The 55,490-nt window shown below is 70.1% G+C and carries 53 protein-coding genes (1 of these 53 running past the window's edge); 32 read left to right on the forward strand and 21 right to left on the reverse strand.

Annotated elements, in window-relative coordinates:
• Positions 1–925 (reverse strand): hypothetical protein (locus tag HNV26_RS10505; protein WP_253816433.1); only part of this gene is annotated, 925 nt, incomplete at its 3' end.
• 141 nt (positions 926–1,066) lie between these two features.
• Entirely contained in the window at positions 1,067–2,014 is a 948-nt protein-coding gene (gluQRS, locus tag HNV26_RS10510; RefSeq protein WP_171441573.1) for a tRNA glutamyl-Q(34) synthetase GluQRS, read from the reverse strand.
• A gap of 170 nt (positions 2,015–2,184) precedes the next feature.
• Between gluQRS and HNV26_RS10515 the strand changes: the two genes are divergently transcribed.
• Entirely contained in the window at positions 2,185–3,039 is an 855-nt protein-coding gene (locus HNV26_RS10515; RefSeq protein WP_171441626.1) for a metallophosphoesterase family protein, read from the forward strand.
• A 34-nt stretch (positions 3,040–3,073) separates the two neighbouring features.
• Entirely contained in the window at positions 3,074–4,669 is a 1,596-nt protein-coding gene (locus tag HNV26_RS10520) for an adenylate/guanylate cyclase domain-containing protein (protein ID WP_171441574.1), read from the forward strand.
• Here the strand turns inward: HNV26_RS10520 and HNV26_RS10525 are convergent.
• Complete coding sequence (locus HNV26_RS10525; RefSeq protein ID WP_020478233.1) at positions 4,659–5,042, reverse strand: hypothetical protein; 384 nt, start codon at positions 5,040–5,042, stop codon at positions 4,659–4,661. The genes HNV26_RS10520 and HNV26_RS10525 overlap by 11 nt on opposite strands.
• A gap of 306 nt (positions 5,043–5,348) precedes the next feature.
• Positions 5,349–6,428: a dual-specificity RNA methyltransferase RlmN gene (gene rlmN, locus HNV26_RS10530; protein ID WP_171441575.1), complete on the reverse strand. Its 1,080-nt coding sequence runs from the start codon at positions 6,426–6,428 to the stop codon at positions 5,349–5,351.
• Between the two features lie 141 nt (positions 6,429–6,569).
• Between rlmN and HNV26_RS10535 the strand changes: the two genes are divergently transcribed.
• From HNV26_RS10535 to HNV26_RS10545, 3 genes are all read left to right on the forward strand, one after another.
• Positions 6,570–8,060 carry a glutamate-cysteine ligase family protein gene (locus HNV26_RS10535; protein WP_171441576.1) on the forward strand — a complete coding sequence of 497 codons (1,491 nt, stop codon included), beginning with the start codon at positions 6,570–6,572 and terminating at the stop codon, positions 8,058–8,060.
• Between the two features lie 95 nt (positions 8,061–8,155).
• Positions 8,156–9,574: a hypothetical protein gene (locus tag HNV26_RS10540; RefSeq protein ID WP_216612040.1), complete on the forward strand. Its 1,419-nt coding sequence runs from the start codon at positions 8,156–8,158 to the stop codon at positions 9,572–9,574.
• A gap of 203 nt (positions 9,575–9,777) precedes the next feature.
• Positions 9,778–10,539 (forward strand): hypothetical protein, encoded by a 762-nt coding sequence (locus HNV26_RS10545; RefSeq protein ID WP_253816434.1) that lies wholly within the window; start codon positions 9,778–9,780, stop codon positions 10,537–10,539.
• Positions 10,540–10,597: 58 nt separating this feature from the next.
• On the opposite strand, the gene HNV26_RS10550 is transcribed toward HNV26_RS10545, so the two are convergent.
• The 4 genes from HNV26_RS10550 to hemG form a co-directional block, all read right to left on the reverse strand.
• Positions 10,598–11,377 (reverse strand): LytR/AlgR family response regulator transcription factor, encoded by a 780-nt coding sequence (locus tag HNV26_RS10550; RefSeq protein WP_171441627.1) that lies wholly within the window; start codon positions 11,375–11,377, stop codon positions 10,598–10,600.
• Positions 11,374–12,435, reverse strand: a complete 1,062-nt coding sequence (locus HNV26_RS10555) for a sensor histidine kinase (RefSeq protein ID WP_171441579.1) — start codon at positions 12,433–12,435, stop codon at positions 11,374–11,376. Before HNV26_RS10555 ends, HNV26_RS10550 begins: the two co-directional genes overlap by 4 nt.
• A 31-nt stretch (positions 12,436–12,466) precedes the next feature.
• Positions 12,467–12,589, reverse strand: coding sequence for a hypothetical protein (locus tag HNV26_RS38935; protein ID WP_020478232.1), 123 nt, complete (start codon positions 12,587–12,589; stop codon positions 12,467–12,469).
• A 115-nt stretch (positions 12,590–12,704) separates the two neighbouring features.
• On the reverse strand, positions 12,705–14,114 hold the full coding sequence (hemG, locus tag HNV26_RS10560) for a protoporphyrinogen oxidase (protein WP_171441580.1): 1,410 nt from the start codon (positions 14,112–14,114) through the stop codon (positions 12,705–12,707).
• Positions 14,115–14,193: 79 nt separating this feature from the next.
• Between hemG and HNV26_RS10565 the strand changes: the two genes are divergently transcribed.
• Positions 14,194–14,883: an SDR family oxidoreductase gene (locus tag HNV26_RS10565; protein WP_171441581.1), complete on the forward strand. Its 690-nt coding sequence runs from the start codon at positions 14,194–14,196 to the stop codon at positions 14,881–14,883.
• Positions 14,884–14,891: 8 nt separating this feature from the next.
• On the opposite strand, the gene pdxH is transcribed toward HNV26_RS10565, so the two are convergent.
• Complete coding sequence (gene pdxH / locus HNV26_RS10570; protein ID WP_171441582.1) at positions 14,892–15,554, reverse strand: pyridoxamine 5'-phosphate oxidase; 663 nt, start codon at positions 15,552–15,554, stop codon at positions 14,892–14,894.
• Here pdxH and glgA point away from each other — a divergent pair, their 5' ends adjacent.
• The 5 genes from glgA (at position 15,555) to HNV26_RS10595 (ending at position 19,933) form a co-directional block, all read left to right on the forward strand.
• Positions 15,555–16,988, forward strand: a complete 1,434-nt coding sequence (glgA, locus tag HNV26_RS10575) for a glycogen synthase GlgA (RefSeq protein ID WP_171441583.1) — start codon at positions 15,555–15,557, stop codon at positions 16,986–16,988.
• A 35-nt stretch (positions 16,989–17,023) separates the two neighbouring features.
• Positions 17,024–17,938 (forward strand): serine/threonine protein kinase, encoded by a 915-nt coding sequence (locus HNV26_RS10580; protein WP_171441584.1) that lies wholly within the window; start codon positions 17,024–17,026, stop codon positions 17,936–17,938.
• Between the two features lies 1 nt (position 17,939).
• Positions 17,940–18,422 carry an LEA/WHy family protein gene (locus HNV26_RS10585; RefSeq protein WP_171441585.1) on the forward strand — a complete coding sequence of 161 codons (483 nt, stop codon included), beginning with the start codon at positions 17,940–17,942 and terminating at the stop codon, positions 18,420–18,422.
• A gap of 97 nt (positions 18,423–18,519) precedes the next feature.
• The gene (locus tag HNV26_RS10590; RefSeq protein ID WP_216612042.1) at positions 18,520–19,092 is read left to right on the forward strand and encodes a hypothetical protein; all 573 of its coding nucleotides are present in this window, start codon (positions 18,520–18,522) and stop codon (positions 19,090–19,092) included.
• Positions 19,070–19,933: a hypothetical protein gene (locus tag HNV26_RS10595; RefSeq protein ID WP_216612044.1), complete on the forward strand. Its 864-nt coding sequence runs from the start codon at positions 19,070–19,072 to the stop codon at positions 19,931–19,933. The genes HNV26_RS10590 and HNV26_RS10595 overlap by 23 nt, the downstream gene beginning before the upstream one ends.
• A 46-nt stretch (positions 19,934–19,979) precedes the next feature.
• Here HNV26_RS10595 and HNV26_RS10600 read toward each other — a convergent pair whose 3' ends face one another.
• Positions 19,980–21,347, reverse strand: a complete 1,368-nt coding sequence (locus tag HNV26_RS10600; RefSeq protein WP_171441588.1) for a hemolysin family protein — start codon at positions 21,345–21,347, stop codon at positions 19,980–19,982.
• Between the two features lie 54 nt (positions 21,348–21,401).
• On the opposite strand from HNV26_RS10600, the gene HNV26_RS10605 reads away from it, so the two are divergent.
• From HNV26_RS10605 to HNV26_RS10650, 10 genes are all read left to right on the forward strand, one after another.
• A complete protein-coding gene (locus HNV26_RS10605) occupies positions 21,402–22,181 on the forward strand; it encodes a pilus assembly protein N-terminal domain-containing protein (protein WP_171441589.1) in 780 nt (259 codons plus the stop codon).
• A 103-nt stretch (positions 22,182–22,284) separates the two neighbouring features.
• Positions 22,285–23,286, forward strand: a complete 1,002-nt coding sequence (locus HNV26_RS10610; protein ID WP_171441590.1) for a hypothetical protein — start codon at positions 22,285–22,287, stop codon at positions 23,284–23,286.
• Between the two features lie 73 nt (positions 23,287–23,359).
• Positions 23,360–23,824, forward strand: coding sequence for a DUF4150 domain-containing protein (locus HNV26_RS10615; protein WP_011551420.1), 465 nt, complete (start codon positions 23,360–23,362; stop codon positions 23,822–23,824).
• Positions 23,825–23,843: 19 nt separating this feature from the next.
• Entirely contained in the window at positions 23,844–24,380 is a 537-nt protein-coding gene (locus HNV26_RS10620; RefSeq protein WP_171441591.1) for a DUF6484 domain-containing protein, read from the forward strand.
• Between the two features lie 17 nt (positions 24,381–24,397).
• Positions 24,398–25,720, forward strand: a complete 1,323-nt coding sequence (locus tag HNV26_RS10625) for a TIGR02270 family protein (protein WP_171441628.1) — start codon at positions 24,398–24,400, stop codon at positions 25,718–25,720.
• On the forward strand, positions 25,717–26,835 hold the full coding sequence (locus HNV26_RS10630; RefSeq protein WP_171441592.1) for a hypothetical protein: 1,119 nt from the start codon (positions 25,717–25,719) through the stop codon (positions 26,833–26,835). The genes HNV26_RS10625 and HNV26_RS10630 overlap by 4 nt, the downstream gene beginning before the upstream one ends.
• Positions 26,832–27,698, forward strand: a complete 867-nt coding sequence (locus HNV26_RS10635) for an AHH domain-containing protein (protein WP_171441593.1) — start codon at positions 26,832–26,834, stop codon at positions 27,696–27,698. Before HNV26_RS10630 ends, HNV26_RS10635 begins: the two co-directional genes overlap by 4 nt.
• A 12-nt stretch (positions 27,699–27,710) precedes the next feature.
• The gene (locus HNV26_RS10640) at positions 27,711–28,295 is read left to right on the forward strand and encodes an imm11 family protein (protein ID WP_171441594.1); all 585 of its coding nucleotides are present in this window, start codon (positions 27,711–27,713) and stop codon (positions 28,293–28,295) included.
• 12 nt (positions 28,296–28,307) lie between these two features.
• Positions 28,308–28,892, forward strand: a complete 585-nt coding sequence (locus tag HNV26_RS10645; protein WP_171441595.1) for an imm11 family protein — start codon at positions 28,308–28,310, stop codon at positions 28,890–28,892.
• A 17-nt stretch (positions 28,893–28,909) separates the two neighbouring features.
• A complete protein-coding gene (locus HNV26_RS10650) occupies positions 28,910–29,692 on the forward strand; it encodes a hypothetical protein (protein ID WP_171441596.1) in 783 nt (260 codons plus the stop codon).
• A 45-nt stretch (positions 29,693–29,737) separates the two neighbouring features.
• Here HNV26_RS10650 and HNV26_RS10655 read toward each other — a convergent pair whose 3' ends face one another.
• The 3 genes from HNV26_RS10655 to HNV26_RS10665 all read right to left on the reverse strand — a co-directional run bounded on the left by HNV26_RS10655 (position 29,738) and on the right by HNV26_RS10665 (position 32,161).
• On the reverse strand, positions 29,738–30,523 hold the full coding sequence (locus tag HNV26_RS10655) for a hypothetical protein (RefSeq protein ID WP_171441597.1): 786 nt from the start codon (positions 30,521–30,523) through the stop codon (positions 29,738–29,740).
• A gap of 91 nt (positions 30,524–30,614) precedes the next feature.
• On the reverse strand, positions 30,615–31,319 hold the full coding sequence (gene aat / locus HNV26_RS10660) for a leucyl/phenylalanyl-tRNA--protein transferase (protein ID WP_171441598.1): 705 nt from the start codon (positions 31,317–31,319) through the stop codon (positions 30,615–30,617).
• A gap of 11 nt (positions 31,320–31,330) precedes the next feature.
• Positions 31,331–32,161 (reverse strand): LEA/WHy family protein, encoded by an 831-nt coding sequence (locus HNV26_RS10665; RefSeq protein ID WP_253818034.1) that lies wholly within the window; start codon positions 32,159–32,161, stop codon positions 31,331–31,333.
• 68 nt (positions 32,162–32,229) lie between these two features.
• On the opposite strand from HNV26_RS10665, the gene HNV26_RS10670 reads away from it, so the two are divergent.
• From HNV26_RS10670 to HNV26_RS10710, 9 genes are all read left to right on the forward strand, one after another.
• The gene (locus tag HNV26_RS10670; protein WP_171441600.1) at positions 32,230–32,868 is read left to right on the forward strand and encodes a hypothetical protein; all 639 of its coding nucleotides are present in this window, start codon (positions 32,230–32,232) and stop codon (positions 32,866–32,868) included.
• 110 nt (positions 32,869–32,978) lie between these two features.
• Positions 32,979–33,167 carry a hypothetical protein gene (locus HNV26_RS10675; RefSeq protein WP_171441601.1) on the forward strand — a complete coding sequence of 63 codons (189 nt, stop codon included), beginning with the start codon at positions 32,979–32,981 and terminating at the stop codon, positions 33,165–33,167.
• A 129-nt stretch (positions 33,168–33,296) separates the two neighbouring features.
• Entirely contained in the window at positions 33,297–35,312 is a 2,016-nt protein-coding gene (locus HNV26_RS10680; RefSeq protein WP_171441602.1) for a TonB-dependent receptor plug domain-containing protein, read from the forward strand.
• A 33-nt stretch (positions 35,313–35,345) separates the two neighbouring features.
• Positions 35,346–36,005: an HmuY family protein gene (locus HNV26_RS10685; protein ID WP_171441603.1), complete on the forward strand. Its 660-nt coding sequence runs from the start codon at positions 35,346–35,348 to the stop codon at positions 36,003–36,005.
• A 27-nt stretch (positions 36,006–36,032) separates the two neighbouring features.
• Positions 36,033–37,121 (forward strand): hemin-degrading factor, encoded by a 1,089-nt coding sequence (locus tag HNV26_RS10690; protein WP_171441604.1) that lies wholly within the window; start codon positions 36,033–36,035, stop codon positions 37,119–37,121.
• Entirely contained in the window at positions 37,118–38,020 is a 903-nt protein-coding gene (locus HNV26_RS10695) for a heme/hemin ABC transporter substrate-binding protein (RefSeq protein WP_171441605.1), read from the forward strand. The genes HNV26_RS10690 and HNV26_RS10695 overlap by 4 nt, the downstream gene beginning before the upstream one ends.
• On the forward strand, positions 38,017–39,105 hold the full coding sequence (locus HNV26_RS10700; RefSeq protein WP_011551437.1) for a FecCD family ABC transporter permease: 1,089 nt from the start codon (positions 38,017–38,019) through the stop codon (positions 39,103–39,105). Before HNV26_RS10695 ends, HNV26_RS10700 begins: the two co-directional genes overlap by 4 nt.
• Positions 39,102–39,905: a heme ABC transporter ATP-binding protein gene (locus HNV26_RS10705; protein WP_171441606.1), complete on the forward strand. Its 804-nt coding sequence runs from the start codon at positions 39,102–39,104 to the stop codon at positions 39,903–39,905. Before HNV26_RS10700 ends, HNV26_RS10705 begins: the two co-directional genes overlap by 4 nt.
• Positions 39,906–40,252: 347 nt before the next feature.
• Positions 40,253–41,125, forward strand: a complete 873-nt coding sequence (locus HNV26_RS10710; RefSeq protein WP_171441607.1) for an EamA family transporter — start codon at positions 40,253–40,255, stop codon at positions 41,123–41,125.
• A 176-nt stretch (positions 41,126–41,301) separates the two neighbouring features.
• Here HNV26_RS10710 and HNV26_RS10715 read toward each other — a convergent pair whose 3' ends face one another.
• Genes HNV26_RS10715 through HNV26_RS10750 form a run of 8 tightly spaced genes read right to left on the reverse strand, consistent with a single transcriptional unit; the run spans position 41,302 to position 52,616 of the window.
• Positions 41,302–43,221: a tetratricopeptide repeat protein gene (locus tag HNV26_RS10715; RefSeq protein ID WP_171441608.1), complete on the reverse strand. Its 1,920-nt coding sequence runs from the start codon at positions 43,219–43,221 to the stop codon at positions 41,302–41,304.
• On the reverse strand, positions 43,221–43,856 hold the full coding sequence (locus HNV26_RS10720) for a hypothetical protein (protein ID WP_141620684.1): 636 nt from the start codon (positions 43,854–43,856) through the stop codon (positions 43,221–43,223). The genes HNV26_RS10715 and HNV26_RS10720 overlap by 1 nt, the downstream gene beginning before the upstream one ends.
• Positions 43,853–44,362 (reverse strand): hypothetical protein, encoded by a 510-nt coding sequence (locus tag HNV26_RS10725; protein ID WP_171441609.1) that lies wholly within the window; start codon positions 44,360–44,362, stop codon positions 43,853–43,855. The genes HNV26_RS10720 and HNV26_RS10725 overlap by 4 nt, the downstream gene beginning before the upstream one ends.
• Complete coding sequence (locus tag HNV26_RS10730) at positions 44,344–47,613, reverse strand: tetratricopeptide repeat protein (RefSeq protein WP_171441610.1); 3,270 nt, start codon at positions 47,611–47,613, stop codon at positions 44,344–44,346. Before HNV26_RS10730 ends, HNV26_RS10725 begins: the two co-directional genes overlap by 19 nt.
• Positions 47,610–49,226 carry a hypothetical protein gene (locus HNV26_RS10735; protein WP_171441611.1) on the reverse strand — a complete coding sequence of 539 codons (1,617 nt, stop codon included), beginning with the start codon at positions 49,224–49,226 and terminating at the stop codon, positions 47,610–47,612. Before HNV26_RS10735 ends, HNV26_RS10730 begins: the two co-directional genes overlap by 4 nt.
• Complete coding sequence (locus HNV26_RS10740) at positions 49,223–49,858, reverse strand: outer membrane beta-barrel domain-containing protein (protein WP_171441612.1); 636 nt, start codon at positions 49,856–49,858, stop codon at positions 49,223–49,225. Before HNV26_RS10740 ends, HNV26_RS10735 begins: the two co-directional genes overlap by 4 nt.
• Before the next feature lie 52 nt (positions 49,859–49,910).
• Positions 49,911–52,178 carry an AgmX/PglI C-terminal domain-containing protein gene (locus tag HNV26_RS10745; protein WP_171441613.1) on the reverse strand — a complete coding sequence of 756 codons (2,268 nt, stop codon included), beginning with the start codon at positions 52,176–52,178 and terminating at the stop codon, positions 49,911–49,913.
• 39 nt (positions 52,179–52,217) lie between these two features.
• On the reverse strand, positions 52,218–52,616 hold the full coding sequence (locus HNV26_RS10750; RefSeq protein WP_171441629.1) for a hypothetical protein: 399 nt from the start codon (positions 52,614–52,616) through the stop codon (positions 52,218–52,220).
• Positions 52,617–52,718: 102 nt separating this feature from the next.
• Between HNV26_RS10750 and HNV26_RS10755 the strand changes: the two genes are divergently transcribed.
• Complete coding sequence (locus HNV26_RS10755) at positions 52,719–55,157, forward strand: MtsA protein (protein ID WP_171441614.1); 2,439 nt, start codon at positions 52,719–52,721, stop codon at positions 55,155–55,157.
• Between the two features lie 184 nt (positions 55,158–55,341).
• Positions 55,342–55,490: the 5' end (the start) of a calcium-binding protein gene (locus tag HNV26_RS10760; protein ID WP_171441615.1), read on the forward strand. It continues 1,441 nt past the right edge of the window; the window shows 149 of its 1,590 coding nt (coding positions 1–149); it begins with the start codon at positions 55,342–55,344; the stop codon falls past the right edge of the window.

The raw sequence follows: 55,490 nt of genomic DNA on the forward strand, positions 1-55,490 counted from the left end.
GCTCCGTGGGGCGGGTGGGCGGCGTGGTGATGACGGCGCCTTCCGCGGCGATGCGCTGGCGGCGGCTCACGCCCACGGTGGCGCCGAGCATCGCGGAGATGAGGCCCAGCAGCAGTGACGCGAAGATGCCCCAGAAGACGCGGCTGGTGGGTTCCGCTGCTTGCAGCGCGCCCTGCTGGATCTGCTCACCCACCTGGCCGACCTTGCCCCGGAACGCGGTGAACTGGCCGCTCACCCGGCCCGCGATCTCCTGCGCGTCCTGCCGCGACAGGCGCGTGTTGTCCGCGATGGACGTGACGAGCACCTCCTGGTCGAGGTTGCCGGTGCGCAGGGCGGTGCTGAGGACTTCGGACGTGGCGGCCTGGAGTTGGTTGGCGGTGATGGTCGGCTTGCCCTCCGCCTGGAGGCGCCGGTTGATGGGCCCCAGCGCGTCATTGGCATCCAACCCGAAGGCCTGCGCGGCCTGTTCACCTCCCGAGGCAGCGCCCGCCACCACCGAGCCGGTGGCCCCCACCACCGCGCCGCCCGCGCGCAGCGCGGTGCCGATGACGGACGACAGCAGCATGCCCAGCAAGGCGGTGCCCACCAGCGTCGTCAGGCCCCACATCACCGCGCCGTGCAGCGCACCGCCGCCCTTGTCCAACCGGCCCGCGGAGCGCGCGGCGACGAAGCCGCCGCAGAAGAGGGCGATGAGCGGCGCGATGGCGCTCCAGATGCCGGTGCCGATGCTCGCGGCCCGGACGCTGCCCGGGTTGTTGGGGTCTACCGCCGACAGCCCGAGCGCCAGTCCGAGCGAGTTCAGCAGAAGCCACAGGGCCAGGGCGACGAAGGCGCCTCCGAAGATGGCGCCCCAGCTCAGCTTGTAGGGGTTGCCCGCCACGGCGGGGATGACGCCGGGCGCTTGGTTCTCGACGATGGCTGCCATGGTGCTGCCCCTCCTGATGCCTGGGAGCGCCTCGAGCGGAAAGAAGGCGCTCGTGTTCACGGGAAACATGGCCATGGGGCAGCGGAGGCACGATTCCGCCGCGCCCGGATGGCTCGCCGTGGAGGAGGGCGGAGCCCGGGCTCACCCCAGGCCGAGTGCTTCCCGGAGCGCGGCCTCGCCCGCGACGACGGGCGCGCGCGGCAGTCTTTCGGCACGGAAGCTGTGCACCAGCTCGGCGAGCGTCAGGGGGCCGCCGTCTCCCCAGCCACTCCATGAGGCGAGCAGGCCCAGCACCCGCTCGGGCGCCACGCCACGCTCACGCAGCTCCGCGAGCGCGAAGGCACCCTCGCGCTTGGCGAGGCGCTTGCCGTCTTCGCCCAGCACCAGCGGGACGTGGAGGAACTCGGGCGCGCGCAAGTCCAGCGACGTGTAGAGCTGGAGCTGCCGGGGCGTGGAGGAGAGCAGGTCGTCCCCGCGCAGCACGTGGGTGATGTCCGTGGCCGCGTCGTCCACCACCACCGCGAGCTGGTAGCTGGCCACGCCGTCGTTGCGCCGCACGACGAAGTCGCCCACCACCGCGTCCACGTCTTGCGAGTACGGGCCCTGCAAGCCGTCCACGAAGCGGACCTCGCCAGGGCCCGCGCGGAAGCGGTACGCGGGCGCGCGCGTGCGGGCGCGCTCGGAAATCTGTTCGCGGGTGAGGTGCGCGCAGGTGCCCGGGTAGCGGGGGCCTTCGTCGGAGAGGCCGTGAGGCGCGCTGGCGGCCCGTGCAATCTCCGCGCGTGTGCAGAAGCAGGGATACACGCGCCCTGCTTGCTCCAACCGGGCCTGGGCGTCGCGGTAGAGGCCGTCTCGCTGGCTCTGGAAGACGGGCTGCTCGTCCCAGTCCAGCCCCAGCCATTCCATGTCGCGCAGCAGGTCGTCGACGTACTGCGGCTTGCAGCGCGCGCGGTCCAGGTCCTCGATGCGCAGCAGGAAGCGGCCATGGGCCGCCCTCGCCTGGAGCCAGCCGAGCAGCGCGCTGCGGATGTTTCCCAGGTGCATGCGCCCGGTGGGGCTGGGAGCGAAGCGGCCTCGGACCTGGCTCATGGGCGCCCCCGAGGTCCGTGGGGAAGGAGGGCGTGCGGGCACGCGGAGCGAATCATCGTCGCGGGGGACCATAACCGACGCGGGGGGCCCGCCGCAGTGCCCGTGGCCTGCTTCGTCGACGCCCCCGGGGGTGGGTGCTACGTTCTCCGTGATTGGCGGAAGACCCCTCGATGCGCATCGCCCACTGCTCCGACGTCCACATCACCGAGGACTACTTCGCGCTTCCGCTGCACCGGTTGGGCTGGCGACGTTGGATGGCCCTGGCGGAGCTCACCGTGGGAGGCCGCGCCCGGCGGTACGCGCGTGCGCCCCAGGCGCTGGCCGCCATTGCCCGGGACGCGCAGGCCGCGCAGGTGGACCACTTCATCCTCTCCGGCGACCTGACGGCGTACGCGCTGGACGGTGAGTTCAGCGGCGCCCGCCAGTCCCTGGGCGCGCTGGCGGAGGACCCCCGCCGCTGCACCGTCATCCCCGGGAACCACGACGTCTTCACGCCCGGGAGCCACCGCAGCGGGCGCTTCGCGAAGTACTTCGGCCACCTGCTGGAGAGCGACCTGCCGGAGTACCGCCGTGAGGGCGCCTTTCCCTTCGTCCGGCTGCTGGGCACCGAGGCTGCGGTGGTGGGGCTGCTGTCCGCCCGTGTGCCGCGCACGCCGGGTCTGTCCTACGGCGTCATCGGCGCGGCCCAGCTCGGAGGCCTGGCCGCGCTGCTGAAGGACGCCCGGTTGGAGGGTCGCGCCATCCTGGTGGTGGTGCACCACGCGCCGCTCAATCCCCATGGGCGACCGGACCGCTGGCACCATGGCCTCCGGGACGCGGACGCCTTGCTGAAGCTGCTGCCGGGCCCGCGCTACGCGGTGTTGCATGGCCACATCCACCGGCGCTACCACCACCCCGCTACCGCCGACCGGCCCCATGTCTTCGGCGCGGGCTCCTCCACCGAATCCGGACACGAGGGGTACTGGCTCATCGACGTGGCGGACGGACAGGTGTCCGGCGGCCAGCAACAGACGCCCGCCCTGTGACAGCTCCGCCCGGGCGGCGATAGAAGGGCAGCCGATGACCGACATCACCCTGGAGGAGTACAAGGCGCTGCGCACCCTCCAGCGCGCGGTGGATGACGCCTTGGAGGAGAGCCTGCGCGGGCGTGAGACGCTGACGCAGACCTTCAAGCGCTGCTTCCCGTTGGTGCTTTCGCTCACCGGCGCCAAGGCCGTGGCCATCACCACGCGCGACGAGGAGCTGGTGGAGCAGACGTGGAACGAGGGGGACTGGAGCGACCGTCACCCCGGCGCGCTGCTGGAAGGTGCCGTGGGCGTGCGCCGGTTGGGGGCGGACACCCTGGTCAGCCAGCCCCTGGACGTGGCGGGAACGCGCGTGGGCGTGTTCGGCCTGCTCTTCGCGGACGACGCCACCGCGCCGGACTCCTCCGCGCGCCTGTTGCGCGTGCTGGACACCGTGGCGGAGCAGCTCGACACGGTGTTGTGCCTGGTGCACACCGCGTCGGAGAAGCACCAGCTCATCCTCCAGTGCAACAACCATCTGGCCAACCCCGTCTTTGAAGCGGGCATGGACCTGGCCGTGCTGACGCTGGCGCAGCGCGTGCGCCTGCCAGGCTTCCTGCTGCTGTACCGGGACGCGGTGCAGCCGCACGTGCTGCACTACCGCACCTATCGTAACGGGCACCTGGAGTTCGAAAGCGGCGAGCAGCCCCAGGCGGGGTTGGAGGCGGCCATCCGCCAGCACGGCCCCCGGCTGCTCCTGAGCGAGGAGTCCACGCTGCGGCGGCTCTTCTCCGGCCGCACCACCGAGGCCGTGCTCATCTCCGGCGCCGCCGCGCAGGGCCCGCTGGGGAAGATTGTCGTGTGGAACGACAGCGGCTTCTCCTCCTACGCCATGGACCTCATCCGGGTGCTGGCGTCCACGCTGAGTCAGCGGCTCCAGGACTACAACCGCGAGCGCATCCACCTGTCGCAGTTCTTCCCCAACGCCATCATCGACGCGTTGTTGCACGACCCCGCCTATGCCCAGTACCTGCGGGCGCAGGACCAGGAGGTGGGCATCCTCTTCGCGGACATCAACGGCTTCACCCGCATCTGCGAGCAGGGCTTCGACAGCCCGCGCAACATCGGCCGCTTCGTGGACGAGTGGAGCCAGCGCGCCGTGGGCTGCATCTGGGAGCACGGCGGCGTGTTCGACAAGATGGTCGGTGACTGTGTCATCGGCCTCTTCGGGCCGCCCTTCTTCAAGGGCACGCCGCGCGAGCGCGCGCAGGCGGCGGTGCGGGCCGCGTGTGACATCCAGGCCTTCACCGCGTCGCTGGGCGCGCACGAGGACGTGGCGGCGCTGTGTGGGCGCGTGAAGCTGCCGGGCCTGGGGGTGGCGGTGGGCGTCAACCTGGCGCACGCCAACTGCGGCCTCTTCGGGCCCAACCGTCAGTACACGGCCTTCTCCAGCGGCATGAACCAGGCGGCCCGCCTCCAGTCACTGGCGGGTTTCCGGGAGACGCTGGTGATGGACCGGGTGCATGACGCGCTGGTGGGCTCGGATGAGCCCTTCTTCCAGGGCCTGCGCTTCGGGCCCCTGACGGAGACACCCGTGAAGAACGTGGCGCAGCCGCTGCGCCACTACCGGCTGGAGCCGCTCACGCCTTGAGGTGAGGGCCCGCGTAGCGCCGCGAGAAGTGAATCCACCGGCGCTCGTCCACCTCCACCTGCCATTCGGAGTTGGGCGTCAGTGGCAGCCGCTGCTTGAGGAAGCTCTCCAGATGGTCCGCCGCCTTCACCGGCGTGAGGCCCGGTGCACGGAAGGCGATGTGCAGGAAAACATCCAGCGTGGCCGCCACGTCCACGGACGCGCAGATGCGCAGCGACCCCACGCGGCGCTGATAGAGCGTGTTCTGCCCGGGCCATGCTGCCGGGTCCATGCCTGTTCGTGGCAGTGACAGCCAGTTGTACGGCTCGAGAACGAAGTCGAGCAGCTCACTGCTCGCCTCATCCACCGTTGCGTGCTCCTGGATGGAAAGCATCGCCCACCTCCCCGGGGAAGCCGATGGAAAGAATGTGCCCATGGCCGTGTCGCGTGCAAGGGGCACCACCCGCAATCGACATGGGCGTCCGCCACCGACACGGCGCACCGCTCGGGGTGTAACTCAGGACCCTGACGGATGGACCTTCGCGTCATGGCGCGTGCGCTTCGCGCGAAGGGCCCGCGATGTGGCGGGCATGCGAGCATGAGCTCTCCTCGCGCGGCGCTCGGACGCTTCGACGTTCGAGACAGTGCGCTCGTACCCGGGGCCTGGGCGGACAGCAGGCTTGGGGCCTTCAGGAATGCGTCAGGCGCTGGTGGGAAGTGAACGGCGTGAGCGTCGTTCCACGGTGGCCTTGAGCTGTCCGCAGCCCGCGTCGATGTCGATGCCCCGGCGCTGACGCACCGTGCTGGGCACGTCGTAGGAGGCGAGCACGTCCTGGAAGGCGCGCACGGACTCCGGACGGCTGGGGCCGCCGTCGTAACCCACCGTGGGGTTGAGGGGGATGACGTTGACGTGCGCGTCCATGCCGCGCAGCAGCTGACCCAGTGTGTGCGCGTGCTCGGCGGTGTCGTTGCGGCCGGAGATGAGCGTCCACTCGAAGAAGATGCGGCGCCTGCGCTTCTCGCTGTAGTAGCGGCACGCGTCCATCAGCTCGTCGAGGGGCCAGCGGCGTCCCGCGGGGACCAGCGCCGCGCGTTCGGCGTCGGTGGCGCCATGGAGGCTGACGGCCAGGTGGATGGGGCGCTCTTCATCCGCGAGCCGCCGGATGCCGGGCACGACGCCCACCGTGCTGAGCGTGATGAAGCGTGGGCCCATGGCGAGCCCCAGCGCATCCACCAGCACGTCCACCGCGGACATCGTGTGCTCGTAGTTGTGGAGCGGCTCGCCCATGCCCATGAGGACGACGTTGCGCAGCGTCTCGCCGGAGGCGCGCAGGATGCGGTTGACGTGGAGTATCTGCCCCACGATTTCGCCGGGCGTCAGGTGGCGTGAGAGCCCCATCTGCCCGGTGGCACAGAAGACGCAGCCCATGGCGCAGCCGGCCTGCGTGCTGATGCACACCGTGGCGCGGCCCTTGAACCGCATCAGCACGGTTTCAATGGTCTGCCCGTCGTCCAGGCGCAGCAGCAGCTTGTGCGTGAAGCCGTCGCTGCTGAAGGACTCGTGGTGGGTGGCCAGCTGGCCCAGGCGCGTGTGCGCGCGCAGCATGCGCAGCAGCTCTGGCTTGAGGCCGTCCAGTTCGTCGAAGGTGGTCGCGTGCCGGCGGTACAGCGCGGTCCAGAGCTGGTCGCGGTGGTAGGGGCCGAAGCCCCAACCGGAGAGCAGCGCTCCCAGCGCGGGCCGCGTCAAATCGTACAGGTTGGCGGACGTGTCGGACGGCATGACCAGGCCCCGAGATAACACACCGAGCGCGGGCGTACCTACCCGTGCCCGGTGCCATTCGTGGACATTGACCCTGCCCCGCAGGGCGGTCTGGCAGGCGCCGGGTGGCCGGGCAGGCGGCCATGCCTACCTTGAGCCTTCATGGGGATGGCCATCCATCAGGAGGAATTCCGTCCGGAGGACCACGAGCGCTTCTCCCGGCGGCTGGCGGAGAGCCTGGAGGCGCTGCGGGCACTCCTGGCGCGTCCGGGGTTCGGCGTGGGCGCGCCGACCGTGGGCGCGGAGCTGGAGCTGTACCTCGTGGATCGCCTGGGCTTCCCACTGCCGGTGAACCGCGCGGTGCTGGCGCGCGCGGAAGACCCCCGCGTGACGCTGGAGCTGGATGCCTTCAACCTGGAGGTGAACCTGCGTCCGTGCCCGCTGGCCGGCAGGTCCTTCAGTGCGCTGCGCCAGGAGGTGGAGAGCGCGGTGGCCGCGGTGCGCCGGGCCGCGTCCACGCTGGGCGCGCGCGTGGCCGTCATCGGCATCCTCCCCACCTTGCGCGAGGCGGATCTGGGCAGTGGCGCGCTCACGAGCGAGCCGCGCTACCGCGCCATGTCCACCGCCATCCGTCAGCGCCGGTCCGCGCCGTTCCATGTGTCGATTCGGGGCGAGGAGGAGGCGCTGTCGCTCACCTGGAAGGACGTGACGCTGGAGGGCGCGAACACGTCGCTCCAGTACCACCTGCGCGTGGCGCCGGGTGACTTCGCGCGCATGTACAACGCGGCGCAGCTCGCCACGGCGCCGGTGCTGGCGGCGGCGGGCAACTCGCCGCTCTTCCTGGGACGGAAGCTGTGGGACGAGACGCGCGTGGCCCTGTTCCGGCAAGCGGTGGACGACCGGGGCGAGCCCGGAGAAGGCGGCTTTCAGCCCCACGCGCGCGTGTCGTTCGGTCATGGCTGGGTGCGCGAGGGCGCCTACGAATTGTTCGCCGAAGCGGTGGCGCTGCATCCGCCGCTGTTGCCGGTGTCGGGCGACGAGCCCCTCCGCGAGCGCGTGGCGGCGGGGGAGGTGCCGGACCTGGAAGAGCTGCGCCTGCACCAGAGCACGGTGTGGAGCTGGAACCGCGCCATCTACGACCCGAAGGCGGGAGGCCACCTGCGCATCGAGTTCCGCGCCCTGCCCGCCGGGCCCACGTTGGTGGACATGATGGCCAACGGCGCCTTCCTGCTGGGCCTCACGCTGGCGCTGGCCGAGCGCGTGGATGCGCTGCTGCCCGCGCTGCCCTTCGTCCACGCGTACGGAAACTTCATCCGCGCCGCGCGGCAGGGCCTGGACGCGGAGCTGCTGTGGCCCTCCTCCACGGCGCCCAGTCCGCGGCCGATGGCGGCGACGGAGCTGGTCAAGCGACTGCTCCCCGATGCCCGGGAGGGGCTGGTTCGCGCGGGCGTGGACGCGGAGGAGGCGGACACGCTGCTGGGCATCATCGAACAGCGCGTCGTGCTGCGACGGACGGGCGCGACATGGCAGCGGCGGATGCTGGCGCGGCTGGAGTCACAGATGCCTCGGCAGGACGCCCTGGCGGCGATGCTGGAGCGCTACCTCCAGCGCTCCGAATCCGGAGCGCCTGTCCATACATGGCCGGTCGAGTAGCCTGCCGCCTGAGGTGTGCGGTAAAGCGCGACGCGCCGTGAATATCCCGCCGCCACGTCCGTCACCGGACGCACGCGACTTGCGCTTTCGTGACCATGGTCCGGCTCCTCCTCGTCTCCTTGTTGGTTCTGTGTGCCTGTTCCACCCTGCGCGGCCGCGCGGACTCCTTGGCCCAAAAGGGCATGTTCGTGGAGGCCGCGGCCATCTACGACGACCTCATCCGGCAGAGCCCCTATGACCAGGAGCTCCTCCAGGCGCGCGAGGGCCTGCGCTCGCGCGCGCTGGCGCAGTTGCTGAGCAACGCGCGGGAGGCGCGCCTGGAAGGGGATGACGAAGAGGCGGAGGCGTGGCTCCTGCGCTTCCTGAACCACCGGACGGCATGGAACGCGAAGCTGAGTGGCGGCTTGGAGAGCTCCCTGCGCGAGGAGGTGGATGGCACCCGCCGTCATCTCCAGCGGCTCGTCGGCAACCCCGCGCGCCAGGGACACGCGCTCACGGCGGAGCAGACATTGCGGCGCAAGCAGCCGTTGCTGGCGCACCGCGAGCTGGCCCTCATCTCTCGCGACATGGAGTGGCTGGTGCTCCAGAGTGGCAAGACGTCCTGCCAGCGGCTGCGGGACACCAGCACGGATGACAGCCCGCACTGGCGCGAGCTGGTGTTCCGCTACTGCGGCCACTGGCGGGAGTACGCGCCGCGCCCCGCGACGGCGCCCGAGCTGTTCGGCCCGCCTTCCTGGACGGGCACCGTGGAGGGACTGGACGAGGCACAGCAGGCGCAGTTGGAGGCCCGGCTCACCCAGGCTTTCGAGTCCTCGCCCTGGTTCGCGCCGGGAGGCTCGACGCGGCCGGAGTTCAGCCTGGAGGGGCGCTTCGTCACCCAGCGCGACAGTCACTCCGTGGAGCTGACCGCGCCGTGGAAGGAGAGCGTGCCGTACACGGACCACGAGGACCGAACGGAGACCATCGAGGAGCCCTACGAGGCGGAGGAGGAGTACACCGACAAGAACGGCAAGACGAAGACGCGCAAGGTGACGAAGTACACCAGGCACACGCACACCTACTCCGTGCCCGTCACGCGGTACCGCGACGTCCCCAGGTCCTTCGAGTACCACGCGCTGCGGCTGTCGCAGGCGCACCACGTCACGGTGGCTTCGTCCGTGGTGTTGGACGCCCGGCGCGGGCCCTTCACCGTGACGTTGCAGGACCAGCTCTCCGAGTCCGGCCTCGAGCACGACGTCACCTTCACGGAAGGCAACGTGCGGCCCCAGCGTCCGAGCTTCACCCTGGCCGAGGTCTGGCTCGAGGCGAAGGTGGAGGCCCTGCGCGTGGCCTTCTCCCGGCAGCTCACCGAGCACTGGCGTGAGTCCTACTGTTCCACGCCTTCGCTCACCTTGGACGAAGCCGCGCGGTGCGCGCGCGCCGGCATCGCCGTCCCCATTCAGGCGTCCCGGGTCCTCTCAGACATCCTTGGCGCGGACGCGACCCAGGTTCCCGCACTCTTCGCGTCACCGTGACGCGGTGTGGGGCGGTGTCGCGTCCAGTCGGCGGGTAGCATTTATGACGGTCCGGGTTGTTATGGTGTTCTGACCTGGAATACCCGTGAGCGCGGACTGTAAAACCTGTCAACCCCGCGCTGGTAGGTGGATTCCACCCAGAGGACCGTATGCATCCGACTGACGTCCGCTGCCGTAGTCCCCGTAGGAACCTTGCGATGTGGATGGCCTCTTCGCTGCTGCTCGCCGCGTGCGGTGGGGCGGAGGCGGAGGCGCTCGCGGACGCCGAGTCCCCTGGCGTGGCGTCCCAGTCGTTGGTGGAGCCGTCGACCGAGTCCGCCGACCGGCGCATCATCGTGTACCAGACGACCTCGCTTCAGCTCATTCGCATGGACCACCAGGGCGATTCGCACCTGGTGGCGGAGCGCACCGGTGCGCCCGAGGTGTCCCTGGATGGCAGCCGCGTGGCGTATGCGAAGCTGCCGGATGGATACCGCGAGGGCGACGTGGTGCGGAGCTCGGAGCTGTACGTGCTCAACGCGAACTCGGGCAAGTCGGTCCGGGTGACTCAGGGCTTCGATGACAGCGAGCCCGTGTGGACGCCGGATGGGCGCAACGTGCTGTTCCAGTCCACGCGGCGCTCGGGCGTGCCCTCGCTGTGGCTCGTGAAGGAGAACGGCAAGGACCTGAGGCAGCTGACGAACGTGGGCACCTCGCAGTTCAGCTCGGCCTACATCCCCAACCCCGCGCTGGGCGGCACCGTGGAGTGGGATGCGGACCGGCGCATCATCGTCTACACGACGACCAGCCTGCGGCCGGGCGAGGACGGCGAGGTGCGCGTCATCACCTTCGACAGGAACTACGACGTCGCCACGGCCTACAGCCTGGGCACGGGCTTCGGGCCGGTCTGGACGGAGCGCGGCACCGTCGTCTTCTCGCGCAACGAGGGTGGCCAGGTCATCAGCGTCGAAGTGCGCGTGAAGTAGGTCGTCACCCGCAGTCAGGCCCGCGCGGATGCATCGGAGCGCGGGCCTGTGTCTTTCTTCAGCCCTCTTCCTCGGCGCCGCGACGCAGGCCCAACATGCGCCGCAGCTCGCGCGCGGACTGACGGCTCACCTCCACCGCGTGGCCTCGCAGCGTGCGCGCCAGGTATCCCCCTGTGTCCAGCGGCTCCAGTCGCGCCACGTGCGTGAGGTTGAGCAGCGCGCGGCGGTGGACGCGGTGGAAGTGCTCGGACGGCAGCTTCTCCACCAGCTCGTTGAGGGTGAAGTCGGTGAGGAAGTCTCCCTGCGTGGTGAACACGGTCACCAGTTCGTCCTCCAGCGACGCGTGGGAGATGGCTTCTGGATCCACCAGGACGATGCCCTGCCGCGTGGGAATGGGCAGGCGGCCCAGGCCGCGGACGGGCGTGCCAGGTGGCTTCGGTGGGGGGCTGACCGCGCCCGTGGAGGCTGTGGCCGGACCGCGTGCGCGTGCGCGTTCCAGGGCCTTCTGAAGGCGCGCGGGCTCCACGGGCTTGAGCACGTAGTCCACCGCGCCATGTTCGAAGGCCTGCACGGCGTGCTCGGCGTGGGCGGTGCAGAGGATGACGCGCGGGCCGCCTTCCGGCAGCAGGGCCAGGGCATCCAGGCCGCTGAGGCCGGGCATGTGGATGTCCAGCAGCACCACGTCCACGCCGCCCGCGCGCACGGCGGAAAGGACGCCATCCGCGTCCGAGGCCTCGCCGCAGACCTCCGTGTCCGGGAGCGCCGCGAGCAGCCGCGTCAGGCGCTTTCGGGCGAGCAGTTCGTCATCGGCGATGAGGACGCGAAGAGGGGCGCTCAGGTGAGGACTCCAGGTTGGGGGCCCGCGCGGGGCAGGGTGACGGTGACGCGGGTGCGCGCTTCGCCACCGTCGAGCACGAGGCGCGCGGCGCCGCCGTAGGCCAGGGCGAGGCGGCGCTCCACGGTGGGCAGGCCCGCGCTGCCCTCGCGAGGCCCTCGGGAGGGGCCCGGGTTCTCGATGGCGACCTCCACCTCGTGGCCTCGCGCGGTGACGTCCAGGGACAGGGCGCCGCGGTGGCCCGCGGCGGGGCCATGCTTCACCGCGTTCTCCGCCAGGGGGAGCAGCACGAGCGGCGGGACGGGAATCTCCTCCATGCCGGTGGGGATGTTCAGCGTGAGCTGGAAGAGCTCCGGGTCGCGAAGCAGGTGCAGGTCGAAGAGCGTGCGGATGAGCTCCAGCTCCCGGGCCAGGGGCCAGGTGGCGCTGCGCACGCCCGCGAGCACGGAGCGGAGCATGGTGGACAGCCGCAGCACGGCGGTCTCCGCGACGGCGCCGTCCTCACGGCACCACTCCGCGATGGCGTTGAGCGTGTTGAAGAGGAAGTGCGGGTCCAGGTGGCTGCGCAGCGCGAGGAGCTGGGCCTGCTCGGCCTCCAGCGCGAAGCGGGCGGCGCGGGCGCGCTCGCGGGTGAGGCTCTCCTCGAAGCCGATGTCACGGCCCAGGCCCCAGCCCCCCACGAGGAAGAGCGCGCCGCACACCGCGAGGTTGGTGGGCTGCGTGAGGAAGGTGGGCCCCATGCCCAGGAGCTTCGGCAGCACGAAGCCGGAGGTGAGCACCACGCCGCTGCCCACGGTGGCGTAGAGCAGGAGCCGGATGCCGCCATGGCTGAGGTCCAGGCCTTCCGGGAAGAGGACGCGGTAGGAGACAGGCGCCACCGCGATGAAGAGCAGGCACATCAGGAGGCCCAGCCCGGACGCGGCCCAGAGGGGGGCGTGGCTGAAGCGCACCTGCGCGGTAATCAGCGCGACGGAGACGACGAGGATGGGCAGCAGCCGCCGGGGCTCCACGAGGGCCCGCAGGGTGGCGCGGACAATGGAGCCTTCCGATGTTTCCAGCATGCGCCAGCGGGAGCCTACACCGCCGGCCGCGTCACTGCGCCGGGCGCTCCTCCAGCTCCGTCTCGAAGGCGTCCAGCAGCATGCTGCCAGCGAGGACGACGGGGAAGAGGACGATGGCGGCGACGACGAGGACGGGGGAGGGGAGGGCGAACATGGCGAGGGGCTCCTGACTCCGACAAGCATGCACTGCCAGTCTGACGCGTCTTCCTGGTTTACGCTGACGCCTCCGGCCCGAGCGGTCGCTCCCTGACAACGAGCGGTCGCAGTCGCTATTTCCGAACGGTTTCCTCGTCCGCGAGGGCAGTCGCGAGCCGCGCCGCGTTACGGATGCAGTCGTTGAGTCCAATGCCTTTGTAGGCGTTGCCCGCCAGGTGCAACCCGGGCCAGCGCTGGAGCGCCGCGTCGATGCCCGCCATCCGCGCCAGGTGCCCCACGTTGTACTGGGGGATGCCCCGCTGCCAGCGGAAGACCTCCGTGAAGGTGGGCCGGGCCGTCACGCCCGTCAGGGCCTGCAGCTCCTCGAGCGCCAGCGCCGCGAGCTCCGCTTCGTCCTGCTTCACCAGGTCCGGCTGACGCGCGCCGCCCACCATGCAGGTGTAGAGCACGCGGCCGCCCTCGACGCGGAAGGGGAAGGTGGTGGACGCGTGGATGGCGCCCAGGAGCCGCCGCTTCTCCTCGAAGGGCACCAGGAAGCCGAAGCCATCCGGTGCCGGAAGCGTGCCCGCGTCGAAGCCCAGGTGCACCACCGCGATGGGCGCGTACTCGATTCGGGACACCTGCTCCGCCAGCGCGTCATCCAGGGGGCGCAGCAGCTGCGCGGCGACAAACGCGGGAACCGCCAGCACCACGTGGTTCGCGGTCAGCTCCGCGCGGCGTCCATGTTCCTCGACGGCGAGCTTCCATCCGCCATCCACGCGCGTCAGGCCTTCCACCCGCGCGCTCACGTGCGCCGCGTCACCCAGCGAGGCGGCCAGCGCGTCGATGAGGACCTGGAGGCCGCCGTCGAACGTGCTCAGCGCGCCCGACAACTTCGGCGCGTCCCCCGCGGGCAGCGCCTTGCGTTGGGCCTTCTGCGCGCGGATGGCGCCCAGGATGAGGCTGCGGTGCTCGCGCTCCAGCTTCACCAGCATCGGGAAGGTGGCCTCGACGCTGAGCTGCTCCACGTCACCGGCGTAGATGCCCGTCTGCACCGCGTCCAGCAGCACCCGCGTCGCCGCGCGGCCCAGGTGGCGGCGGCCGAACGCGGCCAGCGATTCGTCCGTGCCTTCCGGCGCGCGGCGGGAGAACAGCTCGCCGGCGACCCGCAGCCGCGCGCCCAGCGGAAGAATGTCCGAAGCCAGAAACGCCGGCGGCGAAGACGGCACCGACCGGAGTCGGCCTCGCGTGTAGACATAGCGACGCTTCGCTGAAGGGTCGGCGACCCGGATTCGACCTTCCAGGTTCAGCGCCGCCGCGAACGCTCGCGTCGCGGGCTCGCGGTCCAGGAAGCTGTTGGGGCCTTGCTCCACCAGGTAGCCAGCCCGCGCATGCGTGCCCACCGCGCCTCCAAGACGTGCGGATGTCTCCAGGAGCACGGCAGCCGTACCGCGCGACCGCAAACCGTGCGCGATGGCCAACCCCGAAATCCCACCTCCCACGACGGCGACATTCATCTGATGTGTCCTCTGCATGTGGTGCATGCGATTACCAGCGTGCACTCCCTGCTCGTCAACGCGCGTGTTTTGCCAGCGGAAGGCATTCAGCGCGTTAATGCCATGCATGCGCTACGTCATCACCGGAGCGAGCAGGGGGATTGGTTTCGAATTCGTCCAGCAGCTCCTGCTGCGGGGCGATACCGTCGAAGCCGGGGTCAGGTCGCCAGAGGGAGCACGGCGGTTGGAGCCGTTGATACAAAAGGCCGGAAACCGCCTGCGCATCCATGCGCTGGACGTGGGAGACGACGCCAGCGTGCGCGCGTTCGCCACCAACGTGTGTACCGGCCCCGTGGACGTGCTCATCAACAACGCCGGTGTCTCCGGCCTGTGGTGTGCGTTGGGTGACGTGGACTACGCGGACATGGCGCGCACGTTCACCATCAACGCCTTGGGGCCGCTGCGTGTCACCAGCGCGATGCTGCCGGGCTTGCGACAAGGCGCCTTGCGGCGGGTGGCGCACGTCACCTCGCGGATGGGCTCGTTGGCGGCGAACACCGACGGCGGGGCCTATGCGTACCGCATGTCGAAGGCCGCGCTGAACATGGCCGTGCGCTCCATGTCCACGGACCTGCGCCCGGAGGGCTTCGTCACCGTGCTGCTCCACCCCGGTTGGGTGCAGACGGACATGGGCGGCCCGGACGCCACGCTGCCAGCGCCGGATTCGGTGCGCGGCATGCTGCGGGTCATCGACGGGCTGAACCCGGAGCACAGCGGCCGGTTCTTCGACTACCAGGGGACCGAAGTGCCCTGGTAGCCGTGCGCTCACGGGTAGAGCATCTGCGTGCGCCAGCCGCCGTCCTCGCGCAGGTAGACGTGCCTGTCATGGAGCCGGCTCTCCTGGGCGTGCCAGAACTCGATGCGGTCCGGCACCACGCGGAAGCCGGACCAGTGCGGTGGGCGCGGCACGGGCTGGCCAGCGTACTTCTGCTCCACCTCCGCCACGCGGGCCTCCAGCACCTCGCGAGCCGCCAGCGGCTGGCTCTGCAGGCTGGCCCAGGCGCCCACCTGGCTGCCGCGGACGCGGCTCTGGAAATAGGCGTCCGCCTCCGCGTCCGTGACGCGCTCCACGCGGCCTTCCACGCGCACCTGTTCATTCAAGGGCTGCCAGTAGAAGCAGAGCGCCGCGTAGGGATGCGCGCGGGCCTCGCGGCCCTTCCGGCTTTCGTGGTTCGTGTAGAACACGAAGCCGCGCGCATCGAAGTCCTTGAGCAGGACGACGCGCGCGCTGGGGCGCCCGTCATCCCCCACGGTGGCGACCACCATGGCGTTGGGGTCCACCGCGATGGCCTGCTTCGCTCGCTCGAAGAGCTCCGCGAAGCGCTGGATGGGGTCTGGAGGAATCATCACGCGGTGCAACATAAGGGGCGCGCGGCAGGTGTGCACCTTCGCGGTTGACTCATCCGGCACACACGTCAATGTGCGCACATGAATGTCCTCTTCATCTCCTCGGAGGTGGCCCCGTTCTCCAAGACGGGGGGCCTGGGGGACGTGGCCGGGGCGCTCCCCGCCGCGCTTGCCTCGCTGGGCCATGACGTCAAGGTCATCACCCCGCGCTACCGCGACCTGCGAGGCGCGGAGCGGCTGGAGCCCACGGGCCAGTCCCTGTTGCTGCGCTTCCCCTTCGGCGAGCTGTCGGGCCCCATCCTCTCCGCCCGCGTGTCCGAGCGGCTGGAGGTGCTCTTCCTGGAGAACGAGTTCCTCTTCGGCAACCGCCACGGCCTCTACGGAGACGCGGGGGGCGCCTTCGCCGACAACCACCGGCGCTTCGCCTATCTCAGCGTGGGCGCGCTCCAGGCGGCGCAGCGGCTGCGCTTCATCCCGGACATCATCCACGCCAACGACTGGCAGACGGGGCTGGTGCCGGTGGCGCTGCGGCGCGGCTTCCAGGCGGGGCCGTTGGCGCACGCGAAGAGCGTCTTCACCATCCACAACCTGGCCTACCAGGGGCAGTTCCCCAAGGACGTGATGGGGGACCTGGCGCTGCCCTGGGACTTGTTCACCGCCCATGACGGGCTGGAGTTCCACGACACGGTGAGCTTCCTGAAGGCGGGGCTCGTCTTCTCCGACGCGCTCACCACCGTGTCCCCCACCTACGCGCGGGAAATCCAGACGCCGGAGCAGGGCTACGGGCTGGACGGCCTGCTGCGGCACCGCGCCCACCGGCTCCACGGCATCCTCAACGGCGTGGACACGCACGAGTGGAACCCGGAGGACGACGCCTTCCTCCCGGCCCGCTACGGACTGAAGGACCTGTCCGGCAAGGCCGTGTGCAAGCGCGAGCTGCTGGCCCGCTTCGGACTGGAGGACGGCCCGGCGCCGGTGTTTGGCTTCGTCAGCCGGCTGGCGTGGCAGAAGGGCATGGACCTGCTGCTGGAGGCCCTGCCGGCCGCGCTCCACGCGGACATCCGCGTCGTCGGGGTGGGCAGTGGCGAAGGGCCCCTGGAGGAAGGGCTGCTCGCGTTGCAGTCCCGTTACCCGAAGCAGGTGGGCGTGCACATCGGCTTCGATCCCGGGCTCTCCCACCTGGTGGAGGCGGGGGCGGACTTCTTCCTCATGCCCAGCCGCTACGAGCCGTGCGGCCTGAACCAGATGTATTCGCTGCGTTACGGCACGGTGCCCATCGTCCGGGCCACCGGCGGGCTGGTGGACACGGTGGAGGGAGGGCTGGACGGAAACGGCATCCTCTTCGAGGCCTTCCACAAGTCCGCCCTGCTGGCGGCCATCCGCCGCGCCCTGGCTCTCTACGCGGACCCGTCGCGCCTGGACGAGTTCCGGCGCCGGGGCATGGAGAAGGACTTCTCCTGGGGTGCGTCCGGCCGCCGCTACGAGGCGCTCTTCCACGACCTGGTGGCGGAATAGTGGGTGCGGACGGAAATTCGCAGTAATGTTGTGCCGTGGCGGATGCTCCGGACCTGGGTGGTTACGAGGTGGTCGGCCGGTTGGCGGTGGGCGGCATGGCGGAGGTGTACCAGGCGCGAGCCCGGGTCACCACGCAGCGCTCACCGGGTGAACCGGACGAGATTGTCATCAAGCGGCTGCACCCGTCGTTTCGCAGCGACACTGCCTACGTCAAAGCCTTCGTCGACGAGGCGAAGCTGACGGTCCGCCTGCGCCATCCGAACATCGTCCGCACCTACCGCCTGTTCAAGGCGGGGCCGGACTACCTGATGGTGCAGGAGCTCGTGAGTGGCCGGACGCTGGGCTACATGCAGGAGCTGCTGGTGAAGGCTGGCGCGGCGATGCCGCCCGAGTCCGCCTGCTACATCGCCTGGTGTCTGCTCAAGGCGCTGGACTACATCCACCGGGCCAAGGTGGGGGAGAACGGCGCCACCATCGTCCACCGCGACGTGAACCCGGCCAACCTGCTGCTGGGCATCAACGGCGACGTGAAGCTCACCGACTTCGGCGTGGCGGAGGTGGAGGGGCTGATGCGCGGCGACTCCGGCGCGCTGCGCGGCACGCTGCCCTATATGAGCCCGGAGCAGGTGCTGGGCCTGCCGGTGGACGCGCGCACGGACCTGTACGCGGTGGGCATCATCCTCTGGGAGCTGTGGTCCGGCCGCCGCCTCTTCACCGGGGAGCACGAGGCGGAGCTGATGCACAAGGTGCGCGACGCACGGGTGCCGCTCTTGACGTCCTCTCCGGAGCTGCCGGACTACGCGGTGCAGGTGGCGCGCAAGGCGCTGTTCGCGGACCGGGCGCGGCGCTTCCAGACGGCGGCGGAGTTCATCAAGGCGCTGGAGTCCCTGTCCCGGCGCGCGGGCTGGCCGCTGACGGTGGAGGCGCTCCAGCCGCTGCTGGGGGGCTGAGATGCGCTCGCGCCGCGCCGTCATCCTGGGGCTGCTGGGAGGCGGGCTCGCCGTGTCCGGGTGTCTGGGCTCGGTGCCCTTCCGGCCGCGGGCCTATGAAGACGCGGTGCGCGTGGTGGGCTTCCAGGTGGACTTCCGGCAGGACGGCACCGGCGTCCTGGACCTGGACCTGGCGGTGACGAACCCCGCGTCGGACGCGGCCACGCTGGCCGCGGTGGACTTCACGTTGTGGGTGGACGGGCGCCGCGTGGCGGTGGGCACGCAGCAGGTGGCGGCCCCCCTGGCGGCGGACGGGAGCGCCCCGCTGCGCGTGCTCTTCCCGCTGGCCAGCGCGCGCCCCACGGGCGGGCCGGAGCCCGTGCCCCGGCGGGTACAGGTGGAGGGCGGGGTGGTGCTGCGCTTCGGCGGTACCGAGCGGCGCGCGCCCTTCAAGTCCGAGCGCGTGCTGCCGCTGGCCTGGGTGCCGCCGCTGGACGGGGACTGAGGCCGCCGCCGCTGATGCGTGGGGTGGACGCTACCCAGGTGGTGCCATGGTAGTTGTCCGTTGCCGGCGGCCAGCGTGACGTGCCAGCGTGTTGGCCATGTCGCTTTTCCGACAATGTGTGTTTCCCATCTCCTTGGCGTTGCTGGGGTCCACCGGCGTGCAGGCCGCGGAGAAGTCGCCTCCTCCTGAGCCTCCGGCTCCTTCGCGCAAGGTCGACCCAACGAAGGCGCAGACGGAGGCGTGGCTGCGCGAGCACATCGAGGCGTGGAACGACTCGGAGGTGCACGTCACGGTGAAGGACTGCCGCATCATGGTGTTGGACAAGCCCCGTGAGCGGACGGAGATCGTCGACCTGCGCGGCTTGCTGCTGCCCATCGAGGTCATCCGGCTCAACGGTGGGAACGATGCGACGCTCCGGCTTCGTGTGAAGGAGAAGCACACCGGGACGTACTCCATGTTCCGCAAGTGCAGCGCGGAGAACCGCTACTGCGCGGAGCCCACCGGCAAGTTCCAGAGCCTGCCCTATGTGGACCTCTCCGTGACGTCGGTGCGGGACTTCGTCCCCGGGCGGCAGACGGACGTCGACAAGAGCCTGCGGTTGGAGCGGGCGCTCGAACACTACTCGCGGCTTTGTGGGGCGATGGAAGATGCGCGCAACCGGCTCTTCTAGGTTCGGGGCCGCGGGGCTGGCGGCGTTGCTCTTCTCCCAGGCGGGTTGCAGCACGACGTCCGAGTACGTGCGCGGCGAGCGCCTGCGAGAGGCGTCCCTGGGAGAGACCCACCGCGACACGCTGGAGAGCGTCGTGGATGCGTCCTACGTGGGCCGCGTCGCGGTGAAGCGCACCACCTGCACCGAGATTTCCACTGAGTTCAGTAAGAAGCGCATCGACACGACGACCAGCCCGCCCATGGGCTCGTTGCTCGGCGGGCTCGCGATGCTCGGAGGTGGCGGCGTCTTGATGGCGATGTCCGACGGCTCGTCCGATGACGACGTCGACATCACCATGACGCTCGGCGTGGTGCTGGCGCTCGCCTCCATCTACCCGTTGGTGTCGGCGCTCACCGACGAGGACGTCAGCCAGGAGGAGGTCGTCACCGGCGAGGTCGAAGAGGAGCGCTCCCAGCGCTGTGATGAGCGGACCTTCTCGCTCAAGGGCCCGCTGCACTGGAGCGTCTCCCTGGGGGCCGCGCGGCGCACCGGGCGCACCGGAGAGGACGGCGCCGTGTCGCTGGGGCAGCCGCTCAACGAGCTGGTGGAGCAGGCCATCACCGACGAGGCCAGCGTCCGCCGGCTCGTCGCCGGGCGAGGCATTTCCTTCCGGCTGGAACTCGAGCGCGCCCCACCGGCGGACTTCCGGCTCGACTCCAAGGCGCTTCCGGATGCCTACTTCCGGCGCTTCGCGGACCGCTACGGGCAGCAGCTCGGAGGCAGCGAGCGCGCCCGCTTCGAGAACTGCGAGCTGATTGGCAAGTCCGCGCGAGAGACGCTGGAGTGCTACTGGTCCCAGTAGTGGGGGGAGGGCCGGCCCCGGAGCGGGGCCGGTGCCGCTCCGGGCTTCAGCTCTTCGCGGAGGCCTGCTCCTCGCGGCCGTGCTCGCGCCCCAGCCCGTCGCGAGCCTCCGCGGCCTTGCCGTCCTTGGTGAGGCCAGACTTCACGCGCGACATCCGCACGCGGTCGATGCGGGGGCCTTCCTTGGACGCCACGACGAACTGCCAGCCGCTGTAGGCGAAGCGCTCGCCCACGTCGGGCAGGTGGCCCGCCATGGAGGAGAGGAAGCCGCCCAGCGTGTCGAAGTCGCCTTCGGGCAAGGGGAAGCCGAACGTCTGGGTGAAGGTGTCCACCTCCAGCGCGGCGTCCACCATGAAGCTGCCGTCCGCCAGCTTCTCCACCTGCTTCTCCTCCACCTCGAACTCGTCGCCGATGTCGCCGACGATTTCGCGGAGGATGTCCTCCAGCGTCACCACACCCATGAAGCCGCCGTACTCGTCGACGACGATGGCCATGTGGATCTTCTGCTTCTGCATGTCCCGGAGCAGGTCGCCAATGGGCTTCATCCACGGCACGAAGTGCGCCGGGCGGATGATGTCCTGCAGGACGATGAGCTCGGGGTGCTGGAGCAGGGGGATGATGTCGCGCGCGTGCAGCACGCCGATGACGTGGTCCACGTCGTCCCGGTACACAGGGATGCGGGAGTGGTTCTCCTCCGCCAGCAGGCGCAGCAGCTCGTCCGGGGTGATGGTGACGTCCACCGTCACCACCTCCGTGCGCGGCACCATGACGTCGCGGCAGCGCTTGTCGGACAGCTCGAAGATGGAGCGGATGAGCTGCGGGGCGCTCTTGTCGACCTCGTTCTTCGCGGCCTGGGCGGCCAGCAGCTTCTCCAGCTCCTCCAGCGGAGGGGGTGGCGGCTCGAAGCGCAGCGTGCGGCCGAAGGTGCGCGCCATCAGGTTGAGCACCGCCATGGCCACGCGCATGGGCGGGTAGAGCACCGTCACCAGCAGCGAGGTGAAGCCCGACAGCCGCAGGGCCCAGCGCTCTGGGCTGCCGTTGGCCAGCCCGCGCATGGTGACTTCCATGAGCGTGGCCAGCACGCCCACCAGCAGCGCGCCCGCGGCGACGGTGGCCACCGGCAGCCACGCGGATTCGCCGTAGCGGCTGAAGTCCAGCATGCGCGGCGGGACGAAGGCACCAATGGCCGCGGCCTGGAAGCCGCTGAGCACCATGCCCAGGCGCAGCGCCGTGGCCACGGGTTCGCGGTCCGTCTTGTGGCGGAGGACCCGGCGTGTCGCCCGGCCCGGCTGCGTGTTTGCCAGTTCCTGTGCTCGCAGGTCGGACACGCCGTAGAGCGCGGACTCCGAAGCGGCGACAAGGGCCCTGACGAAACTCAGCGCCAGGCAGGCGACCCAGAGGGTCCAGGTAGGCATAGAGCCCTGTTCTTATCCCGTGCTAAGGGTCCACACCACTGCGCTGGAGCCCTGATGTTCGCTCGCATGTACGCCGTTGGAGCACTCCTGGCCTTTCTCGTCCCGACGCTCGCACATGCGTGGCCGGTGGACCTGGTCGTCCCCCTGGAGCCCGGGAAGGAACGCTTCCACAAGCTCGACACCGTGGACTGGGTCCAGGTGGCGGACGCCTCCGTGGCGGACGCGGAGCTGCTGCCTGGGAGCAATGAACTGTTGCTCACCGGTCAGAAGGAGGGGCGGACGCTGCTCCTGCTGTACGCGGGGGGCCGCTTCGCCGTGTGGCGCCTCACGGTGGGCTCGCCGCCGCCGGAGGACCCCGCGCCCCGGCTGGCCGCGGCCCGCAAGGCCTGCCCGGACCTGAACGCGACGAGCGGCGCGGAGCGCTCCCTCCGTGCTTCGGTGAAGGACTCCGCGTGCAGGTTGGCGCTGCTGGAGCTGCTGAAGACGGACGCCTTCGTGGCCCGGGAACTGGAGCTGACCTTCGAGCTCCCCGTCCTCCAGGAGCAGCTCACTTCACTGGGAGAGGGATTGAAGCCGCTGGGGCTGGAGGCTCGCTACAGCGGCGCGGGCGTGGTGGTGTCGGGCGCGGGCTCGCCGGAGGTGCACCGCAAGGCGCTGTGGGAGTTGTTCCACCGCTCCGTGGGCCGGGTGCCGCTGGACGACCAGATTCAGGAAGTGAAGCCGCCCGAGCCCACCGACGCCGGCACGCCGGACGCGGCCACGCCCGCGGTGGAGGCGGAGCGTGAGATTCCGGTGGAGGTGCTGCCGCCGCCGAAGAAGTCACGCAAGCGCTGAGGGCTTCGGCTTGGCGTGTCGCGGGCTTGCGGTATGACGGGGGGCTCCCTCTTTCGCCCGCGCGCCGCAGCCGGCCGCGGCCGCTTCTTCGTGGAGGAGCCCGATGCGTTTGGCAGTCCGGTTGACCGCGCAGGCGTGGGTGTCGAGCCTGGCGCTGCTGATGCCCCTGGTGGCGTCCGCGCAGTTCGATGACGTGGATGCCTTTCCGGCCTCCGAGCCCGAGCGCGGCTGTCCGAAGCGCCCGGACGTGGTGCCCTTCACGGCGCGCAACCTGGTGGGGCTGACGGGCTCCGGCTGGCTGGCGCACCAGGCCATCATCCCGGAGTCGAAGGACCGCTTCTTCTTGGAGAGCGAGCGGGAGCGCTCCGGCGTGAAGCTGGTGCCAGAGGATGTGGACGTCCGGAAGCTGGGCGCGCCGGACCCGTCCGTGCCCTTGTGGGTGTTCGGCAAGGCGGATTCGGCGGCCTGCCGCGCGGTGCCCGTGGTGTGGTGGGCGGTGCGGATGGGGACGGACGCGGACCGCAAGACGTACCTCATGTCCGAGCTACAGGTGGACTGCGACGTGCTGCCCCCGGGCCGGCTGTCGGGCACGCCGGTGGCGCTGCGCCAGAAGGACGCGCCCACAGGCTGCAAGCTGCGCCGCGCCGACGACAACTCCACCAGCGAGGAGGGCCGGGGGCTGCCCCTGGAGTTGTCGGACGTGATTCCCGAGCGCGCGTCGTGCGAGGCCCCGGAGTGCCAGCGCAAGTGGGAGATCTTCAGCAGCCGGTGGGATGACGGCAGCGCTGTGTTCGACATCGCCGTGTCGTGGATGAAGCGCGACGGGAAGAAGGACCCCTGCGAGTGGGCCACGGAGGACCACACCGCGCTGCTGCTCCGGCCGGCCGGGGCGCTGGCGCCGCTTCCGATGCGCTCAGGCGGGGCCTTCTTCGGCGGGCTCTATGACAGCACCGGGCTGCGCACGGTTCTCAGCCGCGAACTGGGCGTGCTCAACGTCCACGACGCTGGCAAGCCCAAGGCGGCGCCGAAGGCGGTGCGCTACGGCAGCCCCACGGAAGAGGAGCTGGCGTACGCGAAGCGCACGTTGTCACCGTGCAAGAAGTAGGGGCGTCGGGTTGAGTCCCTGAATCGAACCGGGGGATGATGCCCTCTCCTGTGTTCTGGGAAGGGGGGGCGCCATGGCCAATACGGTCGGTGTCAACAAGATGTCCGTGGTGACCAAGGACTCCAACGGCGTGTCCGTGGCGTTTCCGGATGTCTGCAAGACGCCCAGCCCGGCGGGCCCCATTCCGCTGCCGTACCCGAACGTGGCGCGCTCCGCCGATACCGCCCAGGGCAGCAAGACGGTCGCGGTAGAGGGGAACCCCCTGTGCGTGAAGGACTCCAACTTCAGCACCAGCACGGGGGATGAGGCCGGAACGGCGGGGGGCGGAGTGGTCTCTGGCAAGACCCAGGGCAAGGCCGAGTTCGTCAACTTCTCCTTCGACGTCCAGGTCGAGGGAAAGAACGTAGCGAGGGCCCTCGACCTGATGCTGCACAACGACAAGAACACGCCTCCGTTCCCGCTGATGCAGCCACCAGTGATGGCGGCCGGCCAGGGCTCGGGCAAGTGCAACTGCCTGGTCTGCGAAAAAGAGATGTAGCGCGAGGGGGCGAAATCCCATGGCCTCACACGAACAGGACGCCGGGCGCCCGCCTTCTCAGGTGGAGGAGCCCATCCTGGGAAACCTCATTGGCCGGGTCGTCGGACGGGGGCGAATGGGCACGGTGCAGGTGGACTTCGAGGGCAACCACCATGGGCCGCTGGAGGCCCGGCTCGCGGTCGCGGTGGATGAGGCCACGCTGCTTCGGGCGATAGAGGCGCGGCAGGAGGCGGTGCTCTGTTTCGAGCGGGGCACACCGACGTGCCCCATCGTGCTCGGTTTGCTCCAGCCGCGCAGTGAGACGCCCCTCCTGGATGCCATGCTCGAAGCTCCTGATGGCGAGCGCGAGGATGGAGAGGTCGCCATCGTCGCCAACGGTCAGCGAGTCCCCATCGAGGGGCTTCTGGACGGCGCGACCGAGGAGCTCGAGCTTCGCTGCGGCAGGTCCAGCCTGGTCCTGCGGCGCAATGGTCAGATTCTGCTTCGGGGTGAGCATGTGCTCGTCGACGCGGGCCAGGTGCTGCGCCTTCGTGGCGGCAAGACGCAGATCAACTAGACAGGGGGCATGACGTGATGAACCCGTTGCCCCGGCACCTCTCGCTCCCCATCTCCTGGGAGATGCTGGCGTCACACCTCGACGAGGCGGGATTCCTGTGGCGGCAGTGGAAGCGTGCCCTCGTGGCGTCGGACCATGTCCTCGATGACGTCGCTGGGGTGGAGGCGCGACTCCTCGCCCATGTGGACGCGCTCGTGCTCGCGGGGCGCAAGGCCGCGATGAGGCTGCTCGTTCCCGCCCTGGCCGAAGCGGACGAGCCTGGGAGGGTGGAGTGCGCCGCGCTCGGGCTGCTGCTTCAGGAAGACGCCCTGGATGCGGCTGTGCGGAGTGTCCTCGAGGTGCTCCAGGCGGGGGAGGAGGGCCCGTGCGCGGGCATCCAGGCCGCGCTCCTCTGTGTCGGCGGACGGGGGCTGGAGTCATGGCTGCGGCCCATGGTCGACGCATCGCCTTCACCTGGAAGGCTCGCGACACTGCTGGAGATTTTGGGAGCGTGGCGAGTGGACCCTGGGCCGGCGCTGGAGGCGTCGCTCATGCATGAGTCCGCCCAGGTGCGGGCCGCCGCGTTTCGCTGCCTGCGCTCCTGGCCCGCCCGGTTGTCCGAATCCACGCTGGAATTGGGACTGCGCTCATCCTCCGCCGAGGTTTCTGGCGCTGCTCTGGAGGCAGGGCTGTTGGCGGGAAGTCGACTGGCGTGGTGGGAATGCCGCCGTCAGGTCCTGAAGGGCGGGCCGCACCGTCAGATGGCCTTGCGAGCGCTGGCCGTGGCGGGTGGGCCGGACGCCCAGAAGTTGCTGTTTGAGGGGCTGGGAGACGCTGCCCGAGGGACGGAGACCTTGAGGGTGGTCGGCCTGGTGGGGACGGTCGAGACTGCTCGGGCCTGCCTGGAGGCGATGCGCGAGCCGCCATGGGCGCGCCTGGCGGCGGAGTCGTTCTCGCTGGTGACCGGCATGGAGGTTCCCGCGGTGGCTCCGGGCGTGGAGTCGGGCGACGAGGAGGCGGCCGTGGAGTTCGCGCCGGAAGCAGACCTCCCGCTGCCGGATGTGCCCCGTGTGGAGGCGTGGTGGGCCGAGCACGCCCCCCGGTTCAAGCCAACGGTGCGCTACGTGCGGGGACGGCCTTTGGGGCAGGAGTCGCTGCTCGACGCGTTACGAGAAGGGTCGATGTATCGCCGCCGGTCGCTCTGGTGGGCTGTGGCCCTGCGGACCCGGGGCGCACTGGGGTTGGGCGTGGGCGCTTGGACACGAACCCAGCGCGCTGAAGAGGATGCCGCGAGGCGCCTGCCGCCAGCGCGTTTTGCCCAGTCGCTAGAGGGAGGCCTGGGCGCGTGGGGTGGGGCATGAAGGTGTTCGTCGAGGCCCTGGGGATGGCTTCATGCCTGGGGCCGGTGATTCCCGCCTGCGCTGCGTTCCGGGCCAATCTGCTGCGCCCCTCGCCGTCTCCCGACGTGGACGTCGCCCACCCCGGTGATGAGGCACCTCGGCCCGTGACAATCTGTGCGCTCCCGGTGGCGACGTTTGGGTTTTCGGGCGTCGGTCGGCTGGTGGCGTTGGCGTGCGAGGTGCTCAAGGATGTGGGCACTCGCGTGGACCTGCGGGGCCTCGGGCCGGAGACCGGCGTCTATCTGGCGCTGCCGGACCCGTGGGAGCGAGGCCTGGACCTGGGCGAGCCGGATGCCACGGAGGCGCTGCGAGTGGAGGCGCTGGGGCGTCGTGTGTTGGAGGCGAGTCTGCGGAACATGGGCCTGGAATGGCCCGGGCCCAGGCGCTTCTTTGCCGGTGGGCACGTGGCCTTCGCGAGGGCTCTGCATGCGGCCCAGGCGGCGCTGCAGAACGGCGGGCTTCGCTCGTGCCTGGTGATGGGGGTGGACTGCCTGGTCGAAGAGGCGACGCTCCATGCGCTGGCGGATGGACGACGGTTGAAGACGCCGGAGCAGCCCGTGGGCTTGACGCCTGGGGAAGCGGGCGCGGCCTTGTTGCTGACCACCGAGGGACCCGCGCAACGTTCGACGGGCGCGCCCCAAGTGATGCTGCACGCGGTGCGGCTCGGAGAAGAGCCGCACCCGAGAGGCTCAGACACGCCATCGGATGGGCGGGCCCTGGCGGCATGTGCCGAGGAGGTGCTCGCAGCCGCGGGGGCCCTTCGTGCCCGGCCGCTCCTGGTGAGTGACCACAACGGAGAAGAGGGGAAGGCGCGAGAGTGGGGGATGGTGTTGCTGCACCTGCGGGCGTTGGACGCCTCACTGGGGGGACTTCCGGCCTGGTATCCCTCCATCGGCTTTGGGGACGTGGGGGCCGCGATGGGCGCGGTCAGCGCTTGTGTCGCGGTCAGGGGGCTGCAACGCGGCGATGCGCCTTCCTCCGTGAGCCTTGTCTTCGCCAGCGCGGACGATTCCGGCCGAGGCGCCGTCTTGATAGGAACCACTGCTGCGCATCCGTCCAGAGGAGCTCTGCCATGACCACCGGTGACACCCGGCACAATCCCAATACGGAAATGGCCCGCAGGCTCAATGGCATCTACAAGCGCAACCTGGCTCGGAAGGAATCCGCCCGGGCCGCGGTCAAGGAGGAGGCGAAGAAGAGCAAGCCGAAGAAGAAGGCGGAGCCCGCTCCTGACGGACATCTGGACCCCAACGCGCCGTTGAATGGGGTGCTGGCCAAGGGCGATAACTATGCTCGCCGCGGCTACACCTACCTCAAGGCCCAGGACGGCCGGGGGGTGTACCGCAACTTCGACCATGCGCACCTGAGCGAAGTCCGGGACATGGTGAAGGAGCGGGCGGAGTTTCCAGGGGGGCCGAAGGAGAACTTCAACCCCACGTACACCCAGCAGCATCCGTACGCCTGGGAAGCTCACCACATGCTGCCGGGCTCGGCCTTCTATTACATGATGAAGGACGGCAAGCCGGCCTTCACGTACAAGCAGATTCGGCTGTTGTTGATGTCCGAGTACAACATCAACCACGGGCACAACATCATCAATCTTCCCGCCGAGGACTGGGCCGTCCCGGTCCATTCCCTCATCTGCCATCCGAGCGACCACGAGTCCTACACGATGCGGGTCATGGATGAGATGCGGAAGGTGGCCAAGCGTCTCCAGGACGTCATTGATTCGGGTGAGCCTCACGGAGATCTTCCCGAGTCTGCTTTTGCCGCTCTGAAGAAGCTTGAAGAGCAGTTTTGGAATTTCCTGGTCAGGCTGAGCCGGCAAGTAGTGGCGGCCAAGGTCGCGGGTGTGCGGTATGTTGGCGCGGGCGCCGAGCATGTTCGATATGCTAACAAGGATGGTTCGGCCCACTATGAGTGGGGAAGTCTCTGGTAGAAAGGTGAATGTGTGAGTTATTGGGTTCTCAAGGCCGAGTCGGCGGATGGTGCAGTCATTGATGCACTGCCCGAGGGTAGCCCTACCAACTGGAAGTTCAGTCGGGGGGAGCCGCTTGCGCGACAGTTCCCAGCCGGGGGGAAGGTGTCGTTTTCGGACCACTTCCCGGACCGACGCAAGCTCTACGACTTCGTGCGAAACACCGTGGGTGTCTTGCTGGTGTCATCACGTGTGAAGCAGGTGCTGGAAGACTTGCAAGTCCATAATGCGGAGTTCCTTCCGGTTACCATGTGTGATCATCAGTGGAGTCCAGTCGCCGAGGGGTACGGAATCCTCAATGTGCTGGGCTCTCAGGACGTCATTGACTTGGAAAGGTCAGATTGTGACATTGACCCAATAACGAAGAAGGAAGTGACCCGGGTCGGCAATCTCGTTTTGACTCAAGGGAAGATCGATCCGAAAGCCGACATCTTCCGCGCCCGCAACATGATGGAACTTGTTCTTGTCTCGGAGCGGGTCAAGATTTCCTTTGAACAGGCTGGCTTGACGGGCTTCAAGCTTCATGTTGCCGAAGGTTTCGACGACATGTTCGCCTGAGTGTTCTCTGTGATGGATTATTGGGTTCTCAAGGCCGAGTCGGCGGATGGTGCAATCATTGATGCACTGCCCGAGGGAAGCCCTACCAACTGGAAGTTCAGTCGGGGTGAGCCGCTTGTGCGACAGTTCCCTGCTGGGGGGAAGGTGTCGTTTTCGGACCACTTCCCGGAACGACGCAAGCTCTACGACTTCGTGCGAAACACTGTGGGTGTTTTGCTGGTGTCATCACGTGTGAGGCAGGTGCTGGAGGACTTGCAAGTCCATAATGCGGAGTTCCTTCCGGTTACCATGTGTGATCATCAGTGGAGTCCAGTCGCCGAGGGGTACGGAATCCTCAATGTGCTGGGCTCTCAGGACGTCATTGACTTGGAGAGGTCAAAGTACCGGTTGGACCGCATCACCAAGAAAGAGATTGCCCGTTTGAACAGGATGGCAGTGGCTTCGGAAAAGGTCGACCCGAAAGCCGATATCTTCCGGGCCCGGAACATGATGGAGCTCATCCTGATTTCGGACCGGACCAAGCAGGCCTTCGAACAGGCGGGGCTGACAGGTTTCAGGGCCCATCCCGCCGAAGGCTTCGACGACATGTTCGCCTGAACCTGGAGGAGGGCAGCGTGGCAAAGCTTGCGGCACTGCGGGAGGACTCCGGGCGGGCCATTCTCCAGTTGATGCGTCAGGTTGATCCCACCGCGAGCCGAGATGTCCTCGTGCGGACCGTGGATGAGCTCTGTGTCCACTTCCACGTCGTGGCCGTGGCCACCCTTCTCGTGGATGGCAACCCGCAGGGCTTCTTCCTGAACCTGTGCCGAGCCGCTGAGAACTGGAGGCGATTGCTCACGCATTGCCGCCTCAAGCAGTGGGCGCTCCCTGCTTCGCGACACATGGAGCCACTGCTCGGTGCCGTCGCGGCGGGACACTGGAGTCTGGCGCGACAGGTCGCGGAGCTCTCCGAGACGCGGTGGCTTCCGGACGAGGAATACCGCTCCGAGCATGCACGCGCCCAGCTCTTCCATGCGCTGGTCTCGCCCGGTACCAGGGACGTCGTCATCCCGAGGGTGGAGGCGTTAGAGGGACTGGGGCTCGAGACAGAGACGGACCGGGTTGCCTGTGCCCGAGCCCTGCTCGAGGGTGACGCAGACACGTTCTCTGAGGCGTTCAAGCACGCGGTGCTCGTGCATGGAGAGGACATCGAGAAGCGCGCGAAGCTCTTCACGACTCCCGTGACACGCTTCGCGCCGAAGCGAGCCATCTGGTTGGAAGGGCTCGCCTGGCTCAGGCTCACCGAGCGGGCGGACATCGCGAGCTTCGACGAGCACTTCCAATACTGCCCGCCGCTGGCCCGCACGCCCATGACGACCCAGTACGCCGGGGACTGGGTCGTTTCGCTCGGTCCTTGAGCGCCGCGGTGTGTCCCCGCCCGTGGCGCCTCCAGAGTGGAACGGCTACAACTCCCGCGACTGCTCCACCTTGCGCTGCTGGTCGCGGACGGCCAGCTCTTTGGACAGGTAGGGCTTGAGCCTCTGGCTCGTATACGTGAGCGTCAGGCTGCGCGCCCCGGGCTCCTGGCTGCCGGTGAGCCGCACCTCCGTTTCGGCTTCGGTCCAGGTGCTCCGCAGCAGGTATTCGTGAACCGCGAGGGCGGCGTCCGTCCTCGCGTTGGCCTCCATCTGCCGGCCGAAGTTGTCCACGGCGGGGCCACTGGGCTGCACGCCGGAGCGCCACGCGTGGTAGTTCGCCGAGGCCTCGGAGAGGTTGTTGGCCATCTGCGCCAGCGCCAGGCGCCCCTCCGCGTCGAGCGCCGAGTCCTCCCTGGACGCGGGCTTGCCGTACTTCATGGTGAGCAGCTCCGCCACCGCGTTGAAGTTGTCGCGGACGGCGCCCGGCGCGCGGAAGTGGAGGGTGACCTCGGCCAACTGCCCCTGGGCGAACACGTAGTAGGCGTCCGCGCGGCGGCCGGCCACGACGTCGGCGACGTGCACGTCCCCCCAGGCATTGATGACCCGGGCGTGGAAGGGGAGCGCGGTCATGGCCTCGTCCTTCGTCATCCCCCAGCGCGTGTCTTGGAAGCCTGAGTTGCTGCGGTACTGCTCCCGGGCGCCCTCCTCGCGCTCGACGTCCGCCAGCCGGATGGCGTCGCGGCGTTCGAGCAGCGCCTGGTGCTTCGCGGACGTGCCGCAGGCGGTGGTGGCGAGACACAGCGGCAGCAACAGGGCGGAACTCCATCGCATGGGCGGCTCCTCTGGCGGTGGCGTGGGGCCGTGACGGCCCGCCGCTTCCGATATTCAAAGGGGCTCGCGCCATTTCGAAAGCGCCGGGCGCTCAGGGGCCGGCCGCCGCGCCTTCCGTCCACTTCCCGCGCCGGGTGGGCTCCTTCATCGCTCGGGCGAGCGCCGTGAGGAAGCGCCTGCGGGGCCAGTTCTCCGCGCCGAAGCGGGCCAGGTGTTCAGTCTCCACCTGGCAGTCGATGAGCTGGAAGCCCCAGCCCTGGAAGCGCTCCGCCGCGGTGACGAAGGCCACCTTCGAGGCGTCCGGGGCCAGCGCGAACATGCTCTCCCCAAAGAAGGCCGCGCCCAGGGACACCCCGTACAGGCCGCCCTTCAGCTCGCCCTCCGCCCACGCCTCCACCGAGTGCGCGAAGCCCGCCTCGTGGAGCGTGACGTAGGCCTCCATCATCTCCTCGGTAATCCAGGTGCCCGTCTGTCCGGGCCGAGGCACCTGGCTGCATTCGGTGATGACGCGCCGGAAGGCGGTGTCGTAGCGCACCTCGTAGACGCCGCGGGCCATCGTCTTGCGCAGCGAGCGGCCCACGTGGAGCTTGTCCGGCGACAGCACGAAGCGCGGGTCCGGCGAGTGCCAGAGGATGGGGTCTCCCTCGCTGTACCAGGGGAAGATGCCGCGGGCGTAGGCGGCCAGCAGCCGCTCCGGACGCAAGTCACCGCCGACGGCGACCACGCCGCTCTTGTCGGCGCGCTCCGGGGGCGGGAAGAGCTCCGGGTGCTCGTCACTCAACAGGTAGATGGGCACGGCGTGCCACTCTACCGGGAGACGTTCAGCTTCACCTTCCCCGTGAGCGAATACGGCACGCGCAGCAGCGGCCCCGTCACCTCACCCGTCACCCCGTAGGGCAGCAGCCCGTTGGAGATGAGCGCCTTCACCTCGGGGCCCCAGGTGTCCTTTGTCACCGCCAGTTCCACCGGGTACACGCCCGTGGCGGACGCGTCCACGGTGTCCGCCTGCGCCAGCGTGCCGCTGTCCAGCGTCTTGCCGGCCACCGACGCCGTCCACGTCAGGCCCTCCAGCCGCAGCGGGAAGGGGTTGGGGTTGCGCACGCCCAGGCGGAGGTTGAGCTGGACCTCCTCATCCGAGTAGCGCGCCCCGTCCAACTCCTCCACCACCACCGTGGGCAGCCGGGGCACCCGCGCCGCGCGGCTGGCGGCGAAGGGAATCGTCTGCTCCTGGTCTCCCGAGCGCACGACGAGGTTGCCGCGCAGGGCGAGCAGCAGCGTGCCTCCCTGGGCGCTCAGCCTCGCCAGGTCGTCCTCGTTCTTCACGTAGGGCGCGAGCTCCTCGAAGGAGAGGTCCGTGGGCTCGCCGGGCGTCAGCGCCACGTCCAGCTTCGCGGTGCCCGTCCTCACCACCTGTCCGTCGGCGACGAGCTCGTAGTCGGCGCGCTCCACCACCCCCTCCCCGGGGCTGGTCACCTGGGCCTCGAAGCGCAGGGTGGCGTCGGTGAGGCCCTGGGACGCGACGACGGTCCGTTGGGCGGTGAGGACGGCGGGACTGGAGGGCCGGGTGGGGGTGGAAGCACACCCCGCACAGAGGAAAAGCACCACGGCCAATCGGAACATGGGCGAGGGCAAGCGCATCACGCTAGACAATGTGGCCACCCCCTGGAGTCCTCTCAAGGGCTTTTCCGCTAGACTGTCCACCACCCGTGGCCCAACGCCGCCCCAACTTCAACAAGACGCTCCGCTCTCTCATCCGGGACATCGCGGCGAAGATGCCGGAGTTCGGGCATGTGAAGGCGGGCCGCATCCTCGTGGTGGCCGGTGAGGCCCGCCGCGCCTCCCGGGGCACCGTGAAGCCCCTGTGCTTCCGGGGTGGGAAGAGCACGGACCGCACCGGACGCCGCAAGCCCATCATCCGCATCCGGGGCAAGCGGATGCTGTACTGCGTCACCCTCCGGCCGCTCTTCTTCCGGGGGTCCACCGCGCAGGCTCGCGTGGAGACGGTGATTCACGAGCTCTTCCACCTGTCGCGCCGCTTCGACGGGACGCTGCACTCTGGCCGGCGCCATGCCGTGCTGGGGCGCAACTTCTCTCGCAAGCTCAAGCCGCTGGTGCGCCGCTACCTCAAGCTGTGCCCCCCGGAGCTGCTGGCCGCCATGGCTCACTCCGGCGAGGTGCGCATCCTCCAGTGGCTGGAGCGGCCCGGCCCCGCCTACTACCCTGGCAGCCATCGCCGGGTGCGGAAGGTCTACACCGAGGAGCAGCTCTACTCCGGTGTCGCTCGCATGGTGACGCCCAAGGTGCGTCTGGCTCGCGACACTTCCGCGCGCTCCAAGGTTCACTGAGCGGTGCGCTCCCACACACCCTGATTCGCACCGGGGCGGTTTTTTGCCAATCATTTGACTTTGAAAATCAGTATCAATATCGTCACCGCCGTTTCGAGCCAGGAGCGGTGATGCGCGACGGTTGCCACGGTGGAGGCGGGGCGGAGGAGCTGCGCTGCATGTGCGGCAGCCTGCTGGCGCGGTTGGTGCCGGAGGGCGTGGAGCTCAAGTGCCGCCGCTGCCACCGGACGCAGGTGGTGCCCCTGGAGCGAACGCCGCCGGGAGGCGGTGGTGCGCAGGTGCGCGGCTCAGGCCGCTGACGTGTGAGACGTTCCCGGGCCGCCCAGGCCCGGTGCAGTGAGGTTTTTCCTGCGGCCCGAGGCCATTGAGCCCAGCGCCCTACAGGGCCTTCCGCGAAAGGCCCCCGGCCTTGCGCCGGAGGACGCAGCATGGCGTGGCGTGGGTGTTTGCTCTTCGTGGCCTGTTCCGTGCCGTGGACGGCGTGGGGCGGTGGCAGTGAAGCGCCGGCCACCGAGGTAGCCTCCGGCGAGGCTTCCACCGTGGAGGCTTCGCCCGAGGCGCAGGTGGCCCAGGCCGATGCGGGGCCGGAGCCCGTGTCCGGCGCGGAGGCGCTGCCGGAAGCGCGCACGGTGGTGACGGCGTCGCGTTCGCCGGAGCGGCTCGAGGATTCGGCGGTGGCCACGGAGGTCATCACCCGCTCGGACATCCTGGCCAGCGGGGCGCGGGACGCGTCGGAGCTGCTCACCGCGCACCCTGGGCTCCAGGTGGTCCAGACGTTCGCGGGCGCCACGGTGCAGTTGCAGGGCCTGTCGCCGGAGTACGTCCTGGTGTTGGTGGACGGTGAGCGCGTGGCCGGCCGGGTGGCCGGAAGCGTGGACCTGTCCCGCCTGTCCACCGAGGACATCGAACAGGTGGAAATCGTGAAGGGCCCCTCGTCGGTCCTCTACGGCAGCGACGCGGTGGCGGGCGTGGTGAATCTCATCACCCGCCGTGCCCGCCGTCCGCTGGGCGCCGAGCTGCGCGCCTCCTACGGCTCCATGCAGCGGCTGGAACTGGACGCCACCGGCGAGGCGAAGGGGGAGACCTGGGGGCTGCGTCTGAGCGGCGGTCTGGCCCGGCGGGACGCGTACCTCCTGGACCCGGCGAGCATCGGCACCACGGGCAGCAGCCTGGATGGCATCGACGCGTCCGTGGGCGGTGACTTGCGCGTCAGTGAAGGCACGGCGCTGCAGGCCAACGCCACCTATGCGCGGCGGGTGCAGCGCGGCGTGGACGTGGGCGTGACGGGCGCCATCTTCGACCGCGCCAGCCGGGATGACTCGCTCTCCGTGCGTCTGTCTCCCCGGTGGACACTGTCCAACAACGCCTCGCTGCGCGTGGATGGCGCCTATGCGTGGTTCAACCGGCGCTACCTGAGGGACCAGCGCCGCTCCAACGCGCTGGACACCATCGAGGACACGCGCGAGCAGCAGGGCCGGCTGGGCGCGCAGCTGGACGCGAAGCTGGGCGACGCCCACGCCTTCGTGGCGGGCGCGGAGCTGCTCGGCGAATGGTTGCGGGCGGACCGGCTGGGCGAAGACGGCGCCGGCCAGCGCGCCCGCGCGTCCAGCTACGTGCAGGACAACTGGACCCTGGTGCCGCGCTTGAAGCTGACGCTGGTGCCGGGCGCGCGCGTGGACACGGACACGCAGTTCGGCACGGCGGTGACGCCCCGGCTGGCGGTGCGCATGGACCCGACGTCCTGGCTCACGCTGCGCGGCAGCTCCGGCTGGGCGTTCAGGGCGCCGGGCTTCCAGGAGATGCTGCTCGACTTCGAAAACCCCAGCGTGGGCTACCGGGTGCACGGCAATCCGGACCTGCGTCCGGAGCGCTCGCGAAGCTTCAACCTGTCGGTGGAGGTGAAGCCAGCGGAGTCCTCGCTCCTGTGGGTGAGCGCCTTCCAGCACCGCCTTCAGGACATGATTGGCGTCTCCACGGAGATGGTCGGTCCGCAGCAGCTCTTCACCTACGTGAACATCGCGCGTGCGCGCGTGCTCGGAGGTGAGCTGGGCGTGCGTCAGCAACTGCCGGGCCGCATCTCCGCGGAGCTGGGCTACACGCTCACTGACGGCCGTGCCGAGGAGACGGGGCTGGCGCTGGAAGGGCAGGCGCGTCATCGCCTCACCGCGCAGGCCACCTGGCGTCACCGGACGTCGGGCCTGGAGGCCTGGGTCCGCGGCGCGCTCGTGGGGCCGCGTCCCTTCTACCCGGACACGGATGGTGACGGCGTCGCCAACCCGTACGACGCGAAGACCTACGTCACCGTGGATGCCCGGCTGGGCTGGCGCATGCGCGAGGAGCTCCAGTTCTTCGTGCTGGGCACCAACCTCGCGAACGCGGGCAACCCCACAGACCTCCCCATGCCCCCTCGCGCCATCCAGGCCGGCATCTCCGCCCGGCTCTGACGCTCCCTTCCACCTCTCACTCAAGGAGTCCCGATGTCCCGCTTCTCTCCCCGTTCCTCCTTCCTGGGCCGCGCCGCCGCCGCCCTGCTGCTGGCCGGTTCCCTGTCCGCGTGCGGCGATGACCTGGAGCTGCCACCAGAGAACCCGCCGGCGGATGGCTCCCACGTGAATCACGTGGCCAACGATGACGGCTCGTACACCACCACCGTGAACGCGACGGGCAGCGCGGACTGGATTGGCCTGGACCTGGACAAGGGCGCGCAGGTGAGCGCCTCCGAGGACACTGTCTGGGACCTGGCCTTCAACCGCTTCAACGTCCGCACCCGGGGCGGCGTGAGTGGTACCGGCAACGTGGCGGTGGCGGTGCTCCTCGAGACGGACTTCGCGGCGGTGACGCGGGCGCCGGCGGATGGCTACGTCGCGGATTCCGAGGACGGCCCGGACCGGGGCGAGGACCCGGACAGCGCCTTCCAGCAGGGCGACGGGTGGTACGCCTATGACATGACGACGCACGCCCTCACGGCGCGTCGCAATGTGTACGTCGTCCGCTCCGACGCTGGTGACTACTTCAAGGTCGCCATGCAGTCCTATTACGACGATGCGGGCACGCCGGGGATGTTGTCGTTCCGCTGGGCGAAGGTGCCTGGCCCCGCCTCCAGCGGCAGCGCCGTGACGCAGCAGTCCTCGTACTGAGCCCCCTTCCACTTCCAGGTGTCCAACATGAATCAGACCGCGAACGCTGATGTCGTTTCCGAGTCCACCCGTCTGCGCCAACGCTGGCAGGCCCTCCGCGAGGAGCAGCCTCGCACGCGTATCCGTGACGCCGCCGAGCAGCTGGGGGTGAGTGAAGCGCAGTTGCTCGCCACGGGACTTGGGGAGAGCGTCGTCCGGCTGGACCTCCGGCTGGATGCGCTCCTGCCCCGTTTCGAGTCGCTGGGGCGGGTGATGTCGCTCACACGCAACGCGCATGCCGTGCACGAGAAGCGTGGCACCTGGCGCAACATCGAGCTGCACGGCAAGCAGGGACTGGTGCTGGACGAGGAAATTGACCTGCGCTTGTTCTTCACGCGCTGGAGCTTCGGCTTCGCCATCCGCGAGCCGCACGGCGATGGCATCCGCCGCAGCCTCCAGTTCTTCGACGCGTCGGGGACGGCCGTCCACAAGCTCTACGTGGAGGAGGCCGGGCGCGAGGAGACGTTCGACACCCTGGTGAAGGAGTTCACCCACGCGGACCAGTCGCCGGTGCTCAGCATCGTCCCGGCCACGCCCGCGGCGGCGCCCAAGCCCGACAGTGAGATTGACGCGGAGGGACTGCGCTCCGGCTGGCGCGCGCTCCAGGACACGCATGAGTTCTTCATGCTGCTCAACCGCTTCAGCGTGGCGCGCACCCAGGCGCTCCGCCTGGCCGAGCCGGAGCTGACCACCCCGGTGGCGGCGTCCTCGCTGACGTGGGTGCTGGAGAAGGCTGCCGCGACGGAGCTGCCCCTCATGATTTTCGTGGGCAACCCCGGTTGCATCCAGATTCACACCGGCCCGGTGAAGAACGTGAAGCCGATGGGCCCGTGGATGAACGTGCTGGACGCGGGCTTCAACCTCCACGTCCGCGCGGACCACGTCCGCTCGGCGTGGGTCGTGCGCAAGCCCACGCGGGACGGCGTCGTCACGTCCCTGGAGCTGTTCAACGAGGCGGGGGACAACATCGCGCTCATCTTCGGCAAGCGGAAGCCGGGGCAACCCGAGTCGCCCGAGTGGCGCGCGCTGGCCGAGGAGCTGGCCCAGGCGCTGCCCGCGAGCGAGGTGTCGCGATGAGCCGCGCGTCCGGGCTGTCGTGGGTCTTCATAACGGTGGCGTCGCTCGCCCACGCGGCGGTGCCAGTGCCCGCGAAGCCTCCGGCGGCGGCCGCGGCCAAGGCCCCGGTCAACGCGGCGAAGCTGGTCACCGTCGGCCCTGCCATCACCGAAACCGTCTTCGCGCTGGGGGCAGGCGGGCAGGTGGTGGGCGTGGACGACACCAGCCTGGCGTTGGAGGTCGCCCGGAAGTCGCCCAAGGTGGGCTATCAGCGGGCGCTGTCATCGGAGGCCATCGTCGCGCTGGGGACGTCGCAGTTGGTGGCGTCCGAGGAGGCGGGCCCTCCCGGCGTGCTCGAGCAGCTCAAGACGGTGGGCGTGGACGTGGTGGTGCTGCCGAACAAGCACACCGTCGATGCCACGCGCGAGCGCATCCGGACGCTCGCGCAGCGCCTGGGCAAGGCAGAGCAGGGGGAGGCCCTGGTCAAGCAATTGGACTCGGACCTGCGCAAGGCGCGGGAGCGCACGGCGGCGCGCAAGGACGCGAAGCCGCCGCGGGTCCTCGCGCTGTACGCGCGCGGGGCCAACGTCCTCATGGTGGCGGGCGCCGGGACAGCGGCGGGCGAGCTCGTCACGCTGTCGGGCGGCGTGAATGCCATCGCCGGCCATGCGGGCCACAAGCCGCTGACGGCGGAGGCGGTGGTCGAAGCGGCGCCGGACTTCATCCTCATGCCGGCCAGCTCCCTGGAACCGGTGGGCGGAGAGGAGGGCCTGTCGCGCACGCCCGGTCTGTCGCAGCTGCGCGGCTGGCGCCTCATCACCGTGGACGACGTCCACTTCATGGGGCTGGGGCCTCACATGGGCAAGGCCGTGAGCCGCTTGCAGGATGGATACGCGCCTCCGGCTCGGGGCAGCAAATGAGTGCGTCGGAGATTGCGCCCGTCTCCGCCACCTATCGCACCCAGGAGCCCATCCAGCCAGCAGCCCCGCGTCCATGGCTGCTGCTGACGGCGCTGTTGCTGGGCGTGGTGCTCCTGTCGCTCGCCGTGGGCGCGGTGCCGGTGCCTCTGCTGGCGCTGGCGGGCAGTCTGTTGGAACGGGTGGGGCTGGACATCGGTCACAAGCTGGAGTCCGTGCAGCAGGCGGTGCTGCTGTCCATCCGCCTGCCGCGCGTGACGCTCGGCATCATGGTGGGCGCGGTGCTGGCCACCTGTGGTGCCGCGCTGCAGGCGTTGTTCCGCAACCCACTGGTGGAGCCCGGCCTGCTGGGCACATCCAGCGGCGCGGCGCTGGGGGCGGTGGCGGCCATCGTCATGGACGTGGCCCTCAGCGCCCACCTGGGCTCGCTGCGGATGCTCGCGGTGCCGGGCGCGGCCTTCCTGGGCGCGCTGGGCGCCACGCTGCTCGCGCACCGGCTGGGTGGGGGCGGCGGTCGCACGGAGACGGCGCGCATCCTCCTGGCGGGCGTGGCTGTCAGCGCAGGGGCGGGGGCGGGCATCGGTCTGCTCACGCAGATGGCCACCGACGCGCAGCTCCGCTCCATCACCTTCTGGACCTGGGGCAGCCTGGGCGGTGCGTCCTGGGACGTGGTGGGGGCCGCCACGCCGCCGCTGCTCATCGCCCTGGGCCTGCTGCTGCGTGAGGCGCGCACCCTCAACCTCCTGCTGCTGGGGGAGCGCGAGGCGTGGCACCTGGGCGTGGATGTCGAGCGCCTCAAGCGCCGGCTCATCCTCGCCGCGGCCCTGGGGGTGGGGGCCGCGGTGTCCGTCACCGGCGTCATCGCCTTCGTGGGCTTGCTGGTGCCCGCGCTGTTGCGGTTGGCGCTGGGACCGGACCACCGGCGGCTGCTCAGTGCTTCCGCCTTGCTGGGGGCCTCGCTGCTGGTGGGCGCGGACCTGCTGGCTCGCACGGCGGCCATTCCCGCCGAATTGCCCGTGGGCGCGCTTACGTCCGTGCTGGGCGTTCCCGTCTTCATCGGGCTGCTGTCGCGCAAGGGGGCCGCATGAGCCTGGAGGTTCGTGGCATCGAGGTGTGGCGTGGCCGTGGGCGGACGCTGGGGCCCATGGATTTGATGCTGCAGCCCGGTGAGGTGCTGGCCGTCGTGGGGCCGAACGGCGCGGGCAAGTCCACGCTGCTGTCCGCCATGTCGGGCGAGCTGCGGTGCTCGACGGGCGAGGTGCTCCTGGACGGCACTCCCTTGCTGCATTGGAAGCCGCGGGAGCGCGCCATGCGGCTGGGCGTGCTCCCCCAGGAGTCGTCGCTGGGCTTCGGCTTCACGGCGCTAGAGGTGGCGCTGCTGGGACGGAGTCCCCATGCGAGCCGCGCTGAGGGCAGCGCGGACCTGGCGGCGGCGGTGGCGGCGCTTGATGCCACCGACACGCGGCACCTGGCTTCGCGTTCGTATCTCACGCTGTCGGGGGGCGAGCGGCAGCGGGTGCAGCTGTCCCGGGTGCTGGCCCAGCTCTCTGAGCCATTGGCCTCTGGACACCGTTACCTGCTGCTGGACGAGCCGACGGCGAGTCTGGACCTGGCCCACCAGCACCTCGTTCTGGAGGCGGCGGCGCGCTTCGCCCTGGCGGGTGGCGCGGTGCTGGCGGTGCTGCATGACCTCAATCTGGCAGCGCGTTACGCGCACCGGATGGCCGTGCTCGCGGAGGGCCGGGTGGTTGAACTGGGCACACCGGCGCAGGTGCTTTCCCCGGAGCTGGTGGCCCGCGTCTTCGGTCTACGCGTGCAGGTCGTCGAATGGCCGGGCTCGCCCGGTCCCCTGGTCATCCCGGAGGGCCGCGCGCCGCTGACTCCCTGAGCACGGACCGCGCCGTGCCCGCTGGATTCAGCTCCCCGCGGGAAACGCCCTGGGCGCCCGGTGCCCCTCCACACCGCACGTGATGGCCCAGGGCCTTTCCCGTGGGGGACGCCGTTCCCCTCGCCGACGGCAGACGGGTAGGGAAGCCGTGGCCCGCCCGGTGCCCCCACGCCGCACATCGGGCGTGGTGTCGTGCCTCGTCACCCCGTCCCCGTTCGGCGGGCGCGGAGGTGCCCCGCATTGCGCTTCGAAGCGGCGGCAAAAGTCCCGACATTTCCGAACAGCGAGCTCGTGACCGGCCTCCCAGGGGGCGCTGCGCCCGCGCGGCGATTGGAGTAGTCACGGGCGTGGGTCGTCGTCGAGGAGCCGCATTGGAGACTGCTGCGCTGGTGCTGGTGTTGTCGTCCGCGTTCCTGCACGCGGCTTGGAACGCGCTGCTCAAGCGTCATCCCAATCCGGAAGTGGGCGTGGTGAGCGTCATCTCCGTGGTCATCCTGGCCAGTGGCATCTGGGCGCTGGGGATGCGCGGCCCCGCGTTCTCCAGCACGGAGGGGGTCGTCTGGGCGCTGTGGGCAGGCGTGTGTGAGAGCGTTTACCTCGCGGGGCTCGCGCGGTCGCTGCGTCAGGCGCCACTCGGGCTCGCGTACACGGTGTCGCGTGGCGGCGCGATGCTGCTCGTCTGGCCCGTGTCCGTGCTGTGGTTGGGGGAGGCGGTGTCCCCGTGGACGGTGTCAGGCGTGGCGCTGCTCTGCGTTGGGTTGGCGGTGATGAACCTGTCCCGTTCCTCAGGGGCCATGGGGACGGGCGTGGCGTGGGCGGCCCTGTCGGCGGTGGGAATCGCGGGCTATCACTTGAGCTACAAGATGGCGCTGGAGACGGGCGCGCAGCCTCCTGCGTTGTTCGCCACCGGCCTGCTCGTCGCGCTGCCCGTGCTCATCCTGGAGCGGGGCCGTCAGCAGGGGTGGGCTGCCCTCCGCCGGGAGGCTTTGCTCGCGCCGGGCCTCGTTCTGACGGCGGGGCTCATCTCCGCGCTGTCGTTCGGCCTGTTGCTGACGGCGCTGGCGGGGGGCGGCGCAGGCGCGGTGCTGACGCTTCGAAACACCTCCATCGCCTTCGCGCTGGTGCTCGCGGCGCTCCAGGGTGAGCGCCTGGGCCGACGGCAACTGTCGGGCGCCGCGCTCGTCGCCGTGGGCGCGGTGTTGCTGGGCGTGCCGGCATAGGCGGGCTCACCGCAGGACTGCCCGGACGCGATGCCCATGCGCTCACCTGTCCACGCTGCCGTGGGCTCGCGCGCAGGCCTTGCAGTGAGACGTCTCGCGAGACGCCTACGGCGGGGGAGTGCGCACCCTCCGCTCATCTCGCCGCATGCATTGCGGCGAGACGTTTCGCGAGCGGCCTACGGCGTGGGCGCGGACGCCGTCAGCCGCTTCAGCGCGTCTCTCGCATCCGGGTGGTCCGGCTGCAACTGCACGGCCTTCTTGTAGGCGTCCTTTGCCTCGTCGATGCGCTTCGTCGCCTCCAGCAGTTGCCCGAGGGCGTTGTGCGGCTCGGCGAAGTTCGGGTCCGCCTGCACGGCGTTGCGGAAGGACTTCTCCGCGCCCTTGGTGTTGCCCTGCTGGTACAGCGTGTGGCCCATGTACAGCAGGCCCAGCGAGTGGCGCGGGTCCACCGACAGCACGGACGTCAGCACCTTCCTCGCCTTCGCGCCGTCGCCGCCACGCAGGTAGATGAAGCCCAGCTCCGCGCGAGCCTCCAACTGCGCCGGATCCTTCGCCACCACCGCCTCGAGCTCCGACACGGCCAGGTCCGGCCGCCCACGCCGCGAGTGGACGATGCCCAGCCGCGCCAGCGCCGCGGTGTCGGCCTCTTCGCCGTCCTTGGGCTTGAGCAGCCCCTCCGCCGCCACATAGTCGCCCATGGCCAGCAGCAGGTCCGCGAGCGCCAGCTTCGCGGCGCGATTGGCGGGGTCCTCGTCCAGGAGGGCCTTGTAGAGCGGCTGTGCTTTCGCGCCCACCCGCTTCTGCGCGTAGACATCCGCGAGCGCCAGCCGGTTCTCCGGCGTGGGGGCGAGCTTCACACCCTCTTCGTACTCGGCGATGGCGCCATCCAAGTCACCCTTGGCGCGCAGGGCCTCGCCATAGGCGGCGCGGGCGCTCGCGTCCTTCGGGAAGGCGCCCACGGCCGTCTTCAGGGTGGCCACCGCTTCGTCCGCCTTGCCCAGGCTGAGCCACGCGCGCGCAAGTCCCTGGTACGCCTCCGTCGTCTTCTTCCCGTCCTCGGCGCTCTTCTCGATGGCCGTCTTGAAGGCCTCGACGGCCTGCTTCTTCTTGCCCTGCGTCAGGTACAGGTGGCCCAGCTGCGTGTACGGCCCGCTGGACCGCTGCGGCTCCAGCACCACGGCCTTTTCGAAGGCCTTCGTGGCCCGGGCGAAGTCGCCGAGCTGGTAGTACGCCAACCCCAGGTTGAAGTGCGCCTCGGCGAACTTCGGGTCCGCGGCGATGGCCTTGAGGAAGGCGTCGGTGGCCTTGCGCGGGTCACCCTTCTCGTTGAACGCCACGCCCATGTTGTTGTGCGCGCTGGCGTGCTTGGGGGCGGCGGCGAGCGTGCGCTGGTACTCGGCGATGGCGCCGTCCAGGTCGTTCTCCCGCATGAGGAGCACGCCGAGGTTGTAGTGCGCCTCGGTGTCACCCAGCTTCTGCCGGGTGGCCTCGCGCAGCGTCTCCTTGGCTTCGCCGTTGAGGCCCTTCTCCGCCAGGGCCTTGCCCAGATTCACGCGGGCCACGTTGAGCTTCGCGTCCAGCTTCAGCGCCTCACGGTAGGCCTCGATGGCGTCGTCCGTGCGGTTGGCGCGCTGCAGGGCCTCGCCCAGGTTGAAGCGCAGCTCCGCGTCCTGGGGGGCCAGCTCCACCGCCACCGCGTACTGGCTGATGGCCACGTCGCGCTCGTCCAGCACGCGCGCCAGCAGGCCGCGCTCGGCCCGGAGCGTGGACTCCTCGGGGAAGGCGGCGATGGCGGTGTCCAGCACCGTGCGCGCCTGCTCCGGCTCACCGGACAGCCGCAGCGCGCGGGCCAGGGCCAGCTTCGGCGGAATGAGGTCCGGCTCCTGGGCCACCAGCTTCTTCAGGGGCGCCACGGCCTTCTTCGGCGTGTTGAGCGCGAGGAAGGCGGTGCCCAGGCGGTACAGGGCATCCGCGTCGTCGGGGGACTCGGCCAACCGCGCGCTCTCCACGGCGGCGGTGCGCTCGAGCGTGGCCGTGTCGGGCTCGGCGGCCTGCGCGGTGAGGAACTGGAGCACCAGGAAGCTGGCAGTCTTCATTATAGGTTCTCCACGTAGGGACTCGCGCGCGCGTCGAAGGTCTTCTTCGCGAGCGCCGCCTTCTTCGCCTCCCACGCCTCCCGCGCCGTCTTCTCTTCCTTCTCGTCTCCAGCGAGCTCGGCGCGTTCCTCCTTCACCTCCGCCTTGCACTCGGAGACCTGCTCCTCGAAGTCCTTCGGGTCCAGCCGCTCGCTGCCCTCGACCTTCGCCTTCCGGGCGGCCTGCAGCCGGGCCAGCTCGAACTCGGCGAAGGCGCAGCGCAGCGCCAGCCGCTCCACGTCCCGCAGGCCCACGCTCAGCCGCTGCCGGGCGCGCAGGTACTCCACGCGGGCCTCGGCCTCGGCGATGGCCAGCTTCGCCACCTCGCGAGACACCTCGTCCGACGCGCGGTCCACTTCATCCTCCGCGGCTTCCTTGCGGGAGCGGGCGCGGCGGATGTTGTCGCGGGCGCGGCCAATCTCGTTGTCGGCCTCGTCCACCCTGTCGATGGCGAGCGCGAGGTTGTTCTCCGCCTCCAGCAGCTCGATGCGCGCCTCGTACGGGAGCTTCTTCTCCATCGAGTCGGGCACGCGCATGTTGTAGCTGGCGCCGCACGCGGAGAGCAGGGGGAGGGTGAGCAGGACAAAGCGCTTCATGGGACCGTCGCCTCGAAGCTTCCGAAGATGGTGCGCCCGGAATAGGTGTGGGTGCCGTTGACGAACGTGACGTGGAACTCGCCGGAGATGCGCTGGCCCTGCTGACTGGGGAGGGCCTTCACCTTCAGCCCACCCACCCGCAGCTCCGGGAAGGTCCGCGCCGGCTCATCCAGCACGTTGCGGCCAATGGCGCCGCGCTGGGCGCCGTTGGCCAGGACTTCCGCCAGGTTGACGTCCAGCGAGCCGGTGTAGCCCGCCGGGAGCATGTCCTGCACCCGGGCGCTGACCTTCAGCACCGTGTTGGTGCCCGTGCCCTGCTGGGTGACGAAGCTCACCGCCAGCTCACCTTCGGCCAGCTGCGCCTCCGCGCGGTCGTAGCGCAGGTCGAGCAGCGACGTCACGCTGCCCTCCAGCCGCCCGCCCTCGTCGCCACAAGCGCAGAGGAGGGCGGTGAGCAGGACGCCGAGCCACGATGCACGCGAGGGCCTCACTTGCATGCCTTCCACCCGCCATCCACGTCGTTGCCGCCCAGCGAGGCCACGTCCTTGAGCAAGGCCAGCTCGCGGCGGGCGCCGTCGACGTCACCGAAGCGGCAGCGCAGCGCGGCCAGGTTGAGGCGCGCCTTGCCGAAGGTGGGGTCGGAGTCCATGGCGCGGCCATAGGCCTCGCGCGCGCCCATGGCGTCCCCCATGTGGAGCAGCGCCAGACCCAGCGCGGAGTGCGCCGAGGCCCGCGTGTCCTGCAGCTCCGTGACGCGGCCCAGGGTGAGCTGCGCCATGCCGTACTGGCGCGCGTCCAGGTAGGCCAGACCCAGCGCCTCCAGCGCCTCCGCGTTGAGCGTGCGCTCGGCCTTCTTGCGCAGCTCCTCCAGCGACGCCGGCTGCGTGGGCGTGCCCGGCTGCGGCACCGGCAGCGCCGCCGTCTCCGTGCGAGCGCGGCAGCCCACCACCGCGGCGCTGAAGACCTCCAGGGACTCGGCGCGGGACAAGCAGGCCTTGAACGCTTCGTCGGAGCGCGCCTTCAGCGGCGTCACCTGCTCCTTCACCGCGGCCCGGAACTGCTGCGCCTCCGCGGCGGAGAGGCCCGCGGGAACGGCCGTGCCCTCCACCACGTCCGCGATGTGGCCGTATGCGAGCGCCAGCTTCCACAGCGAGGCCACCGCCCACTCGGCGTAGCCCAGCGACGCGGCCTGCGTGTAGATGCCCTCCATGCTCTGGAGCGCGGCGACCTTCTCCTCCACCTGGTCCGCCGGCAAGTCCTTGTAGCCGCGGTAGAGGATTTCGCCCAGGTACCACAGGCCCTTCGCCGCCTCCTCGGTGCCGCCGTTGGGGCCCTGCACCGCGGTGGTGAGGGTGGCGATGAGCGCGTCCGCGGGCGCGGTGGGCGCGGTGGTGGCCTGCACCTCGGCCAGCACCGCCGCCGCGGCGGCGCTGTGGCGGTCCAGCTTCAGCGCGGCCTCGGCCGCCGTCTTCGCGCGGGCGTAGTCCTTCTGCTTCAGCCGCGTCTCCGCCAGCATCACCAGGATGTCCGCCTTGCGCGCGCCAGCGATGTCGGCGGCGGCCTCCAGGTCACGCGCCGCCTCCTTGTGCTCGCCCAGCGCCATGCGCAGCCGCGCGCCGGCCAGCCAGCCGTCCACGGCGGCGAAGTCGCCACCCAGCTTCTGGCCCACCTGTTCGAACCAGCCCGCCGCCTCGCCGAACGCCGCGGCCTCCGCCGCGTGCCGGCCCAGCGTCAGGAGCACGTCCGACAGGTACTGGCTCTTCGGGTAGTCCTGCACCAGCTTCGCGCCCAGCTCGCGCTGGGCCTGCATGTCGCGCTTCTCGCGCGCCGCGGTGAACGCGCCGTAGAGCGCCTTCTCGCCGATGTCGGAGTTCTTGTTCTCGTCGGCGACCTTCACCAGGCCCTGGATGACGTCGCCCGTCTCCTGGGCGCTCTGCAGGGCCAGCTCATCCAGCGCCTCGGCGCGGCTCTGCGTGAGAATCTTCTGCACGTCCGCGCGGAAGCTGGCCGGCAGCGGCGCGCCCAGCAGCTTCTTGCCCGTCTCATCCAGGCCCTTGAAGTCGTTGAGCTGCCGCAGGCTGTCCAGCGCCAGGTTGCCCGCGATGGGGGCTTCCTTGTGCTGCGGGTGGCTCAGCGCGAAGGCGGTGAACAGCTCCGCGGCCTTCGGGTACTCGCCGTCCTCGTAGTAGGCGCGGGCGATGTTGAACTTCACCACCAGGGCATTCTCACTGCGGGGGTAGCGCGACACGAAGTCGGCGCCCAGCAGCTTCATGGCCTGGCGCGCGTCCGCCACCTCGAAGGCGTTGCGCGTCTGCGCCTCCTCCGGCTTGAGCGTGGAGAAGTGCGCCAGCAGCGCGGCGTTGAGCGCCTCCTCCTCACCCTTCGCGTCCTTGGCCTTCGCCTGGTAGCGGGCCAGCTCCTCGAACTGGCGCGCGGCCTCGGGGTACGCGTTGGCGGAGAACAGCGCGTCCGCGCGGTTCTTCATCATCGTGCGCACGTGCTGCTCGGGCCGGAAGAGGCCCAGGTACGCCTGATAGGCCTCCGCCGCGCTCACGTAGAGCGCCTTGTCGTTCTTCTTCTGCGCCTCCACGTGGAGCAGGGTGGAGAGGTCGCGCGCCATCTCCTCCAGCTCCACCAGGTGCTTCTTGCGCTCGGCCTCCGCCAGCTCGGGGTCCGTCTTGCTCTGCACCGCGGCGCGCACGAGGATTCGCAGGTCCTCGGGGTCCGGCAGCACCTTGCCCTTGGAGGCCTTGATGGCGTCGTAGAGCTTCTGGCCGCGCTCCAGGTCCAGCTCCGGGTCGTGCTGAATCTCCATCAGCTTGCGCAGCGCGGGGATGGCCCACTCGTACTGCTGCTTGATGAAGTAGCGGTTGCCTAGCTTGTCCAGCGCGAGCGCGTACGTGGCGCGGCTGTCGCTGAGCTTCTCGAAGTAGTTGAGCGCGCCCTTGGGGGGCTTGGCCTCGGTGTAGCTGTACACGAGGTCCAGCAGGGCCTCGCGCTTGACGTTGAGCGCCTTCTTCACGTCCACGCCGGGCAGCGGCGCGCTGGCGGCCGCGGCCTCGAAGAAGGTGACGGCCTCCGCGTGCTTGGCCTGATTCACGCGAATCCAGCCCATCTTGTAGCGGGCCAGGTCGTGCACGGGCGAAGGCGGGGCCTCCAGGATGGCCTGGTAGTGCTTCTCCGCCTCGCCCAGGTCAGCCTTGTCGAAGAAGTGGTCGCCCAGAATCTGCTCCGCCTCCAGGCGCAGCGGGCTGCCGGGGAACTTGCGCGTCAGGTCGCCGAGCGTCTTGAGCATCTCGTCGAACTGGCCCAGTTCACGCTGCTCGTGCGCCAGGTAGAACGTCACCTGGTCGCCGTCCTTGAAGTCCGGATACTCGCGCAGCAGCCGGTAGTACATCTGCACGGCCTTCTGCTTCAGCAGCCGCGTCTCAGGGGACACGATGGCGCCGCTGGCCCCCTCCGGCCGCGACTCGGCCTGGAGGTAGTACACGTAGCGGCTCTTCTCCACGTAGAGCTCGGCCAGCCGGAACTGGAGGTCCGGCAGGTAGGGCGCGTTGCGGCTCTTGGAGATGAGGCGCTCCGTCTCGCCGATGGCGCGGTCCACCTTGAAGATGTCGCGCTTGAGCTTGGCGATGAGCTCGTCGCGCTCCTTGGCCTTGGAGACAATCGGGTTGATGCCCGGGCCGGGACGTCCAGCGCCACCCGGGGCGGCCGCGAGCATCGCGGCGGCAATCAGGCCCGTCAGGTGGCCGGTCATGGCGTCTCCTCGATGCAGCGGCTGTCGATGCGGACCCGGTAGGAGCGCAGCTCGTCGTTCCAGTACTCGCCGTCGAAACGGTAGGCCGTTTGCGTGGGCGACAGAATCTGCTCGTCCTCCGGCGCGACAATCCGCGCGCCCTTCTTCACGCGCTCGTACAGCTTCAGGCCCACTTCGTACTCCATCAGGCGCACCTGCTCGGCGGCGCGCAGCAGCGTGTCCGCTTCCTGGCGGACGGCCTCGGCCAGCCGCGCGTCATGGACGCGGACCGCCTCGGCGCGGGACAAGTCATAGAGCTTCGTCAGGTGCGAGAAGAGCCGGTCGCCGAAGCTGCCGGCGTAGCGGCCCAGCCGCTCGCCCTCCAGCTCCAACGTCTCCAGGAAGCGCGCGGCGCGCTGGGTGCTTCCACGGGCGTTGGCGGCGCGGCGCAGGCGCACGTCCTGGGTGAGGTCCTCGCGGTTGCGCACCGCCTCCAGCGAGTCCGCGAAGCGCCGCGTCAGCTCCTTGGCGGCGCGCTTGGCCGGCAGGTAGTGGCACAAGTCCCGGTAGATGAGCGCGCGCAGCAGGTACTTGTCCGGCAGGAACTCGTCACGGAAGGACGGCGCGTCCAGCGTGGTGAGGATGCCCAGCGACGCGCGCAGCTCGCCCAGCTTGTAGCGGGTCCACGCTTCCTCCAGGTAGAGGCTGGCGCGGCCCGGGTCCAGCTCGGGCAGCTTCACGCGGTCATACGCCTCCAGCGCGCCCTGGAAGTCCTTGCGCTCGTAGCGCAGGCGCGCCACCGCCAGCGCCGCCTCGTTGCGGGCCTCGCGGGTGAGCTTCTCGTCCTCGGACAGCGCCAGGAAGTCGGAGATGATTTCGTCCGACGGCTCCTTCACCTGCTTCAGCCGGGTGACGAGCAGCGCGAACTTCGCGCGGCTGGCCTCGGGGCTCGTCTCCGGCAGCTTGGCGAAGTGGGTGTTGGCCCAGCGCTCGTTGCCCACGCGCAGGTCCACCAGGCCCTGCTGATAGTGCGCATACGCGCCCGTTTCTTCCGGGAGGAAGCCCAGGTCCAGCGCGCCGAACACCTGCTCGTCAATCATCACCTCGTCGTGCGGCCGGTCCGTCAGCGCCTTGAGCGTGTCCAGGGCGCGAGGCAGCACGTTGGGGTTGGAGCGCTCGCGGGCGATGCGGGCCAGGTACGAGGCGCCCGCGTGCGTCAGCCCCAGGTCGATGAGGCTGCGCGCGAGGAAGTACTGGCCCCAGGCGTAGTTCTCGTCCGTCTTGGGCGCGGCCTGCAGCCAGGCGTGGAGCGGCCCGGCGGCGGCGCGCGGCTTGCCGTCGAAGTAGTCCTTGAGCGCCTTGTCGAAGACGCCCGGGTCCACCTTCTGCGGCGCGGGCGGCGGGGCTTCCGCGCTCGCCGTTGGGGCGTTCGCGGCGGGCTTGCCGGCGTCAGGCGTGTCGGCCTTGGCGTCAACGGGGGCCTTGGCTCCCGCCGGAGTCGCGCCCTGAATGGGCGCGGCCGCTGGGGCGGTGGACGTGGGCTGCGCGGCGGCCGGAGACTGCGCGTCGGCGGGCGCTGGAGACACGAGGAGCGCGGCGCTGGTGAGCGCGGCGATGAGCGAGCGGGAGGTCATTCCGTGGCGCCGAAGTTGAACGCGGTTCCGAGCTGGATGAGGGGCACCTGGATGACGCGCGTGGCGCCCGTGAAGACGGTGTTGTTCGTCACGTCCAGGCGCAGCGACAGCGTCTTGCCCGTGAAGAGGCGCAGGCCGAGCCCCACGTTGACGGCGGGCCGGAAGCCGCCGTCGCGGTCGAGCTTCACCACCGTGCCGCCGCCCAGCAGGAAGGCCTCGATGTGCAGCACCGACTGATTGAGGAAGGCCATCTTCCCGTAGAGCGGGCTCCAGACGAGGTCTGAGCCCACCATCCACTGCACCTGGTCCTGGAAGGCCGCGGCGTTGGGGGACGTGTTGAAGTCGCGCTCGAGCTGGCGGCGCAGGCTCGTCTGGAGGTTGTAGCTGTACGTGCCGCGCCCGACCTGCCACGCGAAGGTGTCGGTGAAGTGGTACGTGTATCCGACGGTGCCCACCAGGCCCTTGTAGTAGGCGTTGGCCGGCAGCACGCCGACGCCGAGCAGCAGCTCGTGGTGCATCCGGAATCGCCGCTCCTGGATGGCGGACACTGCGCCGGGATTCTCCAGCGCCTCGGCCTGCGCGCGGACGAGTCCGGGCGTCAGCAGCAAGAGGATGAGCAGGGCGTATCGCACGGTGGGGGCTTCCTGGGGGAGGACGGGAACGGACGCGCGGACTGAGGCCACGTCAGTAGCCGACCGAGTTGAAGAGGAACGGATAGGTGATGATGACGACGCCACCCTTGGGGGCAGGGAACGTCCACGACTTCAGCTTGGAGAGGATGCAGGACTCGACGGAGGCATTGCGCAGCGTGGAGGACTTCGTCTTGGCGGCCACCACGCGGCCGTTCGCGCCGATGGTCCACTCCAGCACCACCTTGCCCGCAAGACCCGGGTCCTTGAGCAGCGCGCGCTCATAGCAGCCGTGCACCTCGTGCAGGTTGCTGTTGATGACGCGCGCCACCGCCTCACGGTCCACCGTGCCCTGCGTGGAGGCGATGCTGCGGGCCGTGGCGCGGGTGACGGTGCCGCCCACCTTGCCCTTGCCCACGCCGCCCGCGCCCAGCGCGCCGATGCCGCCGCCGCCCTTGCCGCGCAGCAGCTCCGCGCCCAGCGTGGCGCCGCCGCCCTTGCCGCCGCCGCCCAGCCCGAAGGTACCCAGGCCCGCGTTGGCGATGGGGGCCTTCCCGATGAGGCCGGACAGCTTGTAGTTGGAGTTCTTCGCGTTCTTGCTGCCGGGGCCACTGCCGAGCTTGTCCACGGCGGCGAGCAAATCGTTGGTGGCGGGGCCCGCGGCGGACAGCTTGGCCAGCGCCTTGAGCGCCTTGTTCTGCGGCGGCGTGGCGGCGGCCACCGCTTTCTCGGGCTGCTTCGGCGGTGGTGGCGTCTTCTCCGCCGGCTTGGGTGGGGCCTTCTCCGCCACCTTCTCCTTGGTGGGCTTCTTCACCTTCTCCTGGAGGGCCTCCAGCTTCTTCTTCACCTCTTCCTTCTTCTTCGGCTCGGGCGCGATGAGGCGCAGGGCCACGGGCGGCAGGCTCTTGTGCTGGAAGTCCGCCACCTCCGGCTGGTCCGGCTTCATGACCAGGAACGCGGCCATGGCGGAGGCGAAGAGGCCCAGGCACGTCAGCGTCAGCCAGGGCAGGCCCTTGAGCGGGTTGACGAAGACGCGCGCGGGCTTGGGCGCGGCGTAGGCCACCAGGGACATCTGCCCCTGCGTCAGGCGCGCGGCGGTGCCCTCTCGCAGCGTGAGGAAGCGGCGGCTGCCGTCGGACTCCAGGGCCGCGCCGGTGACGGGGGTGAAGCGGCCGTCACCGCCGCTCTTCTCCACGTCGGTGCCCGGCGGCACGAAGAGGCGGAAGGCGTTGTTGAGCGGCTCGGCCAGCGTGAAGGGCGCGCCCTCCGGCAGCGTGAATCCCCACAGGGGCATGGCCCCTTCGAGTTCCAGCGAGGCCTGCACCGGCTTCTTCTTGTCCGGCGCGAAGCGGCGCGCGTCGCGGCGGACGGCGCCCCAGTACAGCTCCAGGTAGAGCTGCGCTGTGCCCTTGCCGGGCGCGATGCGCGGCGCATGCGTGGGCCGCGCCAGCGCGCGCTGCTCCTGCAGCAGCGGCCCCGTGGGCTCCGGGAGCGGATCGAGGGCGAGGTCCGCCATCAGCTCGTCCGCGAACTGCATGCCCGCGTTGGCCGCGGGGGCCGGCTCCGGCGCGGCCCGGCGGCGGGCGGAGGGGACGGTGCTCGCCGGTACGCCCGCGGGAGCCTGCTGCGCTCCAGACACGGGGAGGACGGCGGGCTGCGCCTGCGGAAGTTCATGCGCGTGGCCGCCAGCGGCGTGGACGGCGGCCTGCCGCGCCACGGGTGGAACCACGGCCACCGCGGGCACGGGTTGCGCGGGCGTGGGGTAGGCCAGCTGCGTCGCCACGTGGACGGGAGGAACCGCGGCCACCTGCTGTGGCACGCGCGCGGCGGGCATGGTGGCGGTGGACACGGGCGGTACCGCCGTGGCCGGACGGAGCTGCCGCGCGGGCGCGGCGGAGGGAGGCGGGGCCGCGGTGGCCTGCGGCGGCGGCGCGGCGAACGGCGTGGGCGCCGGTGCCGCGCCGAGCAGCGCGGCGACCTCGGGCGGCGGCTGCGGCTTGGCCTCCTGCGGCTTCTGCGACAGCACGCGCGTCTTCAGGATGAAGGGGCCACAGAGGACCTCATCCACCGGCCGGATTTCACAGGCGGAGACGCGGTGACCATTGACGAAGAGCCCCGTGCTGGAGCCCGCGTCCTGCACCGCCGCGCGGCCGTTCTGGAAGTAGAGCAGCGCGTGCCGCGGCTCCACGGACGGGTCATCCAGGCGCAGGTCGGAGGACGGATCCGAGCCGAGCGCGTAGGTGCCCGGGACGAACACCTCGGTGCCCACGAGGAGACCGTCGCGGAGGATGACGACTTGCAGGACGCTGGGCTGACCGCTCAACGGTGACGCTCCATTCAAGGGCTGGGGGGCGGTGCTGCCCTAGGGGTCGTACACCGTGGAGAGCGTTTCGGAGCGGAAGCTCTCGCGCTCGCGGATCATCGACCGCGTCTTCAGTTCCTTGCGGTCATAGAGGTACACGGCTCCGGACTTGTTCGTCTGTCCCTGGATGAGCCGGTCATCGAAGTCGATGCGCGCCGGGCCTCGCTGCGGCAGCGCGTTGGAGGAGGCCGTGGCCGCGTCGCCCGTCACGGGGTCCACTACGGCAGAGCCCTTGGTCTCGATCTTCGGCGGCGTCTTGGAGGCCGCCTTCTTGGCGGCCTTGGACTTCGCCTGGCGCGAGGTACGGCCGCGGCTCTGGGCCCAGGCTTCGGCCGGAGCCACCAGCGTGCCGACGCCGAGGAGCTGGGCGACAGCCATGCAGAAGAGGAAGCGTCGCATCATCAACAGGTTAAGCGATGCGTGTACCGAGCTGTCAACGCACACTCCGGCGCGCGCATGTGACGCCGTGCGCGCCCAGGTGTAGAGGGCACTCCACCCCATGTGGGGCGTGTTCACCACGGTGAGGCGGGAGGTTGCCGGGACGCTGGAAAGATGGCGTGCCGTGCTGCGTTTCGAGTTCACCGGAGGATGGGGGATGCTCTCGCGCGGATGCTACGGGCGCGGATGAGCATGAATCGCAGGCGTGCGGTGCTGGCGGTGCTGAGTGTATCGATGGTCGCCACGGGCGTGGTGGTGCATCGGCTCCGTGAAACAGCCGCACCCGCTCCGGTATCCGTCGCAGCGCGCCCTGTGTTGTCGTCCGTGGGGCCTCGGCTCACGAGCAATGAGACATCCCAGCCGCTCTCCATCCAGGGGGAACGGCTGGTGCCGGGGCTGTCGCTGTCGCTGGGCCCTCCGCTGTCGCTGCGTCTGCCGTTGACGGTGGTGGACGCCACGCACGCCTATGCGCGGCTGCCCGCGGGGCTCCGTCTGCCAGAGGATGCGCCGCAAGCGGTGGTGGAGGCGCGGCTCGTCGGGGCGGACGGCGCCGAGTCGGAGGGCTCGGCGCGGCTCACGGTAGTGAACGACGCGGCCTTCACCGACCTGACGGCGATGGTGTCCGCGCCGGATGGGCGCACGCTCTTCATTGCTTCGCCTCCCACCGACACGGTGTTCGCGCTGGAGGTCGACACCGGGCGCGTGTCACGGCTGGCCACGGGAGACGGTCCCTCCGCGCTGGCGGCCTGGATGGATTCGGACGGCCGGCCCTGGCTGGGCGTGGCGCACCGGTATCAGCCCGAGCTGTGGCTGTATGCGCTGGACGCGCTGGACGCGCTGGACGCGCTGGACGCCGCGCCTCGGGTGCTGCCCGCGCCACTGGGGGCGGAGGGGCTGACCGTGGATGGCCGAGCCGGCGTGGCCTTCGTGGCCGAGCGTGTGCGGGACCAGGTGCAGGCGCTGTCGCTGGCGGACGGACGCGTGCGCTGGTCGGCGCCGGTGGACCCCAACCCTCGGGCGCTGGCGCGGTGGAAGGATCTGCTGGCGGTGGGCAGTCTCCAGACAGGGCAGCTGGAGCTGCTGCGGCAGGAGGACGGGGCGCTCGTCTCCACGGTGGCGCCGGGGCCGGGTGTCTCCATCGTCGGCGGCAACACCGAGCGCTTCCGCGAGCAGGTGATGGGCGGCAAGGCGCCGCGCTTCCTGGTGGCGAGCGAGCGGCTGGGGCACGTCTTCATGTCGAGCCTGGGGCCGAACGTGGGGCCCAATCCCCAGCGCATGGAGGTGAGCGCGAACAGCGGTGTGTCGGTGGTGGAGCCCTCGCGCGGCGGCTACGTGCGGCACCGGGGCTTCGGCGCGGGCGGCACGGAGGGGTTGGCGCTGGATGACGGCGCGGGACTCCTCTACGCGGCGGACGTGGGACTGGGGCTCGTGCGGGTGTTGGATGCGCGCGCGCTGGTGGCGGGGGATGCGCCCGCCCGGCGCGTGGTGCTCCAGGAGGTGGCGGTGGCGCCGCCCGACGGTACGCCGCGCATCCGGCCGCCAGAGGACTTCGGGGTCCGGGGCAGGGCAGGCGACGAGCTCCATTCGGGCCCCAGCGCGCTGGCGCTGTCACCCGACGCGCGCACGCTGTATGTGCTCAACCGGTTCACCCGGACGGTGGCGGTGGTGGACGTGCGCGAAGCGAAGGCGGGCAAGGCGCGAGTGGTGCGTCAGCTTCCGGTGGAGACGTCTCGCGCGCAGGCCAAACGCCGGCTGGGGCAGGTCCTCTACTACGCGGACCTGGGGCGCACGGGCATCACCTGTGACGGCTGCCATATCGAGGGCCACACGGGCGGTATCTTCTACGAGAAGACGCAGCCCAACCGCATCTACCGCTCCACGACGCTGCGAGGCAGTCGCGACACACCGCCGTACTTCACGCCCGCCAGCCACGTCAGCCTCGTGGACACGGTGCGTTTCGTGGGCGCGCGCAACCGCTTCCGCAACCCGGACCTGTCGCCGTCGGAGGTGGAGGCGCTGGCCCTCTTCAACGCGCTCATCGTCACGCCGCCCAACCCCCATCGCGGGGTGGACGGCGCACCGTTGGAGACGGTGGCGTTGCCGGATGGGAGGGTGGGGCGCCCGGCGCGAGGACGCGCGCTGTTCGAGGGCAAGGGCGCCTGCGCGACGTGTCACCCGGCGCCCCTCTATACGTTGGACCAGGACCTGGCCACGCGGGGTCGGTACCTCCAGGTGGGCACGCCGCTGGCGCTGCCGCTGAGGCTGGAGCAGCAGGACCTGGTGCCCGGCGCGGCGACGCCGTCCCTGGTGGGGGCGTGGGATGTGTGGCCTCTGCTGACGAGCGCCACCGCGGGCTATGGGGTGAAGGACAACCGGCTCGTGGTGGAGACGCGCTTCGCGCTGCGCGCGCTGCTGGAGACGTCCGGGCCCCAGCACGGCCACGCCAGCGCGCTGACGCCCGAGGAGCGCGATGACCTGCTGGCGTTCCTGCTCACGCTGTAGGCCGTCACCTGGCTGTCCATGCCCGGAGGACACCGGGAGTCATGGCGCCTCCGGGGGGGGCTCAGCGCTCGTTCCACGGGGGGCCGAATTGTCGGTCCGTGCTGTGCCACTTGCGCGGTGCTGACAGGCTTCGTGTCACCAGCGCTTGCGTTGTCACCGGGGCCTAAGGTGTAGAATCGGACTGATGCGCGCCCTCACGCGGTCCGTCTGGCTCATTCCCGTGCTCTTGCTGTCGTGTTCCGACGCGGGCCTCTACGCGCTCAATGGCCGTGGCCCTGGTGGGAAGGACCGGGCCAGCTTCGCCGGCACCGTCTGCGTGCCGCTCGCGGGCGG

The organism is Myxococcus xanthus (genome assembly GCF_013116825.1).
Taxonomy (GTDB): domain Bacteria; phylum Myxococcota; class Myxococcia; order Myxococcales; family Myxococcaceae; genus Myxococcus; species Myxococcus xanthus_B.

What these genes read in the sequence shown, in the direction of transcription:
- glgA (WP_171441583.1), top strand. Translation starts at nt 15,555, where the DNA reads ATGAATGTCCTCTTCATCTCCTCGGAGGTGGCCCCGTTCTCCAAGACG.
- HNV26_RS10720 (WP_141620684.1), bottom strand. Translation starts at nt 43,856, where the DNA reads ATGAAGCGCTTTGTCCTGCTCACCCTCCCCCTGCTCTCCGCGTGCGGC.
- HNV26_RS10585 (WP_171441585.1), top strand. Translation starts at nt 17,940, where the DNA reads ATGCGCTCGCGCCGCGCCGTCATCCTGGGGCTGCTGGGAGGCGGGCTC.
- HNV26_RS10680 (WP_171441602.1), top strand. Translation starts at nt 33,297, where the DNA reads ATGGCGTGGCGTGGGTGTTTGCTCTTCGTGGCCTGTTCCGTGCCGTGG.
- HNV26_RS10605 (WP_171441589.1), top strand. Translation starts at nt 21,402, where the DNA reads ATGTTCGCTCGCATGTACGCCGTTGGAGCACTCCTGGCCTTTCTCGTC.
- HNV26_RS10630 (WP_171441592.1), top strand. Translation starts at nt 25,717, where the DNA reads ATGAAGGTGTTCGTCGAGGCCCTGGGGATGGCTTCATGCCTGGGGCCG.
- HNV26_RS10595 (WP_216612044.1), top strand. Translation starts at nt 19,070, where the DNA reads ATGCGCGCAACCGGCTCTTCTAGGTTCGGGGCCGCGGGGCTGGCGGCG.
- HNV26_RS10705 (WP_171441606.1), top strand. Translation starts at nt 39,102, where the DNA reads ATGAGCCTGGAGGTTCGTGGCATCGAGGTGTGGCGTGGCCGTGGGCGG.
- HNV26_RS10645 (WP_171441595.1), top strand. Translation starts at nt 28,308, where the DNA reads ATGGATTATTGGGTTCTCAAGGCCGAGTCGGCGGATGGTGCAATCATT.
- HNV26_RS10635 (WP_171441593.1), top strand. Translation starts at nt 26,832, where the DNA reads ATGACCACCGGTGACACCCGGCACAATCCCAATACGGAAATGGCCCGC.
- HNV26_RS10520 (WP_171441574.1), top strand. Translation starts at nt 3,074, where the DNA reads ATGACCGACATCACCCTGGAGGAGTACAAGGCGCTGCGCACCCTCCAG.
- HNV26_RS10515 (WP_171441626.1), top strand. Translation starts at nt 2,185, where the DNA reads ATGCGCATCGCCCACTGCTCCGACGTCCACATCACCGAGGACTACTTC.
- HNV26_RS10685 (WP_171441603.1), top strand. Translation starts at nt 35,346, where the DNA reads ATGTCCCGCTTCTCTCCCCGTTCCTCCTTCCTGGGCCGCGCCGCCGCC.
- HNV26_RS10675 (WP_171441601.1), top strand. Translation starts at nt 32,979, where the DNA reads ATGCGCGACGGTTGCCACGGTGGAGGCGGGGCGGAGGAGCTGCGCTGC.
- HNV26_RS10700 (WP_011551437.1), top strand. Translation starts at nt 38,017, where the DNA reads ATGAGTGCGTCGGAGATTGCGCCCGTCTCCGCCACCTATCGCACCCAG.
- HNV26_RS10545 (WP_253816434.1), top strand. Translation starts at nt 9,778, where the DNA reads ATGGCCTCTTCGCTGCTGCTCGCCGCGTGCGGTGGGGCGGAGGCGGAG.
- HNV26_RS10695 (WP_171441605.1), top strand. Translation starts at nt 37,118, where the DNA reads ATGAGCCGCGCGTCCGGGCTGTCGTGGGTCTTCATAACGGTGGCGTCG.
- HNV26_RS10665 (WP_253818034.1), bottom strand. Translation starts at nt 32,161, where the DNA reads ATGCGCTTGCCCTCGCCCATGTTCCGATTGGCCGTGGTGCTTTTCCTC.
- HNV26_RS10690 (WP_171441604.1), top strand. Translation starts at nt 36,033, where the DNA reads ATGAATCAGACCGCGAACGCTGATGTCGTTTCCGAGTCCACCCGTCTG.
- HNV26_RS10590 (WP_216612042.1), top strand. Translation starts at nt 18,520, where the DNA reads ATGTCGCTTTTCCGACAATGTGTGTTTCCCATCTCCTTGGCGTTGCTG.
- HNV26_RS10735 (WP_171441611.1), bottom strand. Translation starts at nt 49,226, where the DNA reads ATGACCTCCCGCTCGCTCATCGCCGCGCTCACCAGCGCCGCGCTCCTC.
- HNV26_RS10555 (WP_171441579.1), bottom strand. Translation starts at nt 12,435, where the DNA reads ATGCTGGAAACATCGGAAGGCTCCATTGTCCGCGCCACCCTGCGGGCC.
- HNV26_RS10615 (WP_011551420.1), top strand. Translation starts at nt 23,360, where the DNA reads ATGGCCAATACGGTCGGTGTCAACAAGATGTCCGTGGTGACCAAGGAC.
- rlmN (WP_171441575.1), bottom strand. Translation starts at nt 6,428, where the DNA reads ATGCCGTCCGACACGTCCGCCAACCTGTACGATTTGACGCGGCCCGCG.
- HNV26_RS10715 (WP_171441608.1), bottom strand. Translation starts at nt 43,221, where the DNA reads ATGAAGACTGCCAGCTTCCTGGTGCTCCAGTTCCTCACCGCGCAGGCC.
- HNV26_RS10600 (WP_171441588.1), bottom strand. Translation starts at nt 21,347, where the DNA reads ATGCCTACCTGGACCCTCTGGGTCGCCTGCCTGGCGCTGAGTTTCGTC.
- HNV26_RS10525 (WP_020478233.1), bottom strand. Translation starts at nt 5,042, where the DNA reads ATGCTTTCCATCCAGGAGCACGCAACGGTGGATGAGGCGAGCAGTGAG.
- HNV26_RS10610 (WP_171441590.1), top strand. Translation starts at nt 22,285, where the DNA reads ATGCGTTTGGCAGTCCGGTTGACCGCGCAGGCGTGGGTGTCGAGCCTG.
- HNV26_RS10655 (WP_171441597.1), bottom strand. Translation starts at nt 30,523, where the DNA reads ATGCGATGGAGTTCCGCCCTGTTGCTGCCGCTGTGTCTCGCCACCACC.
- HNV26_RS10565 (WP_171441581.1), top strand. Translation starts at nt 14,194, where the DNA reads ATGCGCTACGTCATCACCGGAGCGAGCAGGGGGATTGGTTTCGAATTC.
- HNV26_RS10535 (WP_171441576.1), top strand. Translation starts at nt 6,570, where the DNA reads ATGGGGATGGCCATCCATCAGGAGGAATTCCGTCCGGAGGACCACGAG.
- HNV26_RS38935 (WP_020478232.1), bottom strand. Translation starts at nt 12,589, where the DNA reads ATGTTCGCCCTCCCCTCCCCCGTCCTCGTCGTCGCCGCCATCGTCCTC.
- HNV26_RS10730 (WP_171441610.1), bottom strand. Translation starts at nt 47,613, where the DNA reads ATGACCGGCCACCTGACGGGCCTGATTGCCGCCGCGATGCTCGCGGCC.
- HNV26_RS10750 (WP_171441629.1), bottom strand. Translation starts at nt 52,616, where the DNA reads ATGCGACGCTTCCTCTTCTGCATGGCTGTCGCCCAGCTCCTCGGCGTC.
- HNV26_RS10540 (WP_216612040.1), top strand. Translation starts at nt 8,156, where the DNA reads ATGGTCCGGCTCCTCCTCGTCTCCTTGTTGGTTCTGTGTGCCTGTTCC.
- gluQRS (WP_171441573.1), bottom strand. Translation starts at nt 2,014, where the DNA reads ATGAGCCAGGTCCGAGGCCGCTTCGCTCCCAGCCCCACCGGGCGCATG.
- HNV26_RS10625 (WP_171441628.1), top strand. Translation starts at nt 24,398, where the DNA reads ATGAACCCGTTGCCCCGGCACCTCTCGCTCCCCATCTCCTGGGAGATG.
- hemG (WP_171441580.1), bottom strand. Translation starts at nt 14,114, where the DNA reads ATGCACCACATGCAGAGGACACATCAGATGAATGTCGCCGTCGTGGGA.
- HNV26_RS10620 (WP_171441591.1), top strand. Translation starts at nt 23,844, where the DNA reads ATGGCCTCACACGAACAGGACGCCGGGCGCCCGCCTTCTCAGGTGGAG.